The 57,671-nt window shown below is 69.9% G+C and carries 44 protein-coding genes (2 of these 44 only partly in view); 26 read left to right on the top strand and 18 right to left on the bottom strand.

What is annotated here, in order from left to right; genetic code table 11:
- Positions 1–257, bottom strand: the beginning of a protein-coding gene (locus C0012_RS05100) for a cellulase-like family protein (RefSeq protein WP_110589458.1). Its footprint begins 1,051 nt before the window's first position; the window shows 257 of its 1,308 coding nt (coding positions 1–257); it begins with the start codon at positions 255–257; its stop codon lies beyond the left edge, outside the window.
- Complete coding sequence (locus tag C0012_RS05095; protein ID WP_110589459.1) at positions 254–3,472, bottom strand: DUF5107 domain-containing protein; 3,219 nt, start codon at positions 3,470–3,472, stop codon at positions 254–256. The genes C0012_RS05100 and C0012_RS05095 overlap by 4 nt, the downstream gene beginning before the upstream one ends.
- Positions 3,473–3,565: 93 nt before the next feature.
- On the opposite strand from C0012_RS05095, the gene C0012_RS05090 reads away from it, so the two are divergent.
- Both C0012_RS05090 and C0012_RS05085 read left to right on the top strand, forming a co-directional pair.
- Positions 3,566–4,429, top strand: a complete 864-nt coding sequence (locus tag C0012_RS05090; protein WP_110589460.1) for an AraC family transcriptional regulator — start codon at positions 3,566–3,568, stop codon at positions 4,427–4,429.
- A gap of 200 nt (positions 4,430–4,629) precedes the next feature.
- Entirely contained in the window at positions 4,630–6,876 is a 2,247-nt protein-coding gene (locus C0012_RS05085; RefSeq protein ID WP_110589462.1) for a beta-galactosidase, read from the top strand.
- Between the two features lie 20 nt (positions 6,877–6,896).
- Here the strand turns inward: C0012_RS05085 and C0012_RS05080 are convergent, their stop codons facing one another.
- On the bottom strand, positions 6,897–7,901 hold the full coding sequence (locus C0012_RS05080; RefSeq protein WP_162621872.1) for a LacI family DNA-binding transcriptional regulator: 1,005 nt from the start codon (positions 7,899–7,901) through the stop codon (positions 6,897–6,899).
- Between the two features lie 204 nt (positions 7,902–8,105).
- On the opposite strand from C0012_RS05080, the gene C0012_RS05075 reads away from it, so the two are divergent.
- The 6 genes from C0012_RS05075 to C0012_RS05050 all read left to right on the top strand — a co-directional run bounded on the left by C0012_RS05075 (position 8,106) and on the right by C0012_RS05050 (position 14,978).
- Complete coding sequence (locus C0012_RS05075; RefSeq protein WP_110589464.1) at positions 8,106–10,079, top strand: ABC transporter substrate-binding protein; 1,974 nt, start codon at positions 8,106–8,108, stop codon at positions 10,077–10,079.
- Positions 10,080–10,153: 74 nt separating this feature from the next.
- A complete protein-coding gene (locus C0012_RS05070; protein WP_110589465.1) occupies positions 10,154–11,152 on the top strand; it encodes an ABC transporter permease in 999 nt (332 codons plus the stop codon).
- Between the two features lies 1 nt (position 11,153).
- Complete coding sequence (locus C0012_RS05065) at positions 11,154–12,308, top strand: ABC transporter permease (protein WP_110589466.1); 1,155 nt, start codon at positions 11,154–11,156, stop codon at positions 12,306–12,308.
- Between the two features lie 8 nt (positions 12,309–12,316).
- On the top strand, positions 12,317–13,381 hold the full coding sequence (locus tag C0012_RS05060) for an ABC transporter ATP-binding protein (protein ID WP_110589467.1): 1,065 nt from the start codon (positions 12,317–12,319) through the stop codon (positions 13,379–13,381).
- The gene (locus C0012_RS05055) at positions 13,378–14,433 is read left to right on the top strand and encodes an ABC transporter ATP-binding protein (RefSeq protein ID WP_110589468.1); all 1,056 of its coding nucleotides are present in this window, start codon (positions 13,378–13,380) and stop codon (positions 14,431–14,433) included. Before C0012_RS05060 ends, C0012_RS05055 begins: the two co-directional genes overlap by 4 nt.
- Entirely contained in the window at positions 14,430–14,978 is a 549-nt protein-coding gene (locus C0012_RS05050; protein ID WP_110589469.1) for an HAD family hydrolase, read from the top strand. Before C0012_RS05055 ends, C0012_RS05050 begins: the two co-directional genes overlap by 4 nt.
- Before the next feature lie 138 nt (positions 14,979–15,116).
- Here the strand turns inward: C0012_RS05050 and C0012_RS05045 are convergent, their stop codons facing one another.
- Positions 15,117–18,101 (bottom strand): glycoside hydrolase family 2 TIM barrel-domain containing protein, encoded by a 2,985-nt coding sequence (locus tag C0012_RS05045; RefSeq protein ID WP_110589470.1) that lies wholly within the window; start codon positions 18,099–18,101, stop codon positions 15,117–15,119.
- Between the two features lie 195 nt (positions 18,102–18,296).
- On the opposite strand from C0012_RS05045, the gene C0012_RS05040 reads away from it, so the two are divergent.
- Genes C0012_RS05040 through C0012_RS05025 form a run of 4 tightly spaced genes read left to right on the top strand, consistent with a single transcriptional unit; the run spans position 18,297 to position 24,439 of the window.
- Positions 18,297–19,559 (top strand): extracellular solute-binding protein, encoded by a 1,263-nt coding sequence (locus C0012_RS05040; RefSeq protein WP_110589471.1) that lies wholly within the window; start codon positions 18,297–18,299, stop codon positions 19,557–19,559.
- A gap of 14 nt (positions 19,560–19,573) precedes the next feature.
- Complete coding sequence (locus C0012_RS05035; protein WP_110589472.1) at positions 19,574–20,518, top strand: carbohydrate ABC transporter permease; 945 nt, start codon at positions 19,574–19,576, stop codon at positions 20,516–20,518.
- Positions 20,512–21,411 carry a carbohydrate ABC transporter permease gene (locus tag C0012_RS05030; protein ID WP_110589473.1) on the top strand — a complete coding sequence of 300 codons (900 nt, stop codon included), beginning with the start codon at positions 20,512–20,514 and terminating at the stop codon, positions 21,409–21,411. The genes C0012_RS05035 and C0012_RS05030 overlap by 7 nt, the downstream gene beginning before the upstream one ends.
- 1 nt (position 21,412) lies before the next feature.
- Positions 21,413–24,439 (top strand): alpha-mannosidase, encoded by a 3,027-nt coding sequence (locus C0012_RS05025; RefSeq protein WP_110589474.1) that lies wholly within the window; start codon positions 21,413–21,415, stop codon positions 24,437–24,439.
- A 3-nt stretch (positions 24,440–24,442) separates the two neighbouring features.
- Here C0012_RS05025 and C0012_RS05020 read toward each other — a convergent pair whose 3' ends face one another.
- From C0012_RS05020 to C0012_RS04980, 9 genes are all read right to left on the bottom strand, one after another.
- Entirely contained in the window at positions 24,443–25,411 is a 969-nt protein-coding gene (locus C0012_RS05020; protein ID WP_110589475.1) for a serine hydrolase domain-containing protein, read from the bottom strand.
- Entirely contained in the window at positions 25,408–27,438 is a 2,031-nt protein-coding gene (locus C0012_RS05015) for a beta-galactosidase (protein WP_110589476.1), read from the bottom strand. Before C0012_RS05015 ends, C0012_RS05020 begins: the two co-directional genes overlap by 4 nt.
- 124 nt (positions 27,439–27,562) lie before the next feature.
- Positions 27,563–28,234, bottom strand: coding sequence for a hypothetical protein (locus tag C0012_RS05010; protein ID WP_110589477.1), 672 nt, complete (start codon positions 28,232–28,234; stop codon positions 27,563–27,565).
- A 2-nt stretch (positions 28,235–28,236) separates the two neighbouring features.
- Positions 28,237–29,127: a carbohydrate ABC transporter permease gene (locus C0012_RS05005; RefSeq protein ID WP_110589478.1), complete on the bottom strand. Its 891-nt coding sequence runs from the start codon at positions 29,125–29,127 to the stop codon at positions 28,237–28,239.
- Positions 29,124–30,104 carry a carbohydrate ABC transporter permease gene (locus tag C0012_RS05000; protein WP_110589744.1) on the bottom strand — a complete coding sequence of 327 codons (981 nt, stop codon included), beginning with the start codon at positions 30,102–30,104 and terminating at the stop codon, positions 29,124–29,126. Before C0012_RS05000 ends, C0012_RS05005 begins: the two co-directional genes overlap by 4 nt.
- A 56-nt stretch (positions 30,105–30,160) precedes the next feature.
- A complete protein-coding gene (locus C0012_RS04995; RefSeq protein ID WP_110589479.1) occupies positions 30,161–31,459 on the bottom strand; it encodes an ABC transporter substrate-binding protein in 1,299 nt (432 codons plus the stop codon).
- A gap of 169 nt (positions 31,460–31,628) precedes the next feature.
- A complete protein-coding gene (locus C0012_RS04990; protein WP_110589480.1) occupies positions 31,629–32,909 on the bottom strand; it encodes an ABC transporter substrate-binding protein in 1,281 nt (426 codons plus the stop codon).
- Between the two features lie 241 nt (positions 32,910–33,150).
- On the bottom strand, positions 33,151–34,065 hold the full coding sequence (locus C0012_RS04985; RefSeq protein WP_110589481.1) for a DUF6807 domain-containing protein: 915 nt from the start codon (positions 34,063–34,065) through the stop codon (positions 33,151–33,153).
- The gene (locus C0012_RS04980) at positions 34,058–35,197 is read right to left on the bottom strand and encodes a Gfo/Idh/MocA family protein (RefSeq protein WP_110589482.1); all 1,140 of its coding nucleotides are present in this window, start codon (positions 35,195–35,197) and stop codon (positions 34,058–34,060) included. Before C0012_RS04980 ends, C0012_RS04985 begins: the two co-directional genes overlap by 8 nt.
- Positions 35,198–35,545: 348 nt before the next feature.
- Between C0012_RS04980 and C0012_RS04975 the strand changes: the two genes are divergently transcribed.
- Positions 35,546–35,974 (top strand): DoxX family protein, encoded by a 429-nt coding sequence (locus tag C0012_RS04975; RefSeq protein WP_110589483.1) that lies wholly within the window; start codon positions 35,546–35,548, stop codon positions 35,972–35,974.
- Positions 35,975–36,048: 74 nt separating this feature from the next.
- Here the strand turns inward: C0012_RS04975 and C0012_RS04970 are convergent, their stop codons facing one another.
- Positions 36,049–37,818 (bottom strand): ABC transporter ATP-binding protein, encoded by a 1,770-nt coding sequence (locus C0012_RS04970; protein WP_110589745.1) that lies wholly within the window; start codon positions 37,816–37,818, stop codon positions 36,049–36,051.
- Positions 37,819–37,939: 121 nt separating this feature from the next.
- Here C0012_RS04970 and C0012_RS04965 point away from each other — a divergent pair, with 121 nt between their 5' ends.
- On the top strand, positions 37,940–38,611 hold the full coding sequence (locus C0012_RS04965; protein WP_110589484.1) for a rhamnogalacturonan acetylesterase: 672 nt from the start codon (positions 37,940–37,942) through the stop codon (positions 38,609–38,611).
- Positions 38,611–39,627 carry a LacI family DNA-binding transcriptional regulator gene (locus C0012_RS04960; protein ID WP_232527779.1) on the top strand — a complete coding sequence of 339 codons (1,017 nt, stop codon included), beginning with the start codon at positions 38,611–38,613 and terminating at the stop codon, positions 39,625–39,627. The genes C0012_RS04965 and C0012_RS04960 overlap by 1 nt, the downstream gene beginning before the upstream one ends.
- A 79-nt stretch (positions 39,628–39,706) precedes the next feature.
- On the opposite strand, the gene C0012_RS04955 is transcribed toward C0012_RS04960, so the two are convergent.
- Both C0012_RS04955 and C0012_RS04950 read right to left on the bottom strand, forming a co-directional pair.
- A complete protein-coding gene (locus C0012_RS04955) occupies positions 39,707–40,720 on the bottom strand; it encodes a LacI family DNA-binding transcriptional regulator (RefSeq protein WP_110589485.1) in 1,014 nt (337 codons plus the stop codon).
- Between the two features lie 133 nt (positions 40,721–40,853).
- Positions 40,854–42,488, bottom strand: coding sequence for a glycoside hydrolase family 13 protein (locus C0012_RS04950; RefSeq protein WP_232527778.1), 1,635 nt, complete (start codon positions 42,486–42,488; stop codon positions 40,854–40,856).
- Positions 42,489–42,672: 184 nt separating this feature from the next.
- Here C0012_RS04950 and C0012_RS04945 point away from each other — a divergent pair, with 184 nt between their 5' ends.
- The 4 genes from C0012_RS04945 to C0012_RS04930 all read left to right on the top strand — a co-directional run bounded on the left by C0012_RS04945 (position 42,673) and on the right by C0012_RS04930 (position 47,767).
- The gene (locus tag C0012_RS04945; RefSeq protein ID WP_110589487.1) at positions 42,673–43,908 is read left to right on the top strand and encodes a sugar ABC transporter substrate-binding protein; all 1,236 of its coding nucleotides are present in this window, start codon (positions 42,673–42,675) and stop codon (positions 43,906–43,908) included.
- 90 nt (positions 43,909–43,998) lie between these two features.
- On the top strand, positions 43,999–45,612 hold the full coding sequence (locus C0012_RS04940; protein WP_110589488.1) for an ABC transporter permease subunit: 1,614 nt from the start codon (positions 43,999–44,001) through the stop codon (positions 45,610–45,612).
- A complete protein-coding gene (locus tag C0012_RS04935) occupies positions 45,612–46,496 on the top strand; it encodes a sugar ABC transporter permease (RefSeq protein ID WP_110589489.1) in 885 nt (294 codons plus the stop codon). The genes C0012_RS04940 and C0012_RS04935 overlap by 1 nt, the downstream gene beginning before the upstream one ends.
- A 116-nt stretch (positions 46,497–46,612) precedes the next feature.
- On the top strand, positions 46,613–47,767 hold the full coding sequence (locus C0012_RS04930; protein ID WP_110589490.1) for an AI-2E family transporter: 1,155 nt from the start codon (positions 46,613–46,615) through the stop codon (positions 47,765–47,767).
- Positions 47,768–47,861: 94 nt separating this feature from the next.
- Here C0012_RS04930 and pgm read toward each other — a convergent pair whose 3' ends face one another.
- On the bottom strand, positions 47,862–49,505 hold the full coding sequence (gene pgm, locus C0012_RS04925) for a phosphoglucomutase (alpha-D-glucose-1,6-bisphosphate-dependent) (protein WP_110589491.1): 1,644 nt from the start codon (positions 49,503–49,505) through the stop codon (positions 47,862–47,864).
- A gap of 198 nt (positions 49,506–49,703) precedes the next feature.
- On the opposite strand from pgm, the gene pheA reads away from it, so the two are divergent.
- The 7 genes from pheA (at position 49,704) to C0012_RS04890 (ending at position 57,608) form a co-directional block, all read left to right on the top strand.
- Positions 49,704–50,654 carry a prephenate dehydratase gene (pheA, locus tag C0012_RS04920; RefSeq protein ID WP_110589492.1) on the top strand — a complete coding sequence of 317 codons (951 nt, stop codon included), beginning with the start codon at positions 49,704–49,706 and terminating at the stop codon, positions 50,652–50,654.
- Between the two features lie 90 nt (positions 50,655–50,744).
- Positions 50,745–51,356, top strand: a complete 612-nt coding sequence (locus C0012_RS04915) for a phosphoribosyltransferase (protein ID WP_110589493.1) — start codon at positions 50,745–50,747, stop codon at positions 51,354–51,356.
- A gap of 42 nt (positions 51,357–51,398) precedes the next feature.
- Positions 51,399–52,487, top strand: coding sequence for a FecCD family ABC transporter permease (locus tag C0012_RS04910; protein ID WP_232527777.1), 1,089 nt, complete (start codon positions 51,399–51,401; stop codon positions 52,485–52,487).
- Positions 52,484–53,287: an ABC transporter ATP-binding protein gene (locus C0012_RS04905; protein WP_110589494.1), complete on the top strand. Its 804-nt coding sequence runs from the start codon at positions 52,484–52,486 to the stop codon at positions 53,285–53,287. Before C0012_RS04910 ends, C0012_RS04905 begins: the two co-directional genes overlap by 4 nt.
- Positions 53,284–54,297, top strand: a complete 1,014-nt coding sequence (locus tag C0012_RS04900) for an ABC transporter substrate-binding protein (RefSeq protein WP_110589495.1) — start codon at positions 53,284–53,286, stop codon at positions 54,295–54,297. The genes C0012_RS04905 and C0012_RS04900 overlap by 4 nt, the downstream gene beginning before the upstream one ends.
- Positions 54,298–54,300: 3 nt before the next feature.
- Complete coding sequence (locus tag C0012_RS04895) at positions 54,301–55,980, top strand: ABC transporter ATP-binding protein/permease (RefSeq protein ID WP_110589496.1); 1,680 nt, start codon at positions 54,301–54,303, stop codon at positions 55,978–55,980.
- Positions 55,977–57,608, top strand: coding sequence for an ABC transporter ATP-binding protein (locus C0012_RS04890; protein ID WP_162621874.1), 1,632 nt, complete (start codon positions 55,977–55,979; stop codon positions 57,606–57,608). The genes C0012_RS04895 and C0012_RS04890 overlap by 4 nt, the downstream gene beginning before the upstream one ends.
- Before the next feature lie 24 nt (positions 57,609–57,632).
- Here the strand turns inward: C0012_RS04890 and C0012_RS04885 are convergent, their stop codons facing one another.
- On the bottom strand, positions 57,633–57,671 hold the final stretch of the coding sequence (locus tag C0012_RS04885; protein WP_110589498.1) for an LLM class flavin-dependent oxidoreductase. 1,047 nt of this gene lie beyond the right edge of the window; the window shows 39 of its 1,086 coding nt (coding positions 1,048–1,086); its start codon lies off the right edge, out of view; it ends in the stop codon at positions 57,633–57,635.

Below are 57,671 nucleotides of genomic sequence, written 5' to 3'. Positions count from 1 at the left end.
GCGAGATCGGCGAGGCCGAGCGAGTGTGAGAGCAGCAGAGGGGCCGCGCAGATGCGGATCGCGTTGTAGCCGAGTGAGGCGGCGTCGGCGACCGCGGCGTCGAGATCGGCGTAGGGCTGACCGGCGCCGGCCTGCGTGTACCAGCTGAAGTCCCACAGCGTGATGGCGAGACGCTCGGGGAGGTGCGAGGGGATGGTGCCCGTCGGGCCGGAGACGTCGATCGGGACGGTCCCCGATCCGAGATAGCGGTCGGTCATGCGATGTGTCCTTCCTGCTGCGCGCGTCCGCACGCAGCGAGCTCGTCGAACCGGGCGGCGCGGGCCGCGCGCGCGGCGGTCGTGTCGGTGGTGAACGGCGCCAGCTCGGGGTGCGATGTCTCGAAGTGGTCGACCGTATCGCCGGCGGCGCGCAGCTCCGCGGCGCGGGTCTCGAGCCTCGACCAGGCCGTCGCCGCTGCCGCGTCCTCGCCGAGACGGAGATGGGCGACGCCTTCCCAGAATGTGTGCTCGCCGGCGGTCCGCGGGACGACGGCGAGCGGCGTCTGCGCGACCGCGCGGTGCCATGCCGTCCTCGCGCGGTCGAGGTCTCCGACGGCTGCGTGAGCGTCGCCGAGGAGCACGAACCGCTCGACGGGAACATCGGCGGGGTGCCGGCCCTCGCCGAGCGTGGACGGAGGTTCGATGCCCGTCTCGAGAAGGGCGACAGCACGCGCTGGTTCGGCGGGGATCAGCAGTGCGGCACGGCGGCACTGGGCGCGGTCGAACGCGGCGATGACCCGGCCTTCGCCGCCCTCGAATGGCCGGAAGCGCCGGGTGCGGAGGAGGTGCTCGGCCTCGCCCAGAAGGCCGTTGTCGAGCAGGAGCTCGACGTGACGCAGAGCGAGGTCATCGCGTGAGTCCAGGGTGTCGGCGTGCTCGCGGAGCAGATCGAGGCGGCGCGAGGCGGCGACGCCCGCGCCGGCCGCCAGCACATCGCGCTCATAGACGAGGCGAGCGTCGGGGCGGATCGCGAGCGCGCGGGCGTATGCGTGGTCGGCTCCCGCAGCATCTCCGCTGCCGGCTCGGGCGATGGCGAGGTTGCGCCAGGCGACCGGGTCGTTCCCGTTCGGGGAGCAGGCGTCTTCGAGAGCTCGGAGCGCGTCGGGGAGGCGCCCGGCGTCGAGCAGCCACATCCCGAGAAGGGCCGCGGCCGTTCGATCGGAGGGGTCCGCGGCCCGGGCGGCGACGAGTGCGTCGTACTGCTCGAGTCCGGCGGGAAACGCGAGCGTCGGATCCGCCTCCCGCGCGGCTCGCCGCTCGGCGGCGGCGCGAATATCGTCGATTCGATCGAGCCAGTGGGCGCGCAGGTAGTGCCGGATCGGGCCCGCGAGACCCGCCGCCGGGACGTCGCACACAGACACGTCGGTGACGGAGAGCGCGACATCGATGGCCCCGGCGCGCGCGAACTCCGCGCCGATGTCGAGGGGTGTGCGGGCATCCGACGGCGCCTCGCCGGCCCAGGCGCGGAGAGAAGCATCGAGAGGGTCGTCGCCGAGGGCCTCGAGCACGTCCGCGGATCCGCGTTCCTCGGCGAGCAGCACGATCCGGCGGGCCTCGGGGATCCCCCGGGCGTCGCGGGCGAGCTGCGCGGCAGCCGCGCGGCGTCCCCCGCGCAGCGCGATCCGAGCGCGCGCGAGGTGGGCCGGGGCCGCCCACGCGGCATTCCATGCGGCCTTGCCGAACCAGCGATCGGCGGCGTCGAGGTCGCCGAGGTGCTCGCAGGCGAGGGCGAGCAGATAGGAGGCCTCGCCGTCGCGCGGGTTCAGGTTGCGAAGCGTCTCGCGGGCGACGGAGACCTCGAGCAGGGCGCGGGCCTCGGCGTACTCACCTCGACGCAGATGCCACTCGCCGAGCCCACGCGACGCGCGTGCGTCGCCCGGGTCCCGGCGCAGCGCCTCGCGAAGATAGGGCTCGGGGGACCGCGAGGGGTGCCGATACTGGAGGAGGTGCGTCGCCGTGACGAGCAGCTCGTCGGCCGAGCCGATGCGCTCGGGCTCGTCCGGGGCCGTGGCGACCCACGGCTCCGCGGCGGGCGCCTCGCGCGAGCGCCAGGCGACGAGGTAGCGATCGCCCTGGCGGACGAACACCTCGAGCCCGTGTTCGTCCGACGCGTCAAAGCTCTCCGACAGAACAGAGTCGGGCGCGAGATCCCGCTCCCAACGCGCGAGCGAGCGACCCTGAGACGTGACCTCCACGATGGCGCCGGCCACCGGCGTCGTGGTGATCGCGGTGATGCGCAGGCGCCCGTCTTCCGTCCGCACTCCGATCGCTCCCTCCGGGGTCGCCTGGCGCACCGGACCCGTGGCATGGATCGGATACCACAGCTGGCGAAACCGCTTGGTCTCGCCGGGGAGCAACCAACTGAAGTCGGGCTGATTGTCGGTGAACACACCCGCCATGAGCTCGACGTACGGGCCGTCGTCATCGGTCAGCTGGGCGTCCCAGGCTCGCCCGATGGCCCCATCGCCCCACGTCCACTGCTTCTTGCCCGGAGACACCGAACGGTCGGCCCAGTGCACGAATCCCGCGTCGTGGGCGTGGTCGTAGCCGCCAAAGAACTCGTCCTCGGTGTCGGTGATCATGTAGGACGTCGGCACGGGGATGCTGCTGTAGCAGTCGAGACGATCACCACCGTCGCGTTCCGCGGCGAGAGCGGGGTAGTCGACTCCGTAGTACGCCCGGTCAGCGCGCGGGAACGCGGTGATGGCGCGGCGTGCGTGGTCGGCGACGAAGCGCACGTCGTCGGGGAAGAACGACTGGTACCGCTCGTGGGCGGCGGCAGCGACGTTCGCCCACCAGAGGAAGGTCTGCGTCGTGTCCGTGCGGTTGTGCAGCGCGACGTCGAGCTCGATCGCCGATGACGCGGGGCGCAGGCGCACACCGTGCGTGCCCCTCATCCGCTGGAGAGGGTCCAGATCGCTGTGCCACACGACGACGGCGCCATCGTCCTCGCGTTCGATGTGCGTCTCGGTGGGCAGGAAGGTCGCGGGGCGGTGATGCTGCGGCCAGTTGAACTCGATGCCACCCGAGATCCACGGCCCCGCGAGGCCGACGAGCGCGGGCTTGATGACGTTGTTGCGGTAGAGGAAGTCGTAGCCGGCGACCTTGTCGTAGCCGATGTGGATCCGCCCGCCCAGCTCGGGGAGCAGCATCAGCCGGACGTAGGCGTTCTCGAGATGGATCGCCTCCCACGTTCTCGGGTGCTTCTCGTGTGCGACGCTGTCGATCATCGGCAGCGGGTAGACCTTCCCGCTGGACCCCTGGTAGACGCGCCGGTCGAGGAACAGGGGATACGGGTCGGGTTCCCCCGCCTCGTACGTGTCGATCGTCACCGGCTCGCTCCAGCATGCGACGCCGCCATCGGCGAGGAGGTCGGCCTGCTCGGCAGGGGCGTCTGGGAGGCGGATCTCGCTGCGGGACTGTGTCTGGCTCACGCGACCACGCTACGATCGCGTGCCAACTCGGGCCATGGGAGAAGCCGCGAGACACATGGACGATTCGATGATGGCGTGTGGAATCATGAGCGGATGGAGCGTGCAGACGGATTCGACCGCCAGAGGCTCAGCGTGCTTCCGCGACCGCTCGTCGCCGAGGCGCTCGGGCGGCCCGTTACCGGCCGCATGCTGGTGACCGATGCGGGCTGGTTCCCGCGCGCTCATCTGCATGGCCGCCACCGGCCCGAAGGGGCGGCTGAGACCGTCGTCATCATCTGCGCATCGGGCACGGGGTGGCTTGAAGTGGACGAGGGGCGCCAACGCGTCGGGCGCGGTGCCGCGATCGTCCTGCCGAACAGCGTTCCACATGCCTATGGGGCGGACGAGGACGACCCATGGACGATCTGGTGGTGCCACGTCCGCGGCTCCGACGTACAGGAGCTCGTCGATGCCGCCGGGATCCGGGAGGGGCGGCGCGTCATCTCGTTGCGCGCGCTCGACCGTGCAACGGCGCTGCTGGACGAGATCGCCGTCTCGCTCGAGGCCGGCACGACTCCCGCGCGGCTCATCGCCACGGCGGGGCTCGCATGGCACCTGTTCACGCAGCTGGCGGTCGATCGTGCGCTGCCGCACGAGGGGACGCCCCTCGAGCGCGCACTCCATTACCTCGAAGAGCGCGTCGACGGTCACGTGCAGGTGTCCGAGCTCGCGGCGCTCGTCGGCGTCTCGCCATCGCACCTCGCGGCGTTGTTCCGCGACGCGACGGGCGGTGGTGTTCTCGCCCACCACAACTCCCTCAAGATGGCGCGAGCCCGGCAGCTCCTCGACACGACCGACATGTCGATCGCCGAGATCGGACGTCGCGTGGGCCGTCCGGATCAGTTCTACTTCTCGCGTCAGTTCCGGCGTGTGCACGGGATGAGCCCTCGTGCCTACCGCCAGCAGCGGAAGGGCTGACGCTTCATCCCCGCCGGGAACATAGCGAGAACGCGTGACTGCATGGACGAAACGCGGATCGAGGCGGAGGCGATCTTCGCGTGGGACTCACGCGCGTATCGTTCCCGGATGTGACGTCCTCTCCCGCTCCTCGCCGATGTGAACGCCCACTTGCCGTCCGCGTGCCGCCGGAGGTCGAACGGAGGACGGCCCCGCTCCGCATGGGCGATCCGGCGGATGCGCCCGATCGGATCGAGGTCTTCGAGACGCACCTCGCGCGCGGTGGCGCACCGTGGATCCCCGTCATGGGCGAGTACCACTTCAGTCGCGACTGCCCGGAGCGGTGGCGCGAGGAGCTCGCCAAGATGAGGTCGGGCGGCGTGACTGTCGTCGCGACATACGTGCTGTGGATCCTGCACGAGGAGCACCGCGGGCAGGTGCGGTGGGACGGCGCGCGCGATCTGCGTCGGTTCATCGCGACCGCACGCGACGTTGGGCTCGAGGTCATGGTGCGGGTCGGCCCGTGGGCGCATGGCGAGACGCGCAACGGCGGCTTCCCGGACTGGCTGCAGGAGCTGCCCGTCGCGCACCGCACCGACGATCCCGCGTATCTCGCGATCGTGCGCGAGTGGTTCCGCGAGATCGCGGCACAGCTCCACGGGCTCCTACACGAGGACGGCGGGCCGGTGATCGGCATCCAGGTCGAGAACGAGATCTACGACCAGCCCGAGCACGTTCGTACCCTACGGCGCATGGCCGAGGATCTCGGGATCCGCGCTCCGCTGTGGACGGCGACGGGCTGGGGCGGGGCCGCACTGCCCGAGGGGGAGGTGCTGCCGGTGTATGCGGGATACTCGGACGGGTTCTGGGAGGAGTCCACGACCGGCTGGCCGGACTTCGGGCGCACGCACTTCGTCTTCAGCGACGTCCGCGACGACCTCTCCGTCGGGGCCGATCTGCGCGCGACGCCGGCCCCGGAGCAGGCGCTGCGCGCCGACTCCGATCCGTGGCCCTATGCGACCTGCGAGCTCGGCGGCGGGATGACCGTCGCCTACCACCGACGCCCGTTCGTCGATGCCGAGGACGTCGCCGCGCTCGCGTTGACGAAGATCGGCAGCGGATCCTCGTGGCAGGGCTACTACCTGTTCCACGGCGGGCTGCACGCGATGGGGGAGCTGTCGACGACGCAGGAGTCGCAGGCGACCGGGTACCCGAACGACGTGCCGGTCCGCGACTACGACTTCTTCGCCCCGATCGGTGCGGCGGGGCGCCAGCGCGCGCACTTCCACGCCCTCCGCCGGCAGCATCTGATGCTCGCGCAGTACGCGCCGTCGATCGCGCCGTTCCGCCCCGTCATCCCCTCACAGGATCCGGTGCGCTGGGCGGTCAGGGGTGCGGGGGAACGGGCATGGCTGTTCGTCGGGAATCATCAGCCCGCGGCGGAGCCTCTCGGAGCTGTCGAGGACGTGCAGTTCTCGGTCGCGTTCGGCGGAAGGACGGTTCTCGTCCCGACCCGGCCCGTCACGCTGGATCCCGGATTCTCGGCGGTGTGGCCGGTGCGCCAGCCTCTTGGCGATGTGGCGTCGGTGACGGTGACGGCGCAGCCGATCACCGAGGTCAACGGGCCGGAGGGGCCCGTCGTCTTCCTGCACGCCGCCGACGGCGTGCCCCCGCAGTTCCAGCTCGAGGGCGTCGCCGAATCGGAGATCCGCGGGGCCGCGACCGTCGTCGACGGCGACCTGCTGCTCGCGACACCCCAGGCGCCTCCCGGCATCGGGTGTGAGATCCGTGTGGGGGAGACGACGTTCGTCCTGCTCGACGACGCGGCGGCCTCCGGGCTCTGGAAGGGCGAGATCGACGGCCGCGAGACGGTCGTGATCTGGTGCGGGACGGGATGGTTCGACGGATCCTTCCACGTCGTCGCTCCCGAGGGCGAGGAAAAGCTGTACGCGTGGCCCCCTCTTGAAGAGGACACGAACCCGCCCGCGGGCGTCCTGCGGCCGTCCCGGGTCGCCGCGGATCCCCGCTCGGCCCTCGAGCTCTCGGTGCCCGCGTTCCCGAACGCACCGACCGCTCCGGTGCGCACGGGAGGCAGCGCGGGCCGGCTTTCGGCTCCGGATGACGTCGACTTTGCGGGGGTCGAGCCGGTGCGGATCGATGTGCCGGGCGATGCCTTCGACGGGGTGGATCGCGCCATCCTCGAGATCGACTGGATCGGCGACGTGCTGCGCGTGTACGCGGGAGACGTGCTCCTCGCCGATCAGTTCTGGTCAGGCCGGATCTTCGAGGTCGACATCACGCCCTCTCGCGAGGAGGTCCTCGCCTCCGGACTGCGGATCGTGGCGTTCGCGTGGGATCCTTCCGCGGGCATCCACGTGGATCCGCGGGTTCGGCCGTCCGGGAGCGACCCCGTCCTCGAGATCCGTCACGCGCGGATCCGCTCCGAGAGGATCCGCGAGATCCGCTGATCTTCGCGCCCGCCGAGGCGCTATACGAGCGCGGTCGACTCCCGCACGTGGAGGGCCGGACGCAGGACCACCCGACGGTCCTGCGTTCGGCCCTCGTGGCGTTCCTGCAGCAGCCGGAAGGCCGACCGCCCCATGTCCTGGCGTGGCTGGCTGACGCTCGTCAGCCGGGGGCGGATCATCTCGCAGATGCTCGTCGAGTCGTAGCCGACGATGCTGATGTCCTCCGGCACCCGGAGGCCCGCGTCGCCGCACGCCCCGATGAGGTCGATCGCGAGTCGATCGGTCTCCGTGAACACGGCCGTCGGCGGGTTCTTCTCGTAGCGCATCGCGTGCACGAGATAGCGGGTGGCGGGCCCGCGACGCTCGTGGGATCCGCCCTCGACCTGCGGCGCGATGCCCGGCACGGCGCGCGACATCTCGTCGGCGAAACCGTCGCGCCGGCGCCCCGCAGCGGATCCGGGATCCGTGCCGCGCGTGAGGTGCGCGATGCGCGTGTGGCCGAGATCGAGGAGGTGGCGCACGGCGAGCCGCGCGCCGTGTTCGTCGTCGTTGCAGACGACGTCGACCCCCGGCACGTCTCCGACGAGGCTGCCCACGACGACGATCGGGATCTCGCGGGCGGCCGTCCGCAGCGTCTCGGCATCGATCGCCGTGCTGATGACGACGATGCCGTCGGTCGCGATCCGGCGCAGCGAGGCGAACTTCTCGGCGAGGGCGAGTTCCTCGCCGCTGCCGTGTTCGAGCACGATCTCGATCTCGGTGTCGCGCGCCATCTCTTCGAGCCCGCCGACAACGTCGTGCGAATAGGTGCTGACGATGTCACGCAGCAGCACCCCGACGACCCGCCGGGTCACGGCGTCGCGCCGCGCGGGCGGGCGATAGCCGATCTCGTTCGCGGCGACGAGGATCCTCTGGCGGGTCGCCTCGGAGACCCCGGAGCGACCCCGCAGCGCGAGCGAGGCGGCGGTCGTCGAGACCCCGGCGCGCGCCGCCACGTCCTGCAGCGTCGCCTTCGGAGTCCTCACCCGCACGAGGGTAGGCGCCTCGGCGTCGTGACCCGCCGAGATCGGGAGGCGTTCACTGATCGTTCACCTGCCTGCACCTGGAGATGCTTCATTCACCCCGGATCCCTCGAGGGCGTTCCCCGAGGGGACAGGGTCCGTTCCCGTGCACGTCGGCTCCGCTCCCTAGCGTGAGCGTCGAACGGGCGGACGGCCCGATCGCGATCCATGACTCTCGACGAGGGGAACACGATGAAACTGCTGGGGAAGACCGCGCTCGGCGTCGCCGTGGTGGGCGCCGTCGCGCTGACCGGATGCACACCTTCCGAGCCGGAGGCAGACGCCGCGCAGCTCGACTCCGCCGAGGCGCTGAAGCAGGCGCCCGCGCTTGCTGCCCAGGCCGAGGCCGGCGAGCTGCCGGCGCTCGCCGACCGCATGCCGACGGTGGACGACATCATGGTCGAGCCGGTCGTCGAGCAGATCGGCGAGTACGGCGGCACGTGGAACATGCCGTGGACGGGGCCCGACTCGCCCTGGGGCATCGAGAAGATCACCGAGGAGGCGCTGTTCCGTTTCGACGAGAACGGCGGCGTCGAGCCGAACGTCGCCAAGGGCTACGAGGTGAACGACGACTCGACCGAGTTCACGATCCACCTGCGCGAGGGCATGAAGTGGTCGGACGGCGTCGACTTCACCGCCGACGACGTGCTCTTCTGGTGGGAGAGCGTGATGAAGCCCGAGATCTTCCAGCGCAGCGTCTACGACGCGTTCTACTCGACGAATCCCGAGACGGGCGAGCGCACGATGGCGGAGGTCGCGAAGGTCGACGACTACACCTTCACGGTGAGCTTCGCGGATCCCCGCGTCATGTTCCTCGACCGCCTCGCGATCGACGCGAAGTGGATGTACGCGCCGAAGCACTACCTCGAGACGGTGCTCGACGAGTTCATCGGTGAGGAGGCCGCGCTCGAGATCGCAGAGGACCACGGCTTCTCGGACCTCGAGAGCTGGTACGAGCAGATCGCCTACTACTCGTGGATCTACCCGGAGCGCCCGAGCCTGCGCCCGTGGGTCGCGCAGGACGACCGCAACGCCGACCGGATCACGTGGGAGCGCAACCCCTACTACTGGAAGGCCGACGCGGAGGGCAATCAGCTGCCCTACATCGACGAGATCGTGCTCGAGACGGTGCAGGACGACAGCCACATCCTGCTCGAGACGATGTCGGGCCACTATGACATCACGCAGTTCGGCTTCCAGGACTTCACGACGCTGAAGGAGAACGAGGCCGCGGGCGGCTACCGCGTGCTGCAGTGGGAGAGCGCCGACTGGTATTCGAACGGCCTGCAGATCAACCAGACCGCCACGAACCCGGAGCTGCGCGAGGTGTTCCAGGACGCGCGCTTCCGTGAGGCCCTGTCCGTCGCCGTCGACCGCAGCGAGCTGTCGGAGATCCTCACGCTGGGGCTCGGCGAACCGCGCCAGGCGTCGATCGGCGAGAACGGCACGTTCTTCCAGGACGGCTGGGCCGAGCAGTGGGCCGAGTACGACACCGACCGCGCGAACGAGCTGCTCGACGAGATCGGGATGGAGCTCGACGGGAAGTGGCGCACGCTGCCGAACGGCGACCCGTTCGTCTTCGAGATCCTGCAGCAGTCCGACGCCGCCCAGGCGGGCGAGTTCGAAGAGCTGCTGAAGCACTACTTCGAGGCCGTCGGGATCCGTACCGACATCCAGCTCGTGGACCGCGGAACGCTCGATTCCAAGCTCCTCGCGAACGAGCACATGGCGACGACGGCGTTCCCCGTCGGCGGCATCGCCCCGTCGCTGCGCCCCGACACCGCCGTTCCGCTGCGCAGCGTCTCGACGGGCGCCTGGTACTCCCAGTGGGGCTGCGAGTACGAGGCGACGTGCGAGCCGGAGGTCGAGGTCGCGCCGACCGAGCCGATCCAGGAGATGTGGGATCTGTGGGCCGACCTGTCGTCGGCGACCGAGCGCGCCGAGGTCGACGAGTACGCCGAGAAGATCGTCGAGCTGCACGCGGAGAACCAGTGGGTGATCGGCTACACGGGCCCGACGCCGACGCTGTTCGCCGTGAGCGACGACGTCTACAACGTGCCCGACGGCCTCATCCTCTCGGATGAGTACCGCGAGCTCGGCTACGCACACCCCGCCCAGTTCGCCTTCCACGGCGGCGCGTGACGACCCGCTGACCGTCGCATCGGTGCCCCGCCCCACCCGGGCGGGGCACCTCCCCACCCGTCCGAGAGGTTCCCGTGCTCCGCTACATCTTCCGTCGCGCGCTGACGATGATCCCCGTCGTGCTGATCATCTCGCTCATCGTGTTCTGGATCATCCAGCTGCCTCCGGGCGATTACGTCTCGAACTACGCGCAGAAGCTCGCGGAGGAGGGCGAGTCGCTCAGCGCCGGCGATCGTGACGCGCTGCGCGCCCGATTCGGCCTCGACCAGCCGATGCACCTGCAGTACCTCTCGTGGCTGTGGGGGATCCTCTCGCGCGGCGACTTCGGCTACTCGTTCGCGTTCAATCGCCCCGTCGCGGATGTCGTCGAGCAGTACATGCCGATGACGCTCGTCGTGTCGATCGCGTCGATGCTGTTCACCTACCTCGTCGCGATTCCGATCGGCGTGTACAGCGCCGTCAAGCAGTACTCGCTCGGCGACTACGTCTTCACGACGATCGGCTTCATCGGCATGGCGACGCCGAACTTCCTGCTCGCGATCATCCTCATGTACGCGTCGTTCACCTGGTTCGGGGATCCCATGCTCGGGCTGCAGTCGCCCGAGTATCGCGGCGCGGATCCGTCGTGGGGAATGATCCTCGACGCGGCGCGCCACCTCGTGATCCCCGTCGTCGTCATCGGGACGGCCTCGACGTGCGAGCTCATCCGCGTCATGCGCGGCCAGATGCTCGACGAGATGAACCGGCCGAACGTCATGACGGCGCGGGCCAAGGGGCTGAAGGAGAGGCGGATCCTGCGCAAGTACCCGATGCGCGCCGCCCTGAACCCGATCGTCTCGACGCTCGGGTGGTCGCTCACGACGATCTTCACGGGATCCACGATCACGTCGATCGTGCTCAACCTGCCGACGCAGGGGCCCATCATGCAGGACGCCCTTCTCGCGCAGGACACCTACCTCGCCGGCACCTGGCTGCTGTTCATGGCCGTCCTCACGGTCATCGGCACGCTCATCTCCGACATCCTCCTCGCGTGGCTGGATCCGCGCATCCGCGACGCACGAAAGGCGGCCTGAGATGCTGAAGTCTCTGAACACGGGCCTCATCCGTCCGCGGCGGTTCTCGCGCGACACGGCCCCGAGCGCGAGCCGCGACGATGCCTATTACGCGGCGTCGCAGTGGAAGCTCATGGCGAAGAAACTGCGCTCGCACCGCCTCGCGCAGATCAGCCTCGTCATCCTCGGGCTCTTCTACCTCGGCGCCCTGTTCGCCCCGTTCCTCGCGCCCTACGGCCTCGAGTCGTACGACAGCGCGTACGTGAACGCGCCGCCGACCGCGATCCACCTCTTCCACGACGGGCGATTCGTCGGGCCCTATGTCCACGGCATGACGACCGACCGCGACCCCGAGACGCTGCGGCAGATCGTCGTGCCGGACGAGAGCGTGGTCCACCCGATCCAGCTGTTCGCCGAGGGACGCACGTGGAGCTTCCTCGGCCTGTTCGAGACGAACGTCCACCTATTCGGCGCCGCCGGAGACGGCCGCGTGTTCCTCCTCGGAACCGACGGAATGGGGCGCGACCTCTTCAGCCGGATCCTCCTCGGCAGCCAGGTGTCGCTGTCGGTGCCCCTCGTGGGTGTCGCGATCAGCTTCGTCCTCGGCCTCGTGATCGGGTCGATCTCGGGCTACTTCGGCGGGCGCATCGACTTCGTGATCCAGCGGATCATCGAGATCCTCCGGTCGTTCCCGACCCTGCCGCTGTGGATGGCGCTGTCGGCCGCGATCCCGTCCGGCGTCTCGGTCGTGCAGATGTTCCTGCTCATCACGATCATCATGGCCTTCATCGAGTGGACCTCGCTCGCCCGGGTCGTGCGCTCGCAGTTCGTCTCGCTGAAGAACGAGGACTACGTGATGGCGGCCCGCGTCGCGGGCGTCTCGACGATGCGGATCATCGCGACGCACCTCGTGCCCGGATTCATGAGCTATCTCGTCGTCGCGACAACTCTCGCCGTCCCCGCCATGATTCTCGGCGAGACCGCGCTGAGCTTCCTCGGCCTCGGCATGCAGGCGCCCGCGACGAGCTGGGGCGTGCTGCTGCAGGAGGCCCAGCAGGTCGCGAACATCGCGTTCTATCCGTGGAAGCTCTTCCCCCTCGCCGCGGTCATCGTGACCGTGCTCGCCTTCAACTTCCTCGGCGACGGCCTTCGCGACGCCGCCGATCCGCACAAGTGAGGATCCCCATGACGACGATCACCGATACCGTGCGCTCTCCGCTCGCCGCCGGAACCGCCGTGCTGCGCGCGAGCGAGCTGCGCTCCGAGCTGCCGACCGAGAACGGAACTCTGCGCGCCGTCGACGGCGTGAGCTTCACGCTGCGTGCGGGGCGGACCCTCGGCCTCGTGGGCGAATCCGGATCCGGGAAGTCGCTCACGAGCAGGATGCTTCTACGCCTCAACCCGCCGAGCTTTCGCGAGACGGGCGAGGTGCTGCTCTCCGGCGACGAGCCGCTCGACATCATGGAGCTGCGCCGCGACGGACCCGTGATCCGCAGCGTGCGCGGCCGGCGCATCGCGATGATCTTCCAGGAGCCGATGACGGCGTTCTCGCCGCTCTACACGATCGGCAACCAGATCATGGAGATGATCCTCCTGCATCGCACCGATGACAGGAGCGAAGCGCGGGCGATCTGCCTCGAGATGCTGAACAAGGTCGGGATCGCCGACGCTGAGCGGCGCATCGACCAGTATCCGCACGAGTTCTCGGGCGGCATGCGGCAGCGCGCGATGATCGCGATGGCGCTGTCGTGCGACCCCGAGGTGCTCATCGCCGACGAGCCGACGACGGCGCTCGATGTCACGATCCAGGCGCAAGTTCTCGACCTTATGCGCGGCCTGCAGCGCGAGCTCGGGATGGCGATCCTCTTCATCACGCACGACCTCGGCATCGTCGCTGAGATGTGCGACGACGTCGCCGTGATGTACCTCGGCCGCATCGTCGAGCACGCGCCCGTGCGCGAGATCTTCCGCAGGCCCCGCCACCCCTACACGCGCGGCCTGCTCGACGCGATCCCGAAGCTCGGACGCGGCCGGACGGCGCGGCTCGCATCGATCGAGGGCACTGTGCCCCAGGCGATCGACCTGCCACCCATGTGCGGCTTCTTCGATCGGTGCCCCGTGCGGATCCCCGGGCTCTGCGATGCGCGGGATCCGGAGGAGGTGCGCGTCGGCGACGAGCACACGGTGCGGTGCGAGCGCCACGGGCCCGACGCGCCGGCCGATGACAGCGAGAAGGAGGCGAACGCATGAGCGCCGAAATGATCGCGGATCCCGCGACGACGTCGACCGACCGTGCCGTGCTGCGCGTCGACGGGATCGTGAAGGAGTTCGACGCCGGGAAGACGGGGAAGGTCGTCGCCGTCGACGATGTGTCGTTCACGCTGAATCGCGGCGAGACGTTCAGCGTCGTCGGAGAGTCGGGAAGCGGGAAGTCGACGCTCGGCCGCGTGCTTGTGCGCGGCATCGAGGCGACGGCCGGATCGGCCTGGTACCGCGGCGACGAGGCGGCGGACGAGATCGACTTCCTCGATCTGGGGCGTCGCGAGCTGAAGCGCGTGCGGCGCGAGCTGCAGATGATCTTCCAGGATCCGTTCTCGTCACTGGATCCGCGCATGACCGTCTTCGACATCATCGCCGAGCCGCTGAAGGCGACGACGCGAGTGTCGACGCGGGATCTCCAACGGCGCGTGCGGGAGATCGCGGAGCGCGTGGGCTTGGATCCGAGTCACCTGCGCCGCTACCCGCATTCGTTCTCTGGCGGGCAGCGCCAGCGCATCGGAATCGCGCGGGCGCTCATCACCGAACCGAAGATCATCGTCGCCGACGAGGCCGTCTCGGCGCTCGACGTGTCGATCCAGGCGCAGATCATCAATCTGCTGAAGGATCTGCAGGACGAGCGCGATATCGCGTTCCTCTTCATCGCCCACGATCTGTCGATCGTCGAGCACATCTCCGACCGCGTCGCTGTGATGTATCTCGGCCGGATCGTCGAGATCGCCGAAACCGACGATCTCTTCGCGCGGCCGCGGCATCCGTACACGGAGGTTCTGCTGTCGTCGGTTCCCGTGCCGGATCCCGACGCGAAGCGCGAACGCATCATCCCGCTGGGCGAGGTGCCGAGCCCAACCGATCGCCCGTCGGGGTGCCACTTCAGCCCGCGCTGCCACTACGCGACCGACCTCTGCCGCTCCGAGGCGCCCCCGCTCGCCGAGACCCGCGACGGCCGAGTCGTCGCCTGCCACCGTGCCGATGAGCTCACGCTCCGCGGCATCGATCACGACCCCACAGGAGAACCCGCATGACCGCCGTGACCGCCCCCGCGACCAGCTATATCGTCTTCCTCGACTGCGGAGACACGATCATCGACGAGGGCACCGAGATCCGCGACGATGACGGCGTCGTGATCGCCGGCGAACTGCTTCCGGGCGCCGACGCCATGGTCGAGGGGCTCGTGGAGCGCGGCTACCGCGTGGCGCTGGTCGCCGACGGCATGGCGCAGTCGTTCAAGAACCTGCTCACGCTGCACGGTCTCTACGACGCGTTCGAGTCGGTCACGTACTCGGAGTGCGTGAAGGCCGAGAAGCCCAGCCCGCGGATGTTCCGCGCGGCTCTGGGATCCCTCGAACTGACAGAGAGCGACGCGCCGCGCATCGTGATGGTCGGCAACAACCTCGCGAAGGATGTGCGCGGCGCCCGCGCGATGGGCATGATCTCGGTGCACCTCGCGGGATCCCCGCGCTACAAGGCCGAGCCCGACGGTGCCGAGGAGCGCCCCGACTACACGATCGCGTCGCCCGACCAGCTGCTGCCACTGCTCGACCGCCTCGAGCGCTTCCAGGCGGCGTAGGTAGGGGTCGCCAGAAAACGCCAGTCCTACCCCGCCGCGACTGGCACTTCTTGGCGACCCACCCGGCTCCTCGCATTGGGTCGCCAGAAAGTGTCAGTGCGGGCACCCCGCGACTGGCGTTTTCTGGCGACCCATGCCTTAGGCCACCCGCTCGAGCAGGAGCGAGGTGCGGAAGGAGCGCGGGGCGAGGCGGTGGCGGGGGAGCACGCCCGGGCCGCAGCTCGCCGTGCCGACGCCCGACTGCGCCAGGTCGATCGACACGTGGGTGCGGCCGTCGGCGCGCAGATCCCAGTTGTGCTCGGCGCGGGCGATCTCCTCGCGCGCATACGGCGAGACCGTGAGGGCGAACGGATCCGCGAGAGCGCGCACGCGCAGCGCGCCGGCGTCCGTGCCGATCGTCGCGTCGACGACGCCCTGCCGGGCCCCGCTCTCCTGCGGACGCACATTGTCGACGACGAGCTCGTCGGAGGCGATGTGCCACCAGCCGAAGCGCGCCGCGTCGACCATGTCGGGGTATGCCGACACGGGGCCGAGGCCCGCGAACCGCAGCGCGGTCGGCGCCGCATCCAGCACGAGGTCGAGGCCGAGTCGCGCCCAGTCGACCGGCCACTCTCCGGCCGGGTCGATCTCGACATCGAGGCGCACCGATGTATCCGACACGGGTGTCCAGCTCAGGTGCGCGTCGACGGCGCAGTCGAGGATCGGCGCGCCGGTGCGGGTGCGCACGCGGACGACGTCACCGTCGTCGAACGACACGAGCCGCGTCACCATGCGGTCCATGCCGGCCGCGCGCCAGCGATCCGCCATCGGCGTCGGGTCGACCTCGCCGTGCAGCTGTCCGTGATCGTTGTCGGTCGGCGCGCGCCACACCCCGACGGAGGGGCCGGCGACCGCGAGGCCGCCGAGCGACGTGAGCGCTCCCGAGACCGTGTCGAACGCGGCGGAGCGCGCGGTCGCGCCCGCCGGCTCGGCCGTCGTAACGCTCGGAGCGCCCGTCGACGGATCCGCGGGCGTCGACGGTTCCGCGTCGTCCGACGGATCCGCGCCCGCCGACGTCTTACCGTCGGCGATCCCTGCGTACCTTCCGTCGTCTGCAAGCTGCGCTGCCACCCGCACGTCCTGACCGTGGCCGACGGCGTGGCCTGCGGCGGCCCACGGGCTCGCCTCGCGCGTGACGGCCGCGAGCGTCAGCACGTCCGCCGTCGTCGATTCGTGCGCGCCGCGGCACTCCGCGGGCAGCTCGAGGCTCGCGGCTGAGCGCGGCCCGCACGCGGGCATCGGGATCCGTCCCTCGGCGACGACGTCGCCGTCGACGACGCGCTCCCACGCGAGCTCGAGGTGGGAGAGATCGACGTGGTCGTATCGGTTCTCGACCGTCGCGGAGGCGCGGCCGGCGTCGACCGAGAGCCGCACGGGGGCGATCACGGCGGCGTAGTGGGTGAGGCCGGGCCGCGGCTCGCGGTCGGCCGAGACGAGCCCGTCGATCACGAAGTTGCCGTCGTGCACGCGCTCGCCGAAGTCACCGCCGTAGCGGATCCGCCCGTCGTCGCCGCGGATCCCGTGCTCGACCCACTCCCAGACGAAGCCGCCCGCGAGGCGGGGGTAGCGCTCGAAAAGGTCCCAGTACTCGCGCATGCCGCCGGGGCCCGTGCCCATCGCGTGGACGAACTCGCACTGCAGGAAGGGCAGCCGTGCGCGGCGGGCGTGCGCGGCGTCGGCGTCGAACGCGGGCCCCGCGAGGCCCTCCTCGCCGATGCGGCGCACCTCGTCGTGACCCGCGTACATGCGCGAGTACACGTCGGTGTGGCGGCACGACCAGTCGCCCTCGTAGTGCAGCAGGCGGTCGGGGTCGAACTGTTTCGTCCACAGGGCCATCTGGTCGAGGTTGCGCCCCGTGTGCGACTCGTTGCCGAGCGACCACATGATTACCGATGGGTGGTTCTTGTCGCGGTGCACCGTGCGGCGCATGCGGTCGAGATAGGCCTCGCGCCAGCGGGGATCGGCGCTGGGGTTGCCGCGCCAGCCGATGAACTCGAAGGCGTGCGTCTCGAGGTCGCACTCGTCGATCACCCAGAACCCGAGCTCGTCGAAAAGATCGAGCACGTCGGGGTGGGGCGGGTAGTGCGAGGTGCGGACGGCGTTGATGCCGTGGCGCTTCATGAGCAGCAGCTCGTCGCGCACGAAAGCGGCGTCGAACACGCGCCCGCGCTCGGGGTGGTGCTCGTGGCGGTTCACGCCGCGCAGCATGATCGGGGCGCCGTTCACGAGGATCTGCGTCTCCCGCACCTCGACGCGGCGGAATCCGATCCGCAGCCGGACGGTCTCGGACGCCGTGGACAGCTCCGCGTCGTAGAGCCGCGGGGCTTCCGCCGACCACGGCTCGACGGCGCCGGCGTCGATCGTGTCGCCTGCCTCCTCATCGATTCCGAGCTCGGCGATCCGGATCCGCGCGGGCGCGTCGGCCTCGACGTCGATCCGGAGGGATCCGCGCCCGGTCGCTGGATCGAGGTCGGCGTGGACGAAGGCATCGCGGATCCCGCCCGCGGGCCGCGCGAGGAGCGTGACGCTGCGGAAGATCCCCGGCAGCCACCACATGTCCTGGTCTTCGAGGTACGTGGCGTCGCTGAACTGCGCGACGCGCACGGCGAGGCGGTTGGCGCCGGGCCGGAGAATGTCCGTGACGTCGAACTCGTGCGTGAGTCGGCTGCCGCGCGTCGAGCCGAGGTCGACGCCGTTGAGGCGCACCTCCGCGGCCGACTCGACCCCGTCGAATCGGAGGATCTGCCGGGGGTAGGCGAGAAGCGCCGGATCCGCGTCGAGGTCGAGGACGTGGTCGCCGATCGGGTTGTCGTCCGGCGGGTGCGGCGGATCGAGGGGGAACGGCATCTGCACGTTCGAGTACGCGGGGGATCCGTGCCCCTGGAGGTTCCAGTGCCCCGGTACTTCGATGGTGTCCCAGCTCGAGACGTCGGTGTCGTCCCAGGCTCCCGTCGGCGCGGCGCGCAGCGCGGGGTGCACGCGGAAGCGCCAGGTGCCGTCGAGCGACTGAGCGGGGGCATCGGAGTGGAGCCGTGCGCGAGGCGGCAGGCTTCCCTCACCGGGGGACGTGCGGGCGATCTGCATGGGGCTCCTTCTCGTCAGCGAGGCACGAGGGCGATCCTACCGGGAGCCGGGGAGCGGGTAAGCGCTTGCCGAATCGAGTCGACGCGGCTACGGTATCGACGACAGGATGTCCTGACAAAGCGACATGGGAGTCCTGAGTCCCATCCCCCATACAGTCAGCGCGTTCGATGGGGAACGCGAGATCGGATGCCAATCATGAACCGTTCACGCACATTCCGCACGGCGGCCGTCGCCGGTGCCGCGGTGGGAGGCCTGCTCCTCGCCGGCTGCTCGGGCGATGCCGGCGATGGCGAGGTCGTCCTCGAGTTCGTCCAGTCGGGCGATGTGAATCAGGGCGGCGGATACGCGATGCTCGCCGAGCAGTACTACGAAGAGACGGGCGTGCGCGTCGATGTCGTCGAGGTGCCCAACGCCGATCTGCGCACGCGGCTGCGCACGGCTGCGCAGGCGAACGACGTTCCCGCGCTCGCCGCGTCGCCGTCGACGGATCCGGCCTGGACCGATCGCCTCCTCGACCTGACGGACGTCTTCGCGGGTGCGAACATCATCGACACGCTCAGCGTCGCGGATCCGACGGACGACAAGGTCAAGGCGCTGCCGACGACCCTGACCGCCGTCGGCATGTTCCTCAACACCTCGCTCTGGGACGAGGCCGGCGTCGCCTACCCGACCTCGATCGACGAGGAATGGACCTGGGATGAGTTCGTCGACCGCGCGAACGAGGTCGTGGAGAGCACCGACGCCGAGTACGGCGCCGTCATGGACCGCTCGGCGCACCGCCTGCGCTCGTTCCTGTTCGAGTTCGGCAGCCAGGGCGTGACCGAGCAGGCAGACGGAAGCTGGGCGCTCGACGACGAGGGCGCCGAGGCGTTCGAGTACTTCAAGGGCATGCACGACTCGGGCTTCATGCCCGCGGCCGTGTGGGGAGCCGGCGACGACCCGAGCGCGACCTTCAAGAGCGGCCGCGTCGCGGCGTACATGTCGGGTGTCTGGCAGATCGCCGACTTCCAGGACAACATCGCCGACTTCGAGTGGGCGTCTGTTCCCCTCCCGCAGCAGCCGGTGCGCGCCACCAACTACGGCGCTGCCAGCTGGATCGTCGCCTTCGATGGCAGCGGCGTCGAGGAAGAGACCCGCGACTTCATCGAGTGGATGTACTCGGAAGAGCACTACCGCGACTACTGCGAGGTGTCGGGCTGCCTGCCCGCCGTCGAGGGCATGGAGATCGAGTACGAGGCGGACGCGGAGGCGTTCGAGCTCTACAACGACGAGATCGCGGCGTCGCCGCCCATCTCGGCCGTGCAGACGACCGACGGTCTCATCAACGGCTACCTCGGCCGTGCGATCGACTCCGAGCCGCTCGAAGACGAGATGGTGCGCTACCTCAACGGGGAGACCAGCCTCGACGAGGCCGTCGCCGCCGTGAACGAGGCGTCGACGGCGCAGATGAGCGATTGATCGGCCGGCGCCAGATGACTTCCCTCCTTGCACAGGGCGCCCCCGCACGCGCGGGGGCGCCCGCCCCGCGGCGGCGCCGACGCCGACGTGCCTTCGGTCGATACCGCACGGCTCCGTTCCTGTTCACGGTCGGCACCGCGGTGCTGTTCGCGCTGTTCTTCCTCTGGCCCGGCGTGCTCGGCCTGTCGTACTCGCTGACCGACTACCGCGGCTGGGGTGACGCCGAGTTCGTCGGCCTCGACAACTACTCCGCGCTGCTGCGGGATCCCGACTTCTACGGCGCTCTCGGCCGCACCCTCGTCTACGCCCTGTTCTCGGTGCCGCTCGGGTACTGCCTCTCGCTCGCGATGGCGGTGGCGCTGAACGCGGTGGGATCCAAGGGGAAGACGGCGGCGCGCATCATCTTCTTCCTGCCGTGGCTCGTGTCGCCGATCGTCACGGGCGTCATCTGGCGGTGGATGTTCGGCGAGAGCTTCGGCTTCGTCAACTACCTCATCGGCCTCGTCGGGGGCGGTGGCCTGCCCTGGTCGTCGAACGCCGATCTGTCCCTGCTCGTCGTGATCGTCGCATCGGGATGGGCGGGCGCCGCCTTCAACATGCTTCTGTTTATCGCCGCCCTCAACAACGTGCCGCAGTCGTACTACGAGGCCGCGGAGCTCGACGGCGCGAACGGCTGGCAGCGCTTCTGGCACATCACCCTTCCGAGCATCGCGCCGACATCGGTCCTCGTGATCCTCCTGTCGACGCTGTCGCAGATGAAGGAGTTCGCGATGATCCAGGCGCTCAACGATGGAGGGCCGGGCACGCGCAACCGCCTCATCGTGCAGTACATCTACGAGACCGGATTCGAGAGCTCGGAGATCGGATACGCCAGCGCGGCGTCGATGGTCCTGCTCGTGGTGCTGATGATCATCGCGATCATGCAGCTCTGGGTGAGCCGAAGGAGCAACGCATGGTGATCGCCCCGCCGACGAAGAGCACATACGCCGTCACGGTGCCGGGAGGCGGATCGCGGCCGCGCCGACGCGCCACGGGGCGCTGGCGCCGCGCGGTGATGCCGACGACCTTCCTCTGGGTGCTCGCCGTGCTCATGGCGTTCCCCTTGCTGTGGTTCCTGCTGTCGTCGTTCAAGCCGGGCAGCGAGCTGTTCAGCTACCCGCTGTCGTTCCTGCCGCGCGAGTGGACCCTCGACGGATATTCGCAGGCGTTCGAGCGGCTCGACTTCTTCCGCTACCTCGCCAACAGCGCGATCGTCGCGACCGTGTCGACCGTCGTGACCGTGTTCCTCTGCGCGACGACGGGGTACGCCCTCGCGAAGTACCGCAATCCGTGGCTCAACGTTCTCGGCCTGTGCATCCTGTCGATGACGATGCTCCCGGGCGAGGTGATCCTGAACCCGCTGTTCATCGTGATCCGTGATCTCGGGCTCTACAACTCGCTCCTCGGCGTCATCATCCCGACGATCGTCACGCCGACGGGCGTGTTCATGTTCCGGCAGTTCTTCGTCTCGGTACCCGACGAGCTGCTGCAGGCGGCGCGCATCGACGGCGCGAGCGAGTACGGGATCTTCTTCCGGATCATGATGCCGCTGGCCCGACCCATCATGCTCACCCTCGCGATCGTGTCGTTCCAGTGGCGCTGGAACGACTACATCCTGCCGCTGATCGTGCTGGGGGATCCGCAGAACTACACCCTGCAGATCGCGCTGCGGTCGCTCGTCGGCGCCGAGAACATCGAATGGAGCATCCTGCTCTCGGCGTCGGTTCTCTCGATGATCCCGCTCGTCGCGCTGTACCTGGTCTTCCAGCGGTACATCACCTCGTCGAACATCAACGCCGGATTGAAGGACTGACGTGCACCACGCGCCGCGTCTCGCGCTCGACCGTATCGACCGATTCCTCGCGGAGTTTCTGCCGCGGGGCGTCGTCGCCGAACGCGTTCCGCTCGAGATCGCGGCGTGGGAGGTACCGGGCGAGCCCATCGCGTTCGACCGGATGCGGCGGGACGCCGAGTTCGCTCCCGCCGCGCCGGGCGATGCGTGGGGCGCGCCGTGGGGCACGACGTGGCTGCGGGTGCGCGGATCCGTGCCGGAGAGCTGGGCGGGCGCGGCGCGCGTCGAGGCGTCGATCGATCTGGGCTTCAACGGCGCGAAGCCGGGCTTCCAGTGCGAGGGGCTCGTGCGCCGGCCCGACGGCACCGCGGTCAAGGGCCTCGAACCCCGAAACCACCACGTGCCGATCGTCGCAGCCCCCGGCGAGGCGTTCGAGTTCTTCGTCGAGGCGGCGTCGAACCCCGATCTCTCGGGCGGCGACGACTTCGGAAGCCCGCTCGCCTTCGCGGCGACGCCCGCCGGCGACCCCGCGACGGCCGGAGACGGGCCGCTCTACCGGCTCGGCGCGGTTGAGCTGCGATCGATCGATGCCGAGACCGAGCGGCTGCTGCGCGAGGCGACGGTTCTGCGCGGGCTCGCTGGTGAGCTGGCCGAGTCGGATCCGCGCCGTGCGCAGATCCTCGACGCCCTCGAACGCGCGCTGTACGCGATCGATCCCGACGCGCCCGGATCCGCGGCGGCGGCCGCTCGCGAGATCCTCGCGCCGGTCCTCGCCTCGCCCGCCGTGGGATCCGCGCACCGGATCACCGCGACGGGGCACGCGCACATCGACTCGGCGTGGCTCTGGCCGAGCCGTGAGACGGTGCGCAAGGTCACGCGCACCTATGCGAACGTCCTCGCACACATGGATGATGACCCGGAGCTCGTCTTCGTCAGCTCGTCCGCGCAGCACTTCGCGTGGGTGAAGGAGGCCGATCCCGAGCTGTTCGAACGGATCCGCGCGCGCGTCGCCGAGGGACGGTTTGTGCCCGTCGGCGGGATGTGGGTCGAGTCCGACGTGAACATGCCGTCGGGGGAGTCGCTCGCCCGCCAGCTGCTGTACGGGACGCGGTTCTTCCAGGACGAGTTCGGCGTGCGCAGCGAGGTGGGGTGGCTGCCCGACTCGTTCGGCTATCCGGGCGCGCTTCCGCAGATCCTCCGCCGCGCCGGGATCCGGTGGTTCTTCACGCAGAAGATGTGCTGGAACGACACGACGAAGATGCCCCACCACTCGTTCCGCTGGGAGGGCATCGACGGCACGCAGATCTTCACGCACTTCCCGCCGAACAACACCTACTCGGGCGATATGCGCCCCGTCGAGCTTGCCCGCAGCGTGCGCGAATTCGCCGACCACGGCGGCGCGACGATGTCGCTCATGCCGTACGGATACGGCGACGGCGGCGGCGGTCCGACGCGCGAGATGACCGAGGCGGCGCGGCTGCAGGCCGACCTCGAGGGATCCCCGCGGGTCGAGATCGGCACGCCGCGCGACTTCTTCGTGGCCGCCGAAGCCGAGTACCGCGATGCTCCCGTCTGGTCGGGCGAAATGCACCTGCAGTTCCACCGCGGCACCCTCAGCTCGCAGTCGCGCACCAAGCGCGGAAACCGGCGCTGCGAGAGCCTCCTCGTCGAGGCCGAGCTGTGGTGCGCGGCGGCCGCGCTGCGCGCGGGCGCGGCGTATCCGCACGATGATCTCGACGAGCTGTGGCGCGAGGTTCTGCTCCTGCAGTTCCACGACATCCTCCCCGGCAGCGCGATCGCGTGGGTGCATCGTGAGGCCGAGCGCGCGCACGCGCGCGTCGCCGAGGCGCTCGAGCGGATCATCCGCGACGCGCTGCGGGCTCTCACGGGCGAGGGCGAGCAGCGGATCACCGTGAACCCCGCGCCCGTCGCCCACGCGGGCGTGCCTGCGCTCGCCGGCGGCGTCCCCACGGCAGGCGCCGACGTCGACGTATCGGCTGGATCCGACGGCTTCCGCCTCACCTCCGACACCCTCGACGTGCGGATCGCGGCCGGCGGCGCGATCACGAGCATCGTCGACCGTCGCTCCGGACGCGACCTCCTCGCGCCCGGCCACCCGGCCGGGATCCTACAGGTGCACGTCGATGCGCCTGCGCGCTGGGACGCGTGGGATCTCGACCGTTCGTACCGCCTCGCGACGACGACCCTGACGGGCGCCGCGCGACGCGAGGGCGACACGGTCGTCGTCGATCTCGTCCACGGCGACAGCCGCATCAGCCAGCGGATATCGCTGGATCCCACGGGCGGTGCCGTGCGGATCCGCACGACCGTCTGCTGGCGCGAGCGGCGACGGCTGCTGAAGATCGCCTTCCCGCTCGACGTGCACGCGCACGACGCCGCGTTCGAGACGCAGTTCGGCCACGTGCGGCGCGCGCTGCACGACAACACGCCGTGGGATGCGGCGCAGGACGAGTCGTGCGCGCATCGCTGGGTGCACGTCGGCGAGCCCGGATTCGGCGCCGCCATCGTCAATGACGGCATGTACGGCCACGACGCGCGTCGCGCGAGCGTCGACGGGCGCGTGATCACGACGATCCGGCAATCGCTGCTGCGGGCGCCGACCTTCCCGGATCCCGGCGCCGATCAGGGCGAGCACGAGTTCGTCTCCGTGATCGCGCCGGCGGCGACGACCGTCGATGCAGCCGCGTGGGGGATGCGGGTGGGCGCGCCGCTGCGCGAGCTCGTCGGCGGATCCGTGCCCGAGGCCCTCGTTCGCACCACCGGCGACACCTCGGCGATCGTCTCGGCGGTCAAGCTCGCGGCCGACCGGTCCGGCGACGTCATCGTGCGCGTGCACGAGCATCGCGGCGCGCGCACCTCGGCGCGACTCGTCTGGGGATTCGACGCCGCGTCGGTGAGGGAGTGCGACCTCGTCGAGGATCCGCTCGCCGACGGCACCGGGGCGCTCGTCGGGGCCGACGAGAGCGGGGCCGACGTCGCGCTGCGGCCCTTCGAGGTGCTGACGCTCCGCGTCGCGACGGGCGGGTGAGCCCTACGCCCCCGACACGATGGCGTTGGCGATCGCGTCGAGGTCGACGCCCGGCCGTACGGCCCGATTCGTCAGCAGGACCCACGCGATCCCGGCCGTCGGGTGGATCCAGAACTCCGTCCCCGACCAGCCGCCGTGGCCGTACACATCGCGGTCGATGAGGCCGGGCGCGCGCGTGCGCAGGTTCCAGGCGAAGCCCCAGTCCTGGCCGCGCTCGGCGGGGTACGGATCGAGGCGCGGGATGTCGCCCGTGAGCGGTCGGCGCATCATCTGCAACGTCGCGGGGCGCACGATGTTGCCGCCGTCGCGGAGGAGCGCCGAGCCGATCCGGAGCAGATCCTCGGCGCGGCCGAGCAGCCCCGCGCCGGGGTGCCGGAGCGCCGCGAGGCGGTCGATGTCGAGGCCCTGTTCGGCTGCGTCGACGACGGGGTGCGGATCCGCGGCCTCGTCGAGCGTCAGCCCGTCGGCGCCCGCCGCGCGGGCGAGATCCGCGACCTCGTCTTCCCAGGAGCGGCCCGTCGCGTGCCGGATGAGTTCGGCGACGCCCTCGAACGCCACGGAGGAGTAGCGGGAGGCGGATCCGGCCGCGAAGTCGCGCCCGGGCGTCCGCAGCGCCGCCGCGAGACCCGCGGGAGCGTCGAGAGGCGGCTCGATGATGCCGGAGGTGTGGCTGACGAGGTGGCGCAGCTCGGCGACGTCGTCGCGCCCCGCGCCGAACTCGGGTACGGCCTCGGTCAGGCGCGTGAGGGGTGTGAGGAGCCCGCGCTCGACGGCCCGCGCGGCGGCGAGGCCGACGAGCGGCTTCGTGATCGAGAAGAGCCGGAAATGATCGTCCGTGCGGGCGGCGCGGCCGTCCGTCCCGCCCCACGCGTCGAGGTCGACGACGCCGTCTGCCGTCGCGACACCGAGCACGGCCGCGGGTAGGCGGCCCTCCGCCACGTGCGCGCGGACGAGATCGAACGCGGCGCTCACGCGCCCTCCCGCGGCGCGAGCGCGAAGACGAAGCCCTGCGGATCCAGGGAGCGGGTGCCGAAAGGCTCGCCCGACTCGAGGAGGGCTCCCGGCGCCGTCACCGTCGCGGGCTCCGTGCCGTGGTTGATGATCGTCAGCAGTTCGCCGCGCCGGGCGACCTCGACATCCGCGGGGATCTCGCCGACCTCGCCCGCGACGCCGGCGTCGTCGAGCAGCGCCCCCAGAACGCCGTCGAGCGAGTCGGGCGCGGGCATCGTCGCGAGGTACCAGGCGGCTCCGGATCCGTGCGCGCGGCGCGTGATCGCGGGCCGCCCCTCGGACGGCCCGGCCGTGAACGTCGCGACGGCCTCGGCGTCGTCGGCCCAGACGGCCTCCGCGACGACGGTGCCGGATCCGCGGAGCCGGCCGTCGAAGGCGACGTGCGCGCGCGGGTCGTTGCGTGCGGCGGACGCGGATCCCTCCTCGCCCGCGCGCTCGGCGACGACCTCGCGCGCCGGCGGGACGAGGGCGCGGAAGTCCTCGAACGCGACGCCGAGTGTGGGCCCGAGCTGCGTGAGGAATCCGCCGTCGCGGAAGCGGTCGTTGTCGTCGACGATGTCGGTGAACGGCCCGGCGGCGAGCACGCCGCCCGCGTCGACGAACGACGTCAGCGCCGCGGCCCCGGCGGAGCGCAGCAGGTACAGGAACGGCGCGATCGCGAGGCGGTAGCGAGAGTCGACCTTCTCTGGCGGAACGATGTCGACCATGACGCCGCGACGTACGAGCGCCGCGTGCCAGTCGCGCACGAGCTGCAGGTAGTCGAGTCGCGTCGGGTGGCCCTCGCCCTCGACGGCCCACCAGTTCTCCCAGTCGAACACGAGCGCGACGGGTGCATCGTCCGCGGGCGTCGGGAGCTCCGGCAGCGCCGAGAGCCGCTCGCCGAGAGCGACGGTCTCCTTCCAGGTGCGGGTGCGCCTTCCGGCCTGCGGCACCATCGCCGAGTGGAACTTCTCGGCGCCCGCGCGCGACTGCCGCCACTGGAAGAACATGATCCCGTCGGCGCCGCGGCCGATCGACTGGGCGGTCTCAGCGGCGAGCTGACCGGGCATCTTCGACGGATTCGACGGGCGCCAGTTGACGGCATCGGTCGCCTGCTCCATGAGGATCCACGGCGTGCCGCGCTTGAGCGAGCGCACGAGATCGCGCTGGAACGCGGTCGTGAACCGGCGCTGCGGATCCAGGGGATCGGGGTAGCAATCGTCGGTGATGACGTCGATGTGCGGCGCCCACGAGGCGTAGTCGGCGGGCGGGAACGCACCCATCATGTTCGTCGAGATGGGCTGTGTCGCACCCGCCTCGCGGATGATCCGCTTCTGGTCGAGGAAGACGTCGAGCCACGTGTCGGACATGAAGCGCTTGTAATCGAGCACCTGTGAGGGGTTGCGGATGAAGGGGGCGTTCCGCGGCGGGAACACCTCGTCGAGGGATCCGTATCGCTGCGACCAGAACGCGGTGCCCCAGGCGTCGTTGAGGGCGTCGACCGATCCGTAGCGCTTCTCGAGCCAGACGCGGAACGCGTCGCGCGCGGCGTCGGAGAAGTCCTCGTTCAGGTGGCAGCCGAGCTCGTTGTCGACGTGCCACATGACGACGCCCGGGTGGTCGCCGTAGCGCTCGGCGAGGCGGCGCACGAGCTCGACGGCGAGCCGGCGCCACGTGGGCGACGCAGGGGAGTGGTGCTGTCGGGATCCGTGCCAGTACGGGGATCCGTTCTCATCCGCCGCGAGGATGTCGGGGTGCGCGGTCGTCATCCACGGCGGCGCGGAGGCGGTCGCGGTGGCGAGGTTCACGCCGATCCCGCCGGAATGCAGCAGATCGATGATGCGGTCGAGCCAGGCGAAGTCCCACGTGTCGGCGGAGGGCTGGAGGCGCGACCACGAGAAGATCCCGAGGCTCACGGTCGTGACGCCGGCCTCTCGCATGAGCGCGACGTCCTCGGGCCAGACGTCCTCGGGCCACTGGTCGGGGTTGTAGTCGGCTCCATACAGCATGGGGTCTCCTCGATCGAGATTGGGTCGCCAGAAATCGCTAGTGCGCCCCGGCCCTCGTTGTACTTTTTTGGCGACCCTTCGTGCGCGCAGCACCGTGCGCGCAGAACTGGGTCGCCACGAATCGCTAGTGCGGGTGGCGGTCTACTGACGTTTTCTGGCGACCCGATCGGGCGCGGGCCGGGACGGCCACCGCCGCGAGGGCGGCGCAGCCGAGCGCGGGGATCGTGAGCGGGATCAGCATCCACGCCGCGAGGCCGACGAAGGCCGCCGCGACGACGTGGTAGATCGCGCCGGCCGGATCCGCCGACACGGCGCCGGGGATCGCGCGGAGCGCGCCCGACCAGCCGGCGTCCGGATCCCACGACGCGCACGCGAGCAGCAGCGCGCCGCCGGCGAGGCCCGCGACGAGCCAGCCCGCCGCGGCGATCGCGCCGCCGCCGGGCAGGGCGCCGGATCCCGCGAGCGCGATGTCGAGCGCGAGGATCCCGGCGATCGCCGCGGCCGCGACGCCGACGATCAGTCCGGTCGGCAGCGCGCGCAGCAGATCGCGCCAGAACGCCTCGAGCGGGGATCCGTCGCCGCGCACGAAGCGGCGCAGGTGGCGGATCCCGGCGGCCAGAGCTGCGGGGAGCGTCACGACGAGCAGGCCCGCCGCGGTGACGAGGATCCCCACGAGGAGCGCTTCGCCGAACAGGGCGAACGCGCCCGTCGCCCCGGGGTTCCGCGCCGGCGCATCGCGCGTCGGCCCGGAACCCGAGGCCGCCGCGCGGCGCGCGGCGCGTTCCGCCCTGCCCACGGTCAGCCCTTCAGGCCCTGCGTCGCGACGCCATTGACCAGGAAGCGCTGGAACACGATGAAGAACAGCAGCACCGGGATCAGGGCGACGAACGACGCGGTCACGGTGGCCCCGTAGTCGCTCGTCGACGTCTGGTCGTTGTAGAGACGCAGAGCGATCGGGAGCGGGTAGTTCTCGGGGCTGTTGAGGTACAGCAGCGGCGGGAGGAAGTCGTTCCACGTCCAGATGAACGTGAAGATCGCGCTCGTGATGAGGGCGGGCTTGATCAGCGGCACGATGATCGACCAGAAGATCCGGGCGTGGCCGGCGCCGTCGATCCGCGCGGCTTCATCCATATCGCGGGGCAGATTGCGGATGAACTGCACCATGAGGAAGACGAAGAACGCCTCGGTCGCGAGGAACTTCGGCAGGATCAGCGGCACGAAGGTATCGACGAAGCCGAGCTTGTTGAACCAGATGTACTGCGGGATGATCACGACGTGCACGGGCAGCAGCAACGTGCCGATCATCGCGGCGAACAGAATGCCGAGGCCCTTGAACTTGATCCGCGCGAACGCGTATGCGGCGAGGGCGGACGACATCACGGTGCCGATGACGGCCGAGACGGCGAGGATCGTGGAGTTCGCGAAGAAGCGCCACATCGGCACGCCGCCGATGCCTTCGGACACGGTGGTGTAGTTGGCGAGAGTCGGCTCCCAGGGGATAAGTCCCTGGTTCTGGCCGAACTCGGCATTGGGCTTGAACGTCGAGGCGAAGAGCCAGATCAGCGGGTAGATCACGATCGCGGTGATAGCCAGCAGAACGACAAACCAGATCACGGTCTGCCAGCCGCGGCGCGTCATCTTCTTCCGCGGCGGGGTGGTTCCCGTTGTGACGATGGCGGTGGAGGTCATCGGTCATCTCCCGAGTAGTGGACCCAGGACTTCTGGGTGCGGAACAGGACGACGGCGACGATCGCGACGACGATCATGACGATCCACGCGATCGCGGAGGCGTAGCCCATCTGCGTGTCGGTGAAGCCGCGCTTGTAGAGGTAGAGGGTGATGAAGTTCGTCATGCCGGCCGGGCCGCCCGTGCCGTTGGAGATGATGTACGCCGAGGCGAAGACCTGGAAGGCGCCGACGAGCTCGAGCAGCAGGTTGAAGAACACCACGGGCGAGAGCATCGGGATCGTGACGGTCTTGAAGCGGCGCAGGGCGCCGGCGCCGTCCATCTCAGCCGCCTCGTAGAGCTCCTGGGGAACCTGCTTGAGGCCGGCGAGGAAGATCACCATCGTCGCGCCGAACTGCCAGACGGCGAGGAGGATCATCATGGGGACGACGAGGCTGGGGATGCCGATCCAGCCGCCGAGCTCGATGCCGAAGAAGGACAGCGTGTTGTCGACGGGGCCATCGGTGTTGAACATCGCGCGCCACACGATCGCGACCGAGACGGAGACGCCGATGAGGCTCGGGGCGTAGAACGCCGAGCGGAAGAAGGCCGCGCCCCGGTCGCGGTAGTTCAGCAGCAGCGCGATCGCGAGCGCCGCGGCGAGCTTGATCGGGGTGCCGATGAACACGTAGACGAGGGTGATCATCGCCGACTGCACGAATTGCGGGTCGTCGGTGAACAGTCGCACGTAGTTCTCGAGGCCGACCCACTCAGGAGCGCTGAAGAGGTCGTACGACGTGAACGACAGGTACAGCGAGTACGCCATCGGACCGAGCGTCAGCCCGAGGAAGCCGATCAGCCAGGGCAGCAGGAATGTGTAACCGGCGAGGGTCTCCCGCAGGTGCTTCCTCTTTTGTGCCGGCGTGGCGACTGGGCGCGCCCGCTTCGATCGCCTGCCGTTATCGGCGGTGACGACCCTTCTCGTGTCAGTCGTGCTCATGATCTCCCGATCGGTGGGGGTGGGCGAGGTTCGGGCCTCGCCCACCCGTCGTGTCGTTACTTGAGAGTGACGTTCATCTCGGTGAAGAAGCGGTCGACCGCCTCGTCGACCGTAAGGGTGCCGAATCCGAGCTCGATGCCGATCTGGCGGAACTCTTCTTCGATGGCGCCGTAGCCGACGACCGGAACGGGCGGGGCGTCGCCGAGGCGGTCCTGGATGGACGCCTCGTAGTCCTTGACCTGCGTGCTCAGCTCGTCGAGCGAGGCCGCCTCGAGGGCGACGGACGAGGCGGGCAGGCCGCGGTTGGTGCCGAACACCTCGCCCGAGTCCTCGGAGTTGATGAGGAAGTCGACGAGCATCGCCGACGCCTCGGGGTGCTCGGTCGTCGCGGCCACAGAGTGCAGCATTGACGGCTTCAGGTACAGATCCTTCGCGCCCTCCTCGAGGATCGGCGGGGCCTGGAGCGTGAGCTCGGTGTAGTCCTCGCCGAGGTTGCCGAGGTAGCCGGCGCCGAAGTTGTCCCACGTGCCCTCGCTGAGCACCTGCGCCGTGTCGAAGCCGCCGAGCGGGAAGACCTCCTCGGCCTCCTTCGCCGGGAAGGAACCCTCTTCGCGGATCTCGGAGCCCTGCTCCCAGAACGCCCGCAGATCGTCCTCCGTGAAGTTCGGCTCGCCCTCGTCGGTGAAGAGGTCCTCGCCCTTCGCGCGCTGCTGCAGCTCGAACAGCTGGATGCGGCCGGTCCAGTCGCTCGCGCCCCACACCTCATGCCCGTTGTCGCGGGCGGTCTGGGTGGCATCGACGATCCACTGGCTGTACTCGTCGTAGGTGCCGCCCTCGAAGTCCTCCACACCGACGGTGTCGAGCAGCTTCGGGTTGCTGAACAGGCCCCACGCGTTCGTCGAGGTGGGGATGCCGTAGGTGCCCCCCGCGACCTCTCCGATCGAGAGGATCTCGTTCGAGAGCGACTCGTCGCTGATCTCCTCGCCGAGATGCGGGGCGAGGTCGAGCAGAAGGTCGTTCTCGGCGTACTGGCGCAGGTACGAGTAGTCGAACTGCATCACATCGGGCAGGCCGCCGCCCGCGGCCTCGGTCTGCCGCTTCTCCCAGTAGGCCGGGAAGTCGAGGAAGGAGCTGTTGATGGTGATGTTCGGGTGCTCCTCGGTGAAGCGGTCGAACATCTCGTCGTAGAGGTCGGCGCGGACGTCGTTGCCCCAGAACGTGAAGTTGAGGGTGATTTCCTCTTCGGGATCGTACCCGTCGGAGCCGCCTTCGGCGCCGCCCGAGCAGCTCGTCAGCACGAGGCCGCCAGCGACCGTCACGGCCGCCGCGGCGAGGAATGTGGTCTTGCGGAACATCGGTGTCCTCTCAGAACGTCTTCGTCCGAGCCCGATCCGTCGTGGACCGAGCGGCGCCAGGGAAAGCGCTTGCCGAGCATCGTACGCGCGTTCCGAAACGATTCACAAGGGGGAAGTGGCGCCGACCCCGCGTCGTTGTCGAACCGTGACGCGGGGTCGGCGGGCATCGTCAGTCGAGGATGACGGCGGCTTCGCTGAAGAACAGCTCGACTGCGTCGTCCACGTTCGTCGTGCCGAGGCCGAGCTCCTTGCCGAGGTCCCAGAACGTCTGCTCGAGCGAGCCGTAGCCCTCGACGGGTGCGGGGGGCGCATCGCCGATGCGGTCCTCGACGGAGGCGAGGAAGTCTGCGACCTGCTGGTCCGGCCCCTCCAGGCTCGCGCCCGCGAGCTTCGTCTCGGATGCGGGGAATCCGACCGAGGTGCCGAAGATCTCGCCCGCCTCGGGGCTGTTGATCACGTAGTCGAGGAAGATCGCGGCCGCCTCGGGGTGGTCGCTCGACTCGGAGACGGCCATCTGCAGTCCCGCCTGGCGGTACAGGTCCTGGGATCCCTCGGCGCCCGTCGGCGGCGCGACGATCGAGATGCTCTCGGCGCCCGAGTCGCCGAGGTACGAGGCGATGAAGTTGCTCCAGCTCGCCTCGCTCGCCGTCAGGTTCGCGCCGAAGCCCGACACGGGGTTGATCTCTTCGAGTGCCTGCTGGGGGACGACGACGCCGTCTCGGTCATCCGCTCCGCTCTCCCAGAAGTCCGCGAGCTGCTCCTTCGTGAAGCCGAGCTCACCGTCCTCCGTGAACAGATTGCCGCCCTCGGCGCGCAGCACCATCTCGAAGTTCTGGATGCGCTGCGTGTAGTCGGTGCCGCCGTAGACCTCGCCGCCCGTCGCCTCGGTGACGCCGGCCATCCACTCCGAGTACTCCTCGTAGCTCGTGCTGCCCTCGTACGGTTCGATGCCGTACTCGGCGAGGATGTCGTCGTTGAGGAACACCGACCAGGTGCTGTAGCCGATCGGCAGCGAGTACTGCGCGCCGTCGAGCTGGCCCGTGCCGAGGAGCCCCTCATCGATCGCGTCGGTGGTGACGTACTCGCTGTACTGGCTGAGGTCGGCGAGGAGGTTGTTCTGCGCGTACTGGCGCAGGTACGTGTCCGAGAACTGCCACACATCGGGCAGGCCGCCACCGGCGGCCTCGGTCTGGCGCTTCTCCCAGTACGCGGGGAAGTCGGTGAACGACCCGTTGACGGTGATGTTCGGGTACTCCTCGTTGAAGGCGTCGATGAGCGCCTGGTACCGCTGGGCGCGGTCGTCGTTGCCCCACCACGTGAAGGTGAGCTCTACTTCGTCGCCGGGCTCGTACTCGCCGCCGCCTCCGCCGGCGGAGCAGCCGGCGAGAGCGATCGAGGCGACGCCGATTCCGGCGGTGATCGAGGCGGTGCGCCTGAGGGATGGCTTCATTGCGTTCGTACTCCTCGTGCTTCGTTGCGGGGGGTGAGCGCTCATGCTGTGGGAAAGCGCTTCCCGACATACGGTAAGGCACTCCGAAACGTTTTACAAGTGCCGATCTCGCCGGGGCCACCTGCACAACGACGCCAATTCTGGGCCTGGGTCGACCAGTACCCGCAGGATTCCGCAGGACTGGGCCGGTGCCGGCACAGAATTGGCGTCGTTGTGTATCGAAGGTGTATCGACGGGGACGTCAGGGGGCGAGCTCGGACGCGAGCTCCGCGATCTCGTCCGGCGCGCAGACCCGGTCGATCACGACGAAGCGGTGCGAGAGCTCAAGCGTGGATCCCGGGGCGAGCGTGACCGTCTCGGCGAACGTCGGAGACGGCGCGAGCACGGGGAACGGCTCCGAACGCACGAACCAGCGGATCGCGGGTGCTCCCGACGACGAACCGGCGAACGCGAGGATCGTCGCCCCGCCGTCGACCTCGTCGTGCTGGCCCGAGAAGGCGAGCCAGGGCGCCTCCGTGCCCATCACCGCGTCCGCCTCGGCGCCCGCGAGGCCCGCGTGCTCGGGCGTCGTGACGGATCCGCCCGCGAACGAGCGAACGAGGCGCAGGAAGAGCCCCGAGTAGCCGGCGTTCTCGCGCCCGTTCGTCGTCGGGCTGCCGAGCACGAGCTCGCGATCGGCGATCGAGGTGAGGGTCGTTCGGATGTCGAGCGACCAGAGGCCGCGCGCCGCGTCGAGGCCGTGAAACAGGTGGGTGCGGCGCTCGGAGAGCCACTCGTCGCCCGCCTGCGTGATCCACGTGAGCTCCTCGTCGACGCTCGCCGCCGACCCGCCCGAGACGCCCGTGAAACGGTCGTGGCGGATCCGTCCGACGTTGTCGAGGGGGATGTAGCCCTCGCCGTGCACATAGGTGTTGCCGCCCCAGAAGTTCTCGCCCGACACATCGGTGAGGGTCATCTGCAGGCCCTTGTGCCAGCGATGATCCCAGGGGCGGTATCCGGTCACGGGCGCGCCGGTGAGCGTGCGCAGCGGGTGAAGGAACGGCTTCGGCCCCTCGAAACTCGGCGCGTCGTCCGCGAACACGTAGCGCGCGATTTCGGTGCCGCCCGCCGTTACGGCCAGGGCCGTCGCATCCTCGGCGATCTCGAACTCAGGCATGCGCGGTCTCCGGGCGGGCGGATCGGATTGTGCCTGCGTGGATCCGTGCGGTCGCGTCCTCGGGATCGGAGCCCGCCATCGACGCATAGAACGGATCGCCGGGCGAGAGCTCGTCGCGCGCGACGGAGCGTCCCTTGAGCGCCGACTTGTACATGCCGGCCGCGAGCTCCATGATGCGGCGCCCGTCGTCGCCGCTTGCGATCGGTCGCTCGCCGCGGTGCATGCTGTCGACGAGCTGCGCGAACTGCGGGGTGTGGGAGTCGCTCGAGACGTCGTCGTCGGGAAGCCACGATGCCGCCTCATCGGCCGGGACGCCGGGTGCGGGCGTCCAGGTCCAGTGCGAGTTGTCGTAGCCGTACAGGTGCTCGACCTCGACCGTCGCACGCTCGAAGTCGATGCGCACGTGGCTCGTCTCGCGCGGTGAGAGCAGACTGTTCGTGATCGAGCACATCGCGCCCGAGGCGAAGCGCACGCTCGCCATCGACACGTCCTCGGTGTCGGTCTCGCGTGCGAGGGTCGACATGACGGCCGAGACGTCGGTCCACTCGCCGAGCAGCGACATGAGCATGTCGAGCTGATGGATCCCGTGGCCCATCGTCGGGCCGCCGCCCTCCGTTGCCCACTTTCCGCGCCACGGCACGGCGAAGTAGGCCGGATCCCGGTACCAGAGGGTGTCGCAGCGCGCGACGAGAGGACGCCCCAGCGCGCCGTTCGCGATGAGTTCGCGCAGGCGCACGGCCGCGGATCCGAATCGGTGCTGGAAGATGTACGACGCGTATGGCCCATTCTCGCCCTCGTGCGCCGCGATCTCGTCGTACTCGGCGAGCGACAGGGTCGGCGGCTTCTCAGAGAGCACCCAGGCGCCCGCGTCGAGGGCGGCGATCGCGGCCTCCTTGTGCGCGATCGGCGGCGTCGCGAGGGTGACGAGGTCGGGCTTCTCGGCCGCGAGGAGCGCGTGGATGTCGGGGTAGACGGCGGGGATGCCGAACTCCTCCGCCGTGCTGCGGGCCGATTCCTCGTTCACGTCGGCGACGGCGACGACCTCGACGAGGTTGCCGAGTGCGGCGAGGCTCGGGAGGTGCTGGCCTCGGGAGATGGCACCGGTGCCGATGACGGCGGCGCGAATGGGCATGTGGCTCCTCTGCTTCACATATGGGAAAGCGCTTGCCGACAGTGTATGGGGCATCAGCTGATCCGGCCAGTGTCGCAGGGTCATCGCGGCGGCGCGAGTGAGCACGCTGCCCGCCAACACAATGCAGTCAATGTCGCGCCGATGCGTGTGAGAAGCCGGGTTCTCGGGCGTAGGTCGTCAGATTGACTGCGTTGTGATGACGAGGCTCGCGGAACGCCGGAGCCTGCGCGGATCCTCTGCGCTTCCTCAGCGGATCCTGTGCGGCTCTGAGCTCTCGTACGCTCGAAGTCGCCGTGCCGGGGATCCGGTGGCGGCATCCGAAGAAGACACCCCTCCGAAAGGCCCCGAATGCCGTCGCAGAAGACCTCCCGCGCCCTCAACGACATCGGTCTCGTCGTCCTCCGCATCGTCGTCGGGGGGATCGCGATCGCTCACGGGCTGCAGAAGATCCTCGTGAACGGCCTCGACGGCACCGCCGGATGGCTGGGATCCATGGGGGTGCCCCTGCCCGAGGTGGCGGCGGTCGTCGTCATCGCGATCGAGCTCGTCGGCGGCGCGATGCTCGTGCTCGGACTCGCCCAGCGCGTCGTCGGGGTGCTGCTCGCGGTCGACATGATCGGCGCGATCGCCCTCGTGCACGCGCCCTTCGGCGTGTTCGTCTCCGAGGGCGGCTGGGAGCTCGCCGCGCTCCTCGGCGCCGCGGGTCTCGCCCTGGCGTTCACGGGCAGCGGCTCCTACGGCGTCGACGGCGCGATCGCCGCGCGACGCCGGCGATAGGGCGCGCGGCGCCGCGTCGTCGCCCCGCTTCCGCGCGGTGCCGACTCGTCGCCCCACTTCCGCGCGGTGCCGCGTCACCCCGCCTGTGTGCGGTGGAGCTCGGCGTAGCGCCCGTCGCGTGCGAGCAGCTCGTCGTGCGGGCCCTGCTCGACGATGTGGCCATTCTCGAGGACGACGATGCGATCGGCGCCGCGGATCGTCGACAGGCGGTGCGCGACGACGAGCGTCGTCCGCCCGCGCATCAGGCGTTCGAGCGCCTCCTTCACGAGGGCCTCGGACGACGGATCCAGGGCGCTCGTCGCCTCGTCGAGAAGCAGGATCCGCGGATCCCGCACGAGGGCGCGCGCGATCGCGAGCCGCTGCCGCTGGCCGCCCGACAGGCGCGCGCCGCGCTCGCCGACAACCGCGTCCCAGCCTCCGGGCTGCTGGGAGACGAATTCCCATGCGTTCGCGTCGACGAGCGCCTGGCGGATCCGCTCGTCGGTCACGTCTTCGAGGCCGTAGGCGACGTTGTCGCGGATGGATCCTTCGAACAGGACCGACTCCTGCGGTACGACCGAGACGTGCCGGCGCACGGAACGCAGGTCGAGCTCGTGGGCGTCGCGCCCGTCGATGAGGATCCGCCCCGCCGTCGGGCGGATGAACCCGAGCACGAGGTTGAGCATCGTCGACTTGCCGGATCCGCTGGATCCGACGAATGCGATCGTCTCGCCGGGGGCGATGTCGAGCGAGACGTCGTCGATGGCGGGTGCGTCGGCGTTGGGGTAGACGTGCGAGACGCGTTCGAGCGCGATCGCGCCCGTGACGGCGTCGACCGGCTCGCGTCCGTCGTTCTCCTCGAGATCGGGTTCTTCGAGCACCTCGGCGATCGAGCGCACCGATTCGAGGCCGCGCGTCGCGACGGGGATGAGCATGAGGATCTGGGTGAGTCCCTGCGTCAGCAGCGTGAAGTACGCAGAGAGCATGACGACCTCGCCGGGCGTGATCGGCAGGATCCCCGTGAGGGCGAAGGTGCCCGCCAGGACGAGGCAGAGAACGCCGAGCATCTGCATCGCGACCCACGACATCGAGGCGATGCGCCCGTTGAGCATGTCGAGCACGAGTCCGACGCGTCGCACCTCCTCGGCGCTCGACTCGACCCGCGTGACGGCGGTCTGCTCGAGGCCGTGCGCGCGCGTGATCGGGATGAGCGACGCCATCTCTCCGACGCGGGCGGCGAATCCCTCGACCTCGCGCCGGAAGCGTTCGTTGTGGATGCGGGATCGACGCGCCGAGAACCAGCGGATGCCGATCGCGAGCGGCACGGCGAGGAGGTAGACGGGGAGGAACTCCGGCACCTTGACCGCCGTCATCACGATCGCGCCGAGGAGCACCATCGTCGCCGAGAGCAGCGGGTGGGCCACCTGCTGCAGCATGAGCTCGATGTTCTCGACATCGCGGACGACCTTCGTCTGCACGATCGAGGCGCTCGTGCGCGTGTGGAATCCGATCGACAGGCTCTGCAGGCGCTCGGCGAGGGCGCCGCGCAGATCGGCTCCGGTGTCGCGCACGACGCGCATGAACATGCGCGTGTAGAGCAGGTGGTTGGGGTAGTTCTGCAGCAGCAGGGCCGCCGCCAGTGCGAACCACCACCAGATCGCGGCGAGTTCGCCGTCGAGGGCCACGATGTCGACGATGGCCGCGGTGACCACCGGCATCGCCCACATGGGGATCTCTTTGAGCGCGAAGGCGAGCAGCGCGATCGCCATCCGTCCGGGGCGACGCGCGAGCAGTCGGAGGATCGTGCGAACCGGCCTCTGCCCGTCGACGACGAGTCGCGTGCGGGAAAGCGCTTGCTGAGGCATGATGTCCATCATGCCGTGTTGACGGATCCACAAGTCTTCGTCGAGTCCGCAGCAATTCGCTGCGGACTCGACGAAGACTTGTGGACTTGCGGCGCGGCGACTCGACGATGAGAGGGAGACGATGACGTACCACCTGGCCGGAGACTCGACTGTCGCGGCGTGCCCGCCCGAGGAGCACCCCATGTCGGGGTGGGGGTCGCATCTCGCTCCCCATGTCGACGCGCCCGTGCGCAATCTCGCCTTCGGCGGCGCGACGACCGAGTCGTTCCTCGCCGCGTCGTGGGACGAGCTGATCGGCGAGGTCGAGGCCGGCGACACCGTCGTGATCCAGTTCGGGCACAACGACCAGAAGGATCCCGCCCTGCTCGACGCGCGCGGCGGATACACCGACCGTCTCGCACGCATGGTCGGAGAGGTGCGAGAGCGCGGGGCAACGGCCGTCCTGTGCACGTCGTGCGAGCGTCGCTGGTTCGACGGCGACCGCGTGACGCCGACACACGGGGACTATCCGAACGCCGTGCGCGATCTTGCGGAGGAGCTGGCCGCGCCCCTCATCGATCTCACCGCCTTCACGACGTGGCTCTATGAGGATGAGGGGCCCGAAGGATCCGCCCTGCTGCTCAGCCACTTCGCACCCGGCACCCATCCGCACTGGCCCGAGGGTCTCACCGACGACACCCATTTCCACGAACGCGGCGCCCGGCGGATCGCGGCGTACGTCGGGCGCCAGCTGCGCGGGATCGCTCGGCTCGACGGGGACGCGCCGGCGCGCGGAAGCGAACTGGTGCACTGATGGGTGGCCCGGCCCTGAAGCGCGTCGGGATCCGCGATGTCGCCGAGCACGCGGGCGTTTCGATCGCGTCGGTCTCGAATGCGCTCAACCGGCCCGAGCAGGTCAGTGAGACGCTGCGGCAGCGCGTCCGCGCCTCGGTCGACACCCTCGGATACGCGCCCATGCCCGCGGCGCGGCAGCTGCGGCAGGGCCGCAGCGGGCTCATCGGCATGACCGTCATCAACATCGCCAACCCGTTCTTCGGTGCGCTTATCGCCGGCGCCGAGGACGCCGCCTCGGATGCCGGCATGCGCGTGCTCGCGGCGAACAGCGACGACGACGCGGCGCAGGAGCGCGATCATCTCGGACTGTTCGAGAGCGTGCAGGTCGAGGGCGCGCTCGTCGCCCCCTTCAGTGACACCCACACGCCGGTGAGCCGGCTGCGCGGGCGGGGGATCCCCGTCGTCCTCGTCGACGCGATTGACGACGCGGGTGAGCTCGCCTCGGCATCGTTCGACAACGTCGCGGGCGGACGGCTCGCCGCGGAGCACCTCCTCGCGACGGGGCGTCGCCGCGTGCTGTTCCTCGGCGAGCGTGACGAGCTCGCGCAGGTGCGCGATCGCCGCGCCGGGGCGCGGGAGGCCCTCGCCGCTGCCGGGCTCGACATGCCCGGCGAGCGACTCGCGCGTACGGATCCGGCCTCGGGCCTCGAGTTCGGCGCGCGCATCGCCGCAGCGGATCCGGCCGATCGCCCCGACGCCATCATCTGCTCGAACGACCACCTCGCGATGGGCCTCGTCCGGGCGCTCGTCGATGGCGGCGTGCGTGTACCGGACGACATCGCGGTCGTCGGCTACGACGATACGCAGCTCGCGGAGGTCGCGGCCGTCCCCCTCACCTCGGTGAGGCAGCCGGCCGCCGAGATGGGGCGGCGCGCGGTCGAGCTGCTGCTCGCGCGGATCCGCTCCCCTCGCGCTCCGCGCCAGACGGTCGTCTTCGCGCCGAGGCTCACGGTACGCGCGTCGACGGTCGGCTGAGGCCCGCAAATCCACAAGTCTTCGTCGAGTCCGCTGCAATTGGCTGCGGACTCGACGAAGACTTGTGGAAATGAGCCGCCTATTCCGGCCGCGGGCGCGCCGTCGACGACCGCACGACGAGCTCGAACGGCATCGACGTGTCGGCGGGCGCCACCGCGCCCGGCTCGAGTTCGGCCATGAGCACGTCGACCGCGAGCGCGCCCTGACGACGCGGGAAGTGGGCGATGGTCGTGAGCCCGAAGAACTCGGCCATGTCGTGATCGTCGACGCCCGCGACCGAGACGTCCTGGGGAACGACGAGCCCGAGGTCGCGCGCGGCGAGGATCGCGCCGAACGCCATCTCGTCCGAGGCCGCGAATATTGCGCTCGGACGCGTGCCGGCGGGTGCTCCGAGCAGCTGCTTCGCGGCGCGGTACCCGCCTGGCACGGTGAAGTCGGCGCCGACGACGAGAGACGGATCCGCGGGGATGCCCGCTGCCGACAGCGCCTCCTCGTAGCCCTGGCGCCTCTTCGTCGGCAGGTGGAAGTCGAGGTCGTACGCGGTGTCGCCGCCGATGTGCGCGATGCGGGTGTGGCCGAGCCCCAGCAGATGCTCGGTCGCGAGCCGTGCCGCGCGCACATCGTCGATCGCGAGGGTGCGCACGCCCTCGATCGGGCCTCCGACGCCGACGAGTGGTTTGCCGAGGGCGTGCAGACGCGTCACCTCGGATTCGGACAGCTCGAGCGACACGGCGATCACGGCGTCGACCCGGCGGCGCAGGAGGAAGTTCGAGAACACCTCACGCCGCTCGAAGCCGTCGCCCTCGAGGTTGTAGAGCGTCACGTCGTAGCCGGCCCGCATGAGGCGCTCCTGCGCGCCTGCGAGCACCTGCGTGAAGAACCACTTGTCGAGGAACGGCAGCACGAGGCCGACGTTGCGGTTGCGTCCGCTCGCGAGCGTCGATGCGGCCTGGGAGACGACGTAACCGAGTTCGCTCGCGGCTTCGATGACGCGCTCACGCGTGGCGGGCGAGACGGATCCGCGTCCCGACAGGGCGCGCGAGACGGTCGCGTTCGACACGCCCGCGGCGCGGGCGACCTCGGCGATGTTCACAGACGCATCATCTCCTACTCACATCGTCGAGGGATGCACGACGACGCCAATTCTGTGCCGCGGGTGATGTCTGACCGGCGTGTCGACGGTGTGCGCGCAGAATTGGCGTCGTTGTGCATGAACGTGGTTCGGATCAGACCCCGCGCACCCACGCGGTCGTGTCGTACGGGATGCGGCCGTCGTCGAGCGCGCCGCTCGCGATGAGCACCTCGGCGTCCTCCGGAAGTGCGACCGGATCCTGTCCGAAGTTGGCGATGACCGCGACGTCGCCTGCGCGGAACGCGAGCGTGTGCTCCGGCAGGCCCTCGATCCACTCGAGGTCACTTGTCGCGACGCCAAGCTCGCGGCGCAGGCGGAGGAGCCGTCGGTAGAACTCGAGCGTCGAACCGTCGCGGCCGATCTGCTGATCGCGTGCGAACGCCGCCCAGTCGTCTGGCTGCGGCAACCACGACTCGCCCGTCTCGCTGAAGCCGTACGCGGGCTGGTCCGACTCCCAGGGAATCGGTACGCGACAGCCGTCGCGGCCGTAGCGCTCGCCCTCGAGGCGGAACCAGGTCGGATCCTGGCGGGCCTCGTCGGGGAGGTCGATGACCTCGGGAAGCCCCAGTTCTTCGCCCTGGTACAGGTAGGCGGATCCCGGCAGCGCGAGCATGACGGCCGTCGCGGCGCGGGCGCGGCGCAGGCCGGCGGCCTGATCGGGGCGGCCCGGTGAGTTCGGGCCGATGCCGTGGCCCTGCGGGAAGTCGGATGCGAGGGACAGTCGCGTCGCGTGCCGGATCACATCGTGGTTTGACAGCACCCACGTCGCGGGCGCTCCCACCCCGTGGAAGGCGCGGAGCGACTCGGTGATGACGCGGCGGAGAACGGCCGGATCCCACTCGCTCATGACGTACTCGAAGTTGAATGCCTGGTGCATCTCGTCGGGTCGCACCCAGAGGGCGATCTCGTCGACCGTCGGCATCCATGCTTCGGCACACAGCACGCGCTCGCCGTCGTACGACTCGAGCAGCTTCCTCCAGTCGCGATACACCTCGTGCACGCCCTCCTGGCCCCAGTAGGGGACAGGCTCGATGCCTCCCATCGAGTCGGCATCCTCCGGCGGCGTGTAGTCGGGGAGTTCGTCGTGCTTGACGAGGCCGTGCGCCACGTCGACGCGGAAGCCGTCGACGCCGCGGTCGAGCCAGAAACGCAGGATCCTGCGGAACTCCTCCTGGACGTCTTCGCTCGCCCAGTCGAAGTCGGGCTGCGATTCGTCGAAGAGGTGGAGGTACCACTGACCCGGTGAGCCGTCGCTCTCGGTGACGCGCTTCCACGCGGGGCCGCCGAAGATCGACTGCCAGTTGTTGGGCGGCTCGGATCCGTCGTCGCCCTTGCCGTCGCGGAACATGTATCGGCTGCGCGCGCGGCTGCCGGGATCCGCCGCGAGGGCTTCCTGGAACCAGACGTGCTGGTCAGACGAGTGATTGGGAACGAGGTCGACGATGACGCGCAGCCCGAGCTCGTGGGCCCGGGCGAGCATCGTGTCGAAGTCGTCGAGCGTGCCGAAGAGCGGATCGACGTCGCAGTAGTCGGCGACGTCGTACCCGGCGTCCTTCTGCGGGGACGTCATGAACGGCGAAAGCCACACGACGTCAACGCCGAGCTCGCTGAGCGAGGCGAGGCGTCGGGTGATGCCCGGCAGATCGCCGACGCCGTCCCCGGAGGCATCGCCGAACGAGCGCGGATAGATCTGATAGATCACGGCGGAGCGCCACCATTCGCTGGTCATAGCCGTCAAGCGTAACGGGCGGATCACAGAATTGGAAACGCTTGCAAACCGCGAATCGGTCATGCATGCTTGATTTTCGCGACCGGGTCCACTCGTCCGCCACTCTGGCGACAGGATCTCGTTGCTTGGACTGGAAACGCTTGCAGTCCGGCGGAGCTGCCGGGCACAACGAAAGGGCACACCGATGACGGTGAACAAGACGGGCCGCGCGTTCGCGGCCCTCGCCCTCGCGACGACCCTCGGTCTCGCGGGCTGCGCGGGGAGCGATGACGCGGGAAGCGACGACCAGAACGCGGGAGACGACGAGGCCAGCACGAGCCTCACCGTGTGGGTCGACGCCGAGCGCCTGGATGCCGTTCAGGTCGCGGCCGAGGCGTACACCGACGAGACCGGCGTCGCGATCGACCTCGTCGGCAAGGACACCGCCGACATCAAGGATGACTTCATCCAGCAGGTGCCGACGGGCGAGGGCCCCGACATCACGATGGGGGCGCACGACTGGCTCGGCGAGCTGTCGACCAACGGCGTCGTCGCGCCGCTGGAGCTCGGCGACTCGGCCGGCGACTACCTCGAGGTCGCGATCGACGCCTCCACGTACGACGGCAATGTCTACATGCTCCCGTATGCGGTCGAGAACATCGCCGTCCTGCGCAACGCCGAGCTCGTTCCCGAGCCCGCGACGAGCTTCGACGACATGATCCAGAAGGGGACCGACGCGGGCCTCGACCACCCGTTCGTCGTCGAGCAGGGCGCCGAGGGCAACCCGTACCACCTCTACCCGTTCCAGACCGCCTTCGGCGCTCCGGTGTTCGGCACGACCGACGCCGGATACGACGCGACCGATCTGCGGATCGGCGAGGGCGAGGACTTCGCGGCGTGGCTCGCCGAGCAGGGCAAGAACGGCACGGGCGCGCTCAACACCGACATCGACGGCGACATCGCCAAGCAATCGTTCCTCGACGGCACCGCCGCGTTCTGGCTGACGGGCCCGTGGAACGTCGGGGGCGCGCTTGATGCCGGCATCGACGTCGCGATCGACCCCGTGCCGAGCCCGACAGGTGAGGTCGCCTCGCCGTTCGCTGGCGTGAAGGGCTTCTTCCTCTCGTCTGAGTCCGAGAACAAGATCGCCGCGACCGACTTCCTGGTCAACTTCCTCGGATCCGAGGAGGCGCAGCTGTCGCTCTTCGAAGCAGGCAGCGTGCTCCCGGCGCTCTCGGCGGCTGCCGAGACCGCGTCGAACGACGAGATCATCGCCGGATTCGCCGAGGTCGGCGCCGAGGCGGTCCCGATGCCCGCGATCCCCGAGATGGGAGCCGTGTGGGAGTTCTGGGGCGTTGCCGAAGCCGAGATCATCAATGGCGCGGATCCCGTCGAGCGCTGGCAGAAGCTCACGAGCGACGTCGAGGGCGCGATCGGCTGACACCCCAACCGATGGGTCGCCAGAAAGTGCGGGTGTGCGAGCACCGCGACTGGCACTTTCTGGCGACCCTTCGCGGATCTGAGGAGAGACATGATTACCGAGACCGAACGGGTCACCACGGACGGGCGGCGTGCCCGGCGTCTGCAGACCGCCCAGGGCATCGCCGACGAAGCCGGGGGAAGCCTGCGGTCGCTCGTCGTCAAGCTCGTCCTGCTGGGCATCGTCGACGCGATCGCCGTCTACGCGGTCCTCGTCCTCGCCTCCTTCGCCGAGTGGGGCATGGTCGCGATCGTCGTCGCCGTCGCGGCGCTCGTGAACTGGATCTACTTCTCGCGGCGCCGGCTGCCGGCGAAGTACCTCACGCCCGGCGTCCTCTTCCTCGCCGTCTTCCAGGTCTTCGTCCTCCTGTACACGGGCTATGTCGGGTTCACGAACTACGGAACCGGGCACAACGGATCCAAGGAACAGGCGGTCTCGGCTCTGACGGCGTCGGCGCTCGCCCGCGTTCCCGACTCGCCGGTCTACCCGGTCTCGGTGGTCGAATCCGGCGATGAGCTCGGCCTCCTTGTCACGTCTGCGAGCGGAGAAGCGCTGCTTGGCACCGCGGAGGATCCCCTCGAAACCGTTCCCGATGCCGTCTTCGACGGCGGCACCGCCGTCGAAGCACCCGGTTGGGAGACCCTGCAGTTCGCCGACGTGCTCGAGCGCCAGGGGGAGGTGACGGAGCTCGCGGTGCCGTTCTCGGCGGATCCGAACGACGGCGCTCTGCGTACGCCGGACGGTCAGTCCGCGTACCGGTACGTCTCGAGCATCGAATACGACGAGGCGGCGGGCTCCATCACCGACACGTCCACGGGCGTCGTGTATCGCGACATCGGCACGGGCGCCTTCACCTCTGACGCGGGGGAGGAACTCCTCCCCGGCTGGAAGGTCGCCGTCGGCTTCGACAACTTCGCGAAAGCGGTCACGGATCAGCGCCTGGCGGGCCCGCTCGTCTACGTCACGCTGTGGACCTTCGCCTTCGCGCTCATCACGGTCGCCGTGACGTTCGCGATCGGCCTCTTCCTCGCGATCACCTTCAACAACCGGCGTATGCGCGGACGCCGCATCTACCGCTCGCTGCTGATCCTGCCGTACGCGATCCCCTCGTTCCTGTCTGCGCTTGTCTGGGCCGGCATGATGAACCAGAGCTTCGGATTCCTGAACCAGGTGATCTTCGGCGGCGCGTCGATCCCGTGGCTGACGGATCCGTGGATGGCGAAGCTGTCGGTGCTGATCGTCAACATCTGGCTCGGCTTCCCCTACATGTTCCTCGTGTGCACCGGGGCGCTTCAGTCGATCCCCGACGAGCTGCAGGAGGCCGCGACCGTCGACGGCGCGAAGCCGTGGGAGGTGTTCCGGCTCATCAAGCTGCCGCTGCTGCTCGTGAGCATCGCGCCGCTGCTGATCTCTTCGTTCGCGTTCAACTTCAACAACTTCAACATCGTCTACATGCTCACGGACGGCGGTCCGCGTGACTCCTCCGCGGCGATCCCGGTCGGGCACACCGACATCCTCATCTCGATGGTCTACAAGGTCGCCTTCACCGGGCAGACCCGCGACTACGGGCTCGCGAGCGCCTACACGATCATCATCTTCGTCATCGTCGCGGTTATCTCGGTGATCGCGTTCCGACGCACTAAGTCGCTCGAGGAGCTGAACTGATGTCCACCTCCACTCCCACGCGCCGCCGTCGCGGCCTCGGCCGCTGGTTCGCCGATACCGGGTGGCGCCACGTCGCCGGGATCGCCGTGCTCGTCGTCGCGATGCTGCCGATCGTGTTCGTCATCTCGAGCTCGCTCAACCCGCAGGGCACCCTCACGGGCTCCAATGCGCTGTTCTCCGCGATCGGCTTCGACAGCTATGCGCGCATGCTGAACGACCCGCAGGCGCCGTTCCTCGCCTGGTTCGGCAACACCCTGCTGATCTCGGGCCTCACCGCGATCCTCACGGTGTTCCTCGGAGCGCTCGCCGCGTATGCCTTCTCGCGCATGCGATTCGCCGGTCGCCGCGCCGGGCTCATCTCGATCGTCGTCGTGCAGATGTTCCCGCAGCTGCTCGCGGTCGTCGCGATCTTCCTCCTGCTGAGCGCGCTCGGCGAGTGGTTCCCCGCCATCGGCCTCAACAGCCGCATCGGGCTCATCCTCGTCTACCTTGGCGGAGCTCTCGGCGTGAACACGTACCTCATGTACGGGTTCTTCAACACGATCCCGCAGTCGATCGATGAGGCCGCCCGCATCGACGGTGCGAGCCATGTGCGCGTGTTCTTCACGATCGTGCTGCCGCTCGTGACGCCGATCCTCGCGGTCGTCGCGCTGCTGAGCTTCATCACGTCCGTCAACGAGTTCGTCGTCGCATCGGTCGTGCTGATCGACTCCGATGTGCAGACGCTCGCCGTCGGGCTGACGAAGCTCGTGTCGAATCCGCGCTACGCCGACTGGAGCGCGTTCAGCGCCGGGGCGGTGATGGCGGCGATCCCCGTCGTCGCCCTGTTCCTCTTCCTGCAGAAGTACATCGTGGGTGGCCTGACCGCGGGCGCGGTGAAGTAGCCCGCCCCCCAACCCCTCATTTCTGGCACGTCCCTGCACGAATTCCGCCGCGGGGATGTGCCAGAAATGAAGGATCAGGGGGCAGGATAGGGAGGACATCGAGAAGGGGGATCTCCATGGTGTTCGGTCGTCGTCGTTCCGCTCCGCCTGCTCCGACCCCGCCCGCCGCGCCTCCCGCGCGCGGTGCCTGGCGCGACGGGTTCGGCATCCTTGCCACGCGCGCGATCCAGATCATCGCCGTTGTCGTGCTCGCGGCGGGTGTGATCTGGGGCCTGCGCAACCTCACGGTCGTCGTGATCCCGGTGATCCTCGCGGTCGTGTTCGCCGCCGCGTTCGAGCCGGTGATGCGCTGGTTGCGGGCGCGCATGCCGTCGGTCCTGGCGACCGTGATCCTGCTGCTGGCGATCGTCGGCGTCATCGGGGGCGTCGTCTGGGCGATGGTGCGCGCCGTCGCGGCCCAGTGGGAAGACCTGTACGACAGCGCTCAGCAGGGCGTCACGCAGGTGATCGAGTGGGTCAATACGCTGCCCTACGCGCCCGATCAGGAGCAGATCGACGAGTGGTGGGTCGCGCTCCAGGACTTCGCGACGAGCGCTCAATTCGGATCGAGCCTGGGAAGCGGCGCGGTCGCGGGCGTCAGCGCGGTCGCGAGCTTCGTCACGGGGCTCGTGCTCATGGTCGTCGTGCTGTTCTTCTTCCTCAAGGACGGCCCGATCATCTGGGACTTCCTGCTGCGCCCCTTCCAGGGCGAATGGCACGCGCGCATGCAGCGGGTCGGAACGAAGAGCGTCGACACTCTCGGCGCCTATGTGCGCGGCACCTCGGCCGTGGCGGCGGTCGACGCGATCGGCATCGGCATCGGCCTGATGATCCTGCAGATCCCGCTGGCGCTGCCCCTGACACTGCTCGTGTTCCTGCTCGCGTACATCCCCATCGTCGGCGCGACGCTCGCCGGGATCCTCGCGGCTCTCGTCGGGCTCGTCGACGGCGGCTTCATGGACAACGGCCTGCTCGCGGCGATCATCATCGTCGCGATCGTCGTCGGGGTGAATCAGCTCGAGGGCAACTTCTTGCAGCCTGTCCTCATGGGGCGGGCCCTGAAGCTGCACAGCCTCGTCGTGCTGATCGCCCTGACGATCGGCACCGTGCTCGCGGGCATCCTCGGCGCGATCCTCGCCGTGCCGCTCGCGGCGGTCGTGTGGGGGATCATCCAGGTCTGGGACGGCGAGAACACTCCCGCGCGCTGGGCGCGCAAGAAGCAACGCGCCTGACGGATCCGCCTTCGTATGACGAGAACCGCCCGGCTTCTGCATGAAGCCGAGCGGTTCTTGTCATTGAGGGAGGGCGGGAGGCGACCGTGCGGCGTCAGCTTCCCAGCACCCCCGCGACGATGGCGCGGGCCTCCTCCTGCACCTGCGCGAGGTGGGCGTCGCCCTGGAGGCTTTCGGCGTAGAGCTTGTAGACGTCCTCGGTGCCCGAGGGGCGGGCGGCGAACCACGCAGACGCCGTCTGCACCTTGAGCCCGCCGATCGCCGCGCCGTTGCCCGGCGCGTGCGACAGCTTCGCGGTGATGGGATCCCCCGCGAGCGCGTCGGCCGCGACGTCGTCGGGCGAGAGGGACTTCAGCTTCGCCTTCTGCTCAGGGCTCGCGGGGGCATCGATGCGCTGGTAGCTCGACGCGCCGTGCTCGGCTTCGAGCTCGGCGTAGCGCTGCGAGGGCGTCTTGCCCGTCACCGCGAGGATCTCGGCCGCCAGCAGGCAGAGGAGGATCCCGTCCTTGTCGGTCGTCCACACGCCGCCGTCGCGGCGCAGGAACGAGGCTCCGGCGGACTCCTCGCCGCCGAAGGCGACGGATCCGTCGAGCAGGCCCGGCACGAACCACTTGAAGCCGACGGGCACCTCGAGCAGGCGGCGACCGAGCGCGTCGGTCACGCGGTCGATCATCATCGACGACACGAGCGTCTTGCCCACCGCGGCGTCCGGCGACCAGCCCGGGCGGTGCGAGAAGAGGTAGTCGATCGCGACCGCGAGGTAGTGGTTCGGGTTCATCAGACCGGCGTCGGGGGTGACGATGCCGTGGCGGTCGGCGTCGGCGTCGTTGCCCGTGAGGATGTCGAACTCGTCCTTGCGCGCGACGAGCGACGCCATCGCCGACGGCGACGACGGATCCATGCGGATCTTCTCGTCCCAGTCGAGCGTCATGAATCGCCACGTCGGATCCACATCGGGGTTCACGACCGTGAGGTCGAGGCCGTAGGTCTCGGCGATGAGCTGCCAGTACTCGACGGATGCGCCGCCGAGCGGATCCGCGCCGATCTTCACGCCGGCGGCCTTGATCGCCTCCATGTCGATGACTTCGCTGAGATCGCGCACATAGGCCGCGCGGAAGTCGTGCGTCGAGACGGCCTCGGCATCGAGGTCGGCGTAGCGCACACGCTTCACGTCGACGAGGCCACCGGCGATGATCTCGTTCGCCCGGTCGGCGATCCACCCGGTCGCGTCGGCGTCGGCCGGCCCGCCGTGCGGCGGGTTGTACTTGAAGCCGCCGTCGGCCGGCGGGTTGTGGCTCGGCGTCGCGACGATGCCGTCGGCACGCGACGGGTCGTCGGCGGCCTTGCGGCGGTTGTGCACGAGGATCGCGTGGCTGAGGGCCGGCGTCGGCACCCAGGCGTCGTGCGCGTCGACGCGCACATCGACGCCGTTCGCGATGAGCACCTCGGTCGCCGTGCGCTCGGCGGGCAGCGAGAGAGCGTGCGTGTCGCGGCCGAGGTAGAGGGGGCCGCGGATGTTCTGCTGCGCGCGGTACTCGACGATCGCCTGCGTCGTCGCGAGGATGTGGTGCTCGTTGAAGCTCGTGGTGAGGCTCGATCCGCGATGTCCGCTCGTGCCGAACGCGACGCGCTGCGCGGGCACCGCAGGGTCGGGCTGCTCGTCGTAATACGCGGCGATCAGCGCATCGATATCGACGAGGTCCTGGGGCTCGGCCGGGAGGCCTGCTCGGCTGCTCATGTGCACAGTCTGCCAAAGGCGCGTGACAGAGTCGTGACCTGTCGGGATATTTCTGGCCCGGGCGTGGCCGACATCACAACGCAGTCAATTCGGCGGCCCCGGCAAAGCCGCCCCGGGGAACGGCGGGGATGGAGTGTGCGGGACCAAGCAGATCGACTGCGTCGTGTTGTCGGGGAGCGGCGCGGGTACGGTAGGCGCATGACGAACGCGCCCACCGGATCCCGCACGTACAGCTATCTCGGACCGGCGGGCACGTTCACGGAGGCGGCGCTCGCGCAGGTGCCGGAAGCCGCGGGGCAGGAGTGGCGGCCCGTCGCGAACGTCGGACAGGCGCTCGCCGACGTGGCGGAGGGTCGCTCGCACGGCGCCATGATCGCCATCGAGAACACGGTCGAGGGCGGGGTATCGAGCGCGCAGGACGCGCTCGCGAACACCCCGGGCCTGCGGATCGTGGGTGAATACCTCGTCCCCGTGCGTTTCGTGCTCGTCGCGCCGCGCGGATCCCGGCTCGAAGACGTCACGGACGTCGCCGCTCACCCCGTGGCATACGCGCAGTGCCTCGAATGGCTCGGCGCGAACGTACCCGGCCACACGCAGGTGATCGCGGCGAGCAACGTCGCGAGCGCGATCGGCGTGCTCGACGGATCCCTCCCCGCGCACGCCGCGATCGCCGCGCCGGGCGTTGTGGATCACTACGACGTCGACGTGCTCGCCGAGAACATCGGCGACAACCCCGACGCCGTCACGCGCTTCGTGCTCGTCACGCGCACGGTCACGCCGCCGCCCGCCACGGGCGCCGACAAGACGTCACTCCTCGTCGAGCTGCCGAAGGAAGTGCCGGGCGCGCTCGTCGAGATGCTCGAGCAGTTCGCGACGCGCGGCATCAACCTCAGCCTCATCCAGTCGCGACCCATCGGCGACCGGCTCGGCCGGTACCGCTTCGTCATCGACGCCGACGGCCACATCGCCGACGAGCGCATGGCCGACGCGCTCATGGGGCTCAAGCGGTTCAGCCCGCACGTGATCTTCCTCGGGTCGTATCCCCGCGCCGACCGCCAGGCCGTGTCGCACTCGGCGAGGTACAGCGACGAGTCGTTCGCCGACGCGCGCGACTGGCTGCGGGGGCTGCTCGCGGGCGTCGACGACTGACCTCAAATCCACAAGTCTTCGCCGAGTCCACGGCTATTCTCACCGGACTCGACGAAGACTTGTGGAGATGCGGGGGCGTAGCCTGGCCGTATGGCACTGTTCGCCGACCGCGAGGACGCGGGGCGGGCGCTCGCCGCGGCGCTCGTTCCGGGCCCCGACGCGGTCGTGTACGGGATCCCGCGCGGGGGTGTCGTTCTCGCGGCCGAGGTCGCCCGCGCACATGGCCTGCCGCTCGACTGCGTCGCGGTGCGCAAGCTCGGCGCGCCCATGAACCCCGAGGTGGCGCTCGGCGCGATCGCCGACGAGGTGCTCGTGATCTCGCCCGAGGCTGAGCGGACCCCCGGTCTGACGAACGACCAGTTCCAGCTGACGAAGGACATGGAACAGGCCGAGCTCGCGCGCCGTTCCCGCCTCTACCGCGCCCTGCGCCACAACCCGGCGGGGCGCGAGGCGATCGTCGTCGACGACGGCGTCGCCACCGGAGTGACCGCGATCGCGGCATGCCTCGCGCTGCAGCAGAAGGGTGCCGCGCGGGTCGTGCTCGCGGTTCCGGTCGCGCCGGAGGGGTGGACGCCGGGCGAGACGGCCGACGAGTACCTCTGCCTGTCGCGCCGCGACGACTTCCTCGCGGTCGGGCAGTTCTACGAGGCGTTCGGCCAGACGAGCGACGGTGAGGTGCTGAAGATGCTCGACCTGACGTGACCTATTTGGTGATGATATTCATTCTCATTAGTATCGTCTGATGTGACGACACCCTCCATCGCTCCCGTGCGCGGCAGAGGCCGCCTGGAGCGCCGCACGTGGATCATCTGCGTCGCGCTTGTCATGTCGAACTGCGCCCTGATCGTCGTCTCGGGCGCCGTTGGATCTGTCGCGGTGAACCCGACGGAGGCGGCCCAGATTGTCACCGGGCACCTCATCCCCGGCATGCCGTGGATGTCCGACGGATCGCTCACCCCTTTGCAGGACCAGGCAGTGTGGCAATTCCGTATGCCGCGAACCCTACTCGCCGCCCTCGCCGGTGCGGGCCTCGCGCTCGCGGGCGCGCTCATGCAGGTCACGGTGCGCAATCCGCTCGCCGAGCCGTACATCCTCGGCGTCTCGTCAGGTGCCAGCGTCGGCGCCGTGCTCGTGATCGTGTTCGGATCCGCCGTCGTGGGCGGTCTCTCGCTCAACGCAGCGGCGTTCGCGGGCGCCCTCGCGACATGCGTCACCGTTGCGATGCTCGCACGAAAGAACGGCACGCTGTCACCCACGAGGATGATCCTCGCGGGCGTCGCGCTGGGGACCCTCCTCAGTGCCGTGACGAGCTACCTGACGATCTCGACAGACGCGCAGAACGTCGTCGGCGTGCTGTTTTTCCTGCTCGGCAGTGTCTCGGCGGCGACGATGACAAGCCTCATCGGCCCCACCGTCGCGCTCGTCGCCTCGTGCATCGTCGCGGCGCTGCTGGCGCGCTCGCTCAACGCCCTGATGACGGGCGACGAGTCGGCGGTGTCGCTCGGCGTGAACGCGTCGCGGCTGCGCGGGCTGCTGCTCGTGATCGCGTCGCTGCTGACGGGCACGGTCGTGTCGGTTGCCGGCGGCATCGGCTTCGTCGGCCTCGTCATCCCGCACATCGCGCGGATCCTGGTGGGCGCGGATCACCGGCGGATGCTGCCGGTGACCGTGCTGAGCGGATCCCTGTTCCTCGTCGCCGCCGATCTGCTCGCCCGCACGGTCGCGGCCCCGACGGAGATCCCCCTCGGCATCCTCACGGCGTTCGTCGGCGCGCCGTTCTTCCTCTGGCTGATGCGCCGGGGCGGGGCCGACCGGGCGGGGCTCGGCCGATGAGGATCGACTTCGACTCTGTCACCGTCGCCCTCGGCGGGAGCGACGTCGTGCGGGGCGCCTCGGCGAGCGTCGAATCGGGGGCGATCGTGGGGCTCGTCGGCCCCAACGGTTCCGGGAAGTCGTCGCTGCTGCGCACACTCTACCGAGCGGTCGCGCCGCGCCGCGGCATCGTGCGCGTCGACGGGCGCGACGTGCACGGCCTCGGCGGTCGCGAGCTCGCCCGCACCGTCGCCGTCATGCTGCAGGACGCGCCGACCGACTTCGATCTCAGCGTCGAAGAGACCGTGCTCCTCGGACGCGCGCCGCACCACGCGTCCTTCGGGCGCGACACCCCTGAGGATCTGCGGATCGTCGACGAGGCGATGGCGCGCACCGGGATTCGCGAGCTCGCCGATCGCATGGTCGCGACCCTTTCGGGTGGGCAGCGCCAGCGCGTCATGCTCGCCAGGGCGCTCGCGCAGCAGACCCCCGTCCTCGTGCTCGATGAGCCGAGCAACCACCTCGACATCAGCCACCAGCACGACCTGATGAGCACCGTGCGCGGCCTCGGCTGCACCGTCATCGCGGCGCTGCACGACCTCAACCTCGCGGCCCAGTATTGCGACGGCATCGTCGTGCTCGCGGGCGGCGAGGTCGTCGCGGCGGGCACGGCGGATCTCGTGCTCACGCCGGAGCTGATCCGATCCGTCTTCGGAGTCGACGTACGCGCGCTCCGTGACGACGGCGGCCCCGTCTTCGCCTTCCGCCGACTGGGCGCGAGCGCGCCCGACACTCTCACCGAAAGCAGCGTGATCCGATGATCCCCCTCCGCCGTCCCCTCTCCCGTGCCGCCGCCGCGACGGGCCTCGCCGCAGCGCTGCTGCTCGTCGCCGGATGCGGATCGGGGGTGGTCGCGGACGCCGCGCCCGATGACGCCGGCGCCTCGACGACGATCGAGAACTGCGGGCGCGAGGTCGTCGTTGACGGCGCGCCCGAGGCCGCCGTGGGGATGCACCCCGCGCAGACTGAGCTGCTGCTGCGGCTCGGGCTCGCCGATCGGCTCGTCGGGCAGGCGCAGGCCGCGTCGCAGGCGTTGCCGGACGACGTCGCCCCGCTCGCCGCGGAGGTGCCCGTGCTCGGCGACGTCGCCCCGCCCAGCAGAGAGGACCTGCTCGCCGTCGAGCCCGACTTCGTCTATTCGCCCACGACGTACGAGTTCTCGGCGGATCAGGGCTTCGCGAGCATCGAGCAGCTGGGTGACGCCGACGCCGCCGTGTATGTGGCGGCGGGCGGCTGCAAGGACCGCCGCATGACCGGCGAGGTCGCCGACCTCTTCGCGGATCTCGAGAACCTCGGCGAGATCTTCGGCGAGCAGGACGCGGCGGAGGAGCTGATCGCGGACAGCCGCGCAGACCTCGACGCCGTGGCGACCGCTGTCGCCGATGTCGAGCCGTTGCGTGTCGCGCAGGTGTTCTACGACGGGGGCGCGCTGCAGGCGATCGGGGCGGGCGTCGAGTACGACATGCTGCGCCTCGCCGGCGCCGACAATGTCTACGCGCCGGATCAGGACGCGTTCTCGGACTTCTTCGCCGCGGCGATCACACCCGAGTCGCTGGCCGCCGAGGAGCCCGACGCGATCGTCTTCTCGACCTACGACGACGCGCACGAGGCCGCCACGCGCGAATACCTCACGACGACGTTCCCGGACATGCCGGCCGTGCGCGAGAGCCGGCTGATCGCCGTCTCGTCGTCGGACGTCTTCCCTGGCACGCTCGGGAACATCGCGGTGGTCGAGCAGGTCGCGAAGGGCCTCTACCCCGAGGCGTTCTGACCCGTGATCCATCGTCGACTGCTGCAGTTGGCGGGGACGGTTCCCGATGCGATCGCGCTCCTCGCCGCGATGGGGCTGCTCCTCTCGGCGCTCCATGTGGCCTTCGCGATCACGCTGGGATCCGCGATCGCCGCGCTCGTCACCGGTGGCGGAGATCCCGTGCGCGCCTTCGCGGTCCTCGCCGCCGTCATGGTGGTCCGCGGCGTGGTGATCTGGGCGCGCGAGCTCGTCGTGGCGCGCACGGGCGCGCGGGTGCGGATCCGTCTGCGTCGCCGCCTGCTCGGGCGCCTGTCGGCGGTGCCCGTCGCCGAGCGCGACTCGGGGGCCGCGGCCGCGGTCGCGATCGACGGCGTCGAGGGACTCGACGCGTACTTCACGCGCTATCTGCCGCAGCTGATCGTCGTCTTCGTCGTGCCCGCGGTCGTCGTCGTCTTCGTCTGGGAACGCTCGGCCGCGGCCGGAGCGGTCCTGGCCGTCGCGGCGGCGGTCGCGGTGTTCGCGCCGCGCGCCTGGGACGCACGACTGCTGAAGACGGGCCGCGTGCGGTGGGCGAGGTTCGAGCGACTGTCGTCGGGCTACGTCGAGGCGCTGCAGCAGATCCCGCTCCTGCGTGCGTTCGGCGCGTCTGGCCGCGCGGCGGAGCGGCTCGATGCCGATGCGGAGGGGCTCCGCGATCTGACGATGGCGCAGTTGCGGATATCGCTCGTCGTGACGGTCATCAGCGGACTCGCGATGCACCTCGGCACCGTGCTGGCGACGCTCGCGGCGGTCGCCGCGGTCGCGTCGGGCGAAGCATCGGCGGCCGGAGCCGTCGTCGTGCTCCTGCTCTCCCGCGAGTGCTTCCGGCCCGTGCTCGACCTGGCCGACAACTGGCACGCCGGGTATCTCGGCCTGACGGCCGTCGACGGGCTCGAGCGGCTCCTGGCGGCGCAGCCCGACGTCGTCGAGGACGGCGCCCACGACCTTCCGGCGCCCATCGGGGAGATCGAGCTCGACGCCGTCTCGTTCCGATATCCGGACGCCGACCTCGCGGTGACGGACCTGTCGCTGCGAGTCGCCTCCGGCGAGGCGGTCGCGCTTATCGGTCCGTCCGGATCCGGGAAGAGCACCGTCGCGCGCCTGCTCGAGCGCGACGTCGATCCCGAGCACGGCGTCGTGCGCGTCGGCGGGCGGGATCTGCGCGAGTACACGTCCGGCGCGCGGAGCCGCAGCATCGTGGTCGTGCCACAGGATCCGGTCCTGTTCGCCTGGTCCGTCCGTGAGAACCTGCGGCTGCACCGCGCCGACGCGGCAGATTACGAGGTCAAGCGGGCGGCACGCGCGGCGGGGATCCACGACGTGATCTGCGCTCTGCCCGACGGCTACGACACGGAGCTGGCCGAGAACGGCGAGCAGCTCTCCGGAGGTCAGCGCCAGCGGCTCGCGATCGCCCGCGCGCTGCTGTCGCCCGCTCCCGTGCTGGTGTTCGACGAGGTCACGTCGGCGCTCGACCTCGAGACTGAGCGTGCCGTCGTCGATGCGCTCGCCCGGGAAGGCGGGGGCCGGACGATGCTCCTCATCGCCCACCGCGAATCGGCGTGCGTCCACGCGACCCGCTGGATCGGCCTCGACGCGGGACGGGTCCTGTCGTCGGGCGACGGCGCGCCGTCGGGCCGGGCGTTCGCGGGGGAGGTGGCGCGATGAGGGCGGTCCTGCGGCTCCTGCCGCTGATCGCGGCGCGGCGCGGCCTGTTCATCGAGACGGTCGTGTGGGGAGCCGTCACTCAGACCGCCGTCCTCGGCATCGGGCTCGGGCTGTCGTGGATGATCGGCCGCGTCATCGTCGGCGTGCCCGTCCCATTGCCCGTCGTGGCCGTCATCCTCAGCGGTGCCGCCGTGCTGGCTTCGCTTGCCGCATGGCGCGAATCGTGGGTGGGGCACGACCTGGCCTACCGCCTCCTCGCGACGATGCGCGGACACCTCCTCGACTCGCTGCGTCGCAGCCTGCCGTCGCGCACGCGGCATCGCCGCACGGGAGACATGACGACGGCGGCGCTCGCCGATGTCGAGACCCTCGAGTGGCTCTACGCTCACACCGTCGCGCAGCTGCTCACGGCCGCGCTCGTCCTCTCGGTCAGCACGGCCGTATCGGTCGCAATCACACCCGTGCTGCTGCTCGTGTGGGTGCCGCTGCTCATCGTCGGCGTCGTCGTCCCGCTCCTCACGGCGCGGCGGGCGGGCCGGGACAGCGCGGCGCTCGCCGCCGGATCCGCCGCGCTGCGCGCCGACGCGCTCGACACGGTCCGCGGGATGCGCGACCTGACGGGTGCGGGCGCCTTCGAGCGTCAGCTGGACCGCCTCACGGCGCGGACGCGCGAGCTGGCGCGGCTGCAGACGCGGGAGGCGTCCCGGATCGGCGCCGAGCGCGGCATCGCCGACATCGCGCTCGCCCTCGCGGCGCTGGGAGCGATCCTCATCGTGCTCCTCGGCGGCGACCGGATCGCCCGCGAGGACATCCCGCTTGCCGTGACGGTCGCGGTGGCAGGCCTGGGACCGGCCGCGCAGATCGCCGACCTGCTGCGGGGCGTGGGCGGCCTACGCGCGTCGGCCGAGCGCATCGGCGACATCCTCGCGATGCCGCCCGCGGTCGCCGATTCGCGGGATGCGCATCCGCCGCGCGAGGGCGAGCGCGGCCTCGTGCTCGACCGGATTCGCTTCTCGTACGACGGAGGGGATCCGGTGCTCGATGGCTTCGCGCTGCAGATCCGCCCGGGCGAGGTGGTCGCGCTCACGGGCCCGTCCGGCGTCGGCAAGACGACGGCGGCGCGCCTGGCGCTGCGGATGTGGGATCCCGACGACGGCGCCGTGCGCGTCGACGGGGTCGACATCCGCGATCTGCCGGACGACGAGCTGCGTGCGCTCGTGACCGCCGTGCCGCAGTCGTCTCCGCTGCTGCGCGGCACGATCCGCGAGAACATCGTTCTCGGGGATCCTCGCGCCTCGGAGGAGCGCATCCGCGAGGCCGCGGATGCCGCCGGCCTCCTCGACGCCGCGACGGGTCTCCCCTCGGGGCTGGACACGCCGATCGGCGAGCATGGCACGGGGCTGTCGGGCGGGCAGCGCGCCCGCGTGGCGATCGCCCGCGCGCTGCTACCGCGGCCGCGCGTGCTCGTCCTCGACGAGCCGACGGCCTCGCTCGATCCCGAGGCGGACGCCGCGATCCTCGACGTCATCCGTCGCACGAGCGACCGCGCCGTGCTGCTGATCGCCCACCGCCCCGCCACGATCGCGGCCGCCGACCGGCGGGTCGAGCTGGGGTGCGTCACTCAGTAGCCACGACATGCCTCATGTGTCGGCTCAGGCAGGGCGTGTCGTGGCTGGCGAAGCCGCGGATCC

The organism is Microbacterium suaedae (assembly GCF_003254645.1).
Lineage (GTDB): Bacteria > Actinomycetota > Actinomycetes > Actinomycetales > Microbacteriaceae > Microbacterium > Microbacterium suaedae.
The sequence above is the reverse complement of the archived record's forward strand: the minus strand, read 5'-3'. Positions and strand labels throughout refer to the sequence as shown.

Excerpts from the sequence above, each read along its gene's own strand:
- C0012_RS04990 (WP_110589480.1), bottom strand. The coding sequence starts at position 32,909 with ATGAAGCCATCCCTCAGGCGCACCGCCTCGATCACCGCCGGAATCGGC.
- C0012_RS04965 (WP_110589484.1), top strand. The coding sequence starts at position 37,940 with ATGACGTACCACCTGGCCGGAGACTCGACTGTCGCGGCGTGCCCGCCC.
- C0012_RS04935 (WP_110589489.1), top strand. The coding sequence starts at position 45,612 with ATGTCCACCTCCACTCCCACGCGCCGCCGTCGCGGCCTCGGCCGCTGG.
- C0012_RS04915 (WP_110589493.1), top strand. The coding sequence starts at position 50,745 with ATGGCACTGTTCGCCGACCGCGAGGACGCGGGGCGGGCGCTCGCCGCG.
- C0012_RS04985 (WP_110589481.1), bottom strand. The coding sequence starts at position 34,065 with ATGCCTGAGTTCGAGATCGCCGAGGATGCGACGGCCCTGGCCGTAACG.
- C0012_RS04905 (WP_110589494.1), top strand. The coding sequence starts at position 52,484 with ATGAGGATCGACTTCGACTCTGTCACCGTCGCCCTCGGCGGGAGCGAC.
- C0012_RS05040 (WP_110589471.1), top strand. The coding sequence starts at position 18,297 with ATGAACCGTTCACGCACATTCCGCACGGCGGCCGTCGCCGGTGCCGCG.
- C0012_RS05045 (WP_110589470.1), bottom strand. The coding sequence starts at position 18,101 with ATGCAGATCGCCCGCACGTCCCCCGGTGAGGGAAGCCTGCCGCCTCGC.
- C0012_RS05060 (WP_110589467.1), top strand. The coding sequence starts at position 12,317 with ATGACGACGATCACCGATACCGTGCGCTCTCCGCTCGCCGCCGGAACC.
- pheA (WP_110589492.1), top strand. The coding sequence starts at position 49,704 with ATGACGAACGCGCCCACCGGATCCCGCACGTACAGCTATCTCGGACCG.
- C0012_RS04890 (WP_162621874.1), top strand. The coding sequence starts at position 55,977 with ATGAGGGCGGTCCTGCGGCTCCTGCCGCTGATCGCGGCGCGGCGCGGC.
- C0012_RS04975 (WP_110589483.1), top strand. The coding sequence starts at position 35,546 with ATGCCGTCGCAGAAGACCTCCCGCGCCCTCAACGACATCGGTCTCGTC.
- C0012_RS04980 (WP_110589482.1), bottom strand. The coding sequence starts at position 35,197 with ATGCCCATTCGCGCCGCCGTCATCGGCACCGGTGCCATCTCCCGAGGC.
- C0012_RS05050 (WP_110589469.1), top strand. The coding sequence starts at position 14,430 with ATGACCGCCGTGACCGCCCCCGCGACCAGCTATATCGTCTTCCTCGAC.
- C0012_RS04940 (WP_110589488.1), top strand. The coding sequence starts at position 43,999 with ATGATTACCGAGACCGAACGGGTCACCACGGACGGGCGGCGTGCCCGG.
- C0012_RS05090 (WP_110589460.1), top strand. The coding sequence starts at position 3,566 with ATGGAGCGTGCAGACGGATTCGACCGCCAGAGGCTCAGCGTGCTTCCG.
- C0012_RS04945 (WP_110589487.1), top strand. The coding sequence starts at position 42,673 with ATGACGGTGAACAAGACGGGCCGCGCGTTCGCGGCCCTCGCCCTCGCG.
- C0012_RS05005 (WP_110589478.1), bottom strand. The coding sequence starts at position 29,127 with ATGACCTCCACCGCCATCGTCACAACGGGAACCACCCCGCCGCGGAAG.
- C0012_RS04950 (WP_232527778.1), bottom strand. The coding sequence starts at position 42,488 with ATGACCAGCGAATGGTGGCGCTCCGCCGTGATCTATCAGATCTATCCG.
- C0012_RS04995 (WP_110589479.1), bottom strand. The coding sequence starts at position 31,459 with ATGTTCCGCAAGACCACATTCCTCGCCGCGGCGGCCGTGACGGTCGCT.
- C0012_RS04960 (WP_232527779.1), top strand. The coding sequence starts at position 38,611 with ATGGGTGGCCCGGCCCTGAAGCGCGTCGGGATCCGCGATGTCGCCGAG.
- C0012_RS05055 (WP_110589468.1), top strand. The coding sequence starts at position 13,378 with ATGAGCGCCGAAATGATCGCGGATCCCGCGACGACGTCGACCGACCGT.
- C0012_RS05085 (WP_110589462.1), top strand. The coding sequence starts at position 4,630 with ATGGGCGATCCGGCGGATGCGCCCGATCGGATCGAGGTCTTCGAGACG.
- C0012_RS05030 (WP_110589473.1), top strand. The coding sequence starts at position 20,512 with ATGGTGATCGCCCCGCCGACGAAGAGCACATACGCCGTCACGGTGCCG.
- C0012_RS05000 (WP_110589744.1), bottom strand. The coding sequence starts at position 30,104 with ATGAGCACGACTGACACGAGAAGGGTCGTCACCGCCGATAACGGCAGG.
- C0012_RS04970 (WP_110589745.1), bottom strand. The coding sequence starts at position 37,818 with ATGCCTCAGCAAGCGCTTTCCCGCACGCGACTCGTCGTCGACGGGCAG.
- C0012_RS04900 (WP_110589495.1), top strand. The coding sequence starts at position 53,284 with ATGATCCCCCTCCGCCGTCCCCTCTCCCGTGCCGCCGCCGCGACGGGC.
- C0012_RS05035 (WP_110589472.1), top strand. The coding sequence starts at position 19,574 with ATGACTTCCCTCCTTGCACAGGGCGCCCCCGCACGCGCGGGGGCGCCC.
- pgm (WP_110589491.1), bottom strand. The coding sequence starts at position 49,505 with ATGAGCAGCCGAGCAGGCCTCCCGGCCGAGCCCCAGGACCTCGTCGAT.
- C0012_RS05015 (WP_110589476.1), bottom strand. The coding sequence starts at position 27,438 with ATGCTGTATGGAGCCGACTACAACCCCGACCAGTGGCCCGAGGACGTC.
- C0012_RS05075 (WP_110589464.1), top strand. The coding sequence starts at position 8,106 with ATGACTCTCGACGAGGGGAACACGATGAAACTGCTGGGGAAGACCGCG.
- C0012_RS05065 (WP_110589466.1), top strand. The coding sequence starts at position 11,154 with ATGCTGAAGTCTCTGAACACGGGCCTCATCCGTCCGCGGCGGTTCTCG.
- C0012_RS04930 (WP_110589490.1), top strand. The coding sequence starts at position 46,613 with ATGGTGTTCGGTCGTCGTCGTTCCGCTCCGCCTGCTCCGACCCCGCCC.